This window comes from Paenibacillus sp. FSL F4-0100, assembly GCF_037993005.1.
Taxonomy (GTDB): domain Bacteria; phylum Bacillota; class Bacilli; order Paenibacillales; family Paenibacillaceae; genus Paenibacillus_AQ.
Map to the genome: position 1 here is coordinate 3,740,313 of NZ_CP150303.1, position 57,671 is coordinate 3,797,983.

General features: G+C 47.6%; 54 protein-coding genes and 1 pseudogene (1 of these 55 only partly in view). 39 read left to right on the plus strand and 16 right to left on the minus strand.

Annotated features, from left to right (window positions below; genetic code table 11):
- The 9 genes and pseudogenes from MHH48_RS16890 to MHH48_RS16930 all read left to right on the plus strand — a co-directional run.
- Positions 1 to 332, plus strand: partial view of a GNAT family N-acetyltransferase gene (locus MHH48_RS16890; RefSeq protein WP_076323621.1) — the 3' portion only. Its footprint begins 94 nt before the window's first position; only the last 332 of its 426 coding nucleotides appear in the window; the start codon falls outside the window, past its left edge; it ends in the stop codon at positions 330 to 332.
- Positions 333 to 463: 131 nt separating this feature from the next.
- Positions 464 to 1,060, plus strand: coding sequence for an AAA family ATPase (locus tag MHH48_RS16895; protein WP_076323420.1), 597 nt, complete (start codon positions 464 to 466; stop codon positions 1,058 to 1,060).
- Positions 1,061 to 1,099: 39 nt separating this feature from the next.
- Positions 1,100 to 1,649: pseudogene (locus MHH48_RS16900) on the plus strand (GNAT family N-acetyltransferase).
- Between the two features lie 394 nt (positions 1,650 to 2,043).
- On the plus strand, positions 2,044 to 3,018 hold the full coding sequence (locus MHH48_RS16905) for a zinc ABC transporter substrate-binding protein (RefSeq protein ID WP_076323421.1): 975 nt from the start codon (positions 2,044 to 2,046) through the stop codon (positions 3,016 to 3,018).
- Between the two features lies 1 nt (position 3,019).
- Positions 3,020 to 3,748 carry a metal ABC transporter ATP-binding protein gene (locus MHH48_RS16910; RefSeq protein ID WP_076323422.1) on the plus strand — a complete coding sequence of 243 codons (729 nt, stop codon included), beginning with the start codon at positions 3,020 to 3,022 and terminating at the stop codon, positions 3,746 to 3,748.
- 3 nt (positions 3,749 to 3,751) lie between these two features.
- A complete protein-coding gene (locus tag MHH48_RS16915) occupies positions 3,752 to 4,690 on the plus strand; it encodes a metal ABC transporter permease (protein ID WP_076323423.1) in 939 nt (312 codons plus the stop codon).
- Positions 4,687 to 5,589 (plus strand): metal ABC transporter permease, encoded by a 903-nt coding sequence (locus MHH48_RS16920; RefSeq protein WP_076323424.1) that lies wholly within the window; start codon positions 4,687 to 4,689, stop codon positions 5,587 to 5,589. Before MHH48_RS16915 ends, MHH48_RS16920 begins: the two co-directional genes overlap by 4 nt.
- 133 nt (positions 5,590 to 5,722) lie before the next feature.
- Positions 5,723 to 6,250, plus strand: a complete 528-nt coding sequence (locus tag MHH48_RS16925; RefSeq protein ID WP_076323425.1) for a GNAT family protein — start codon at positions 5,723 to 5,725, stop codon at positions 6,248 to 6,250.
- A gap of 32 nt (positions 6,251 to 6,282) precedes the next feature.
- A complete protein-coding gene (locus tag MHH48_RS16930; RefSeq protein ID WP_076323426.1) occupies positions 6,283 to 6,816 on the plus strand; it encodes an NUDIX hydrolase in 534 nt (177 codons plus the stop codon).
- Between the two features lie 235 nt (positions 6,817 to 7,051).
- Here the strand turns inward: MHH48_RS16930 and MHH48_RS16935 are convergent, their stop codons facing one another.
- Together MHH48_RS16935 and MHH48_RS16940 are read right to left on the minus strand one after the other, a co-directional pair.
- Positions 7,052 to 7,765 (minus strand): hypothetical protein, encoded by a 714-nt coding sequence (locus MHH48_RS16935; RefSeq protein WP_179090649.1) that lies wholly within the window; start codon positions 7,763 to 7,765, stop codon positions 7,052 to 7,054.
- Entirely contained in the window at positions 7,737 to 7,928 is a 192-nt protein-coding gene (locus MHH48_RS16940) for a hypothetical protein (protein WP_144023467.1), read from the minus strand. The genes MHH48_RS16935 and MHH48_RS16940 overlap by 29 nt, the downstream gene beginning before the upstream one ends.
- Positions 7,929 to 8,162: 234 nt before the next feature.
- Here MHH48_RS16940 and MHH48_RS16945 point away from each other — a divergent pair, with 234 nt between their 5' ends.
- A complete protein-coding gene (locus MHH48_RS16945; protein ID WP_076323428.1) occupies positions 8,163 to 8,567 on the plus strand; it encodes a hypothetical protein in 405 nt (134 codons plus the stop codon).
- Between the two features lie 25 nt (positions 8,568 to 8,592).
- Positions 8,593 to 8,796, plus strand: a complete 204-nt coding sequence (locus MHH48_RS16950; protein WP_076323429.1) for a hypothetical protein — start codon at positions 8,593 to 8,595, stop codon at positions 8,794 to 8,796.
- On the opposite strand, the gene MHH48_RS16955 is transcribed toward MHH48_RS16950, so the two are convergent.
- Together MHH48_RS16955 and MHH48_RS16960 are read right to left on the minus strand one after the other, a co-directional pair.
- Positions 8,770 to 9,288, minus strand: a complete 519-nt coding sequence (locus MHH48_RS16955) for a glycosyltransferase family A protein (RefSeq protein ID WP_076323430.1) — start codon at positions 9,286 to 9,288, stop codon at positions 8,770 to 8,772. The genes MHH48_RS16950 and MHH48_RS16955 overlap by 27 nt on opposite strands.
- A 47-nt stretch (positions 9,289 to 9,335) precedes the next feature.
- Positions 9,336 to 10,127, minus strand: a complete 792-nt coding sequence (locus tag MHH48_RS16960; RefSeq protein ID WP_076323431.1) for a glycosyltransferase — start codon at positions 10,125 to 10,127, stop codon at positions 9,336 to 9,338.
- A 208-nt stretch (positions 10,128 to 10,335) separates the two neighbouring features.
- Between MHH48_RS16960 and MHH48_RS16965 the strand changes: the two genes are divergently transcribed.
- On the plus strand, positions 10,336 to 12,147 hold the full coding sequence (locus MHH48_RS16965) for a DUF3658 domain-containing protein (RefSeq protein WP_076323432.1): 1,812 nt from the start codon (positions 10,336 to 10,338) through the stop codon (positions 12,145 to 12,147).
- A 74-nt stretch (positions 12,148 to 12,221) separates the two neighbouring features.
- Positions 12,222 to 13,295, plus strand: a complete 1,074-nt coding sequence (locus MHH48_RS16970) for an acyl-CoA dehydrogenase (RefSeq protein WP_076323433.1) — start codon at positions 12,222 to 12,224, stop codon at positions 13,293 to 13,295.
- 120 nt (positions 13,296 to 13,415) lie between these two features.
- On the opposite strand, the gene MHH48_RS16975 is transcribed toward MHH48_RS16970, so the two are convergent.
- From MHH48_RS16975 to MHH48_RS16990, 4 genes are all read right to left on the minus strand, one after another.
- Positions 13,416 to 14,468, minus strand: coding sequence for a Ger(x)C family spore germination protein (locus MHH48_RS16975; protein WP_306024471.1), 1,053 nt, complete (start codon positions 14,466 to 14,468; stop codon positions 13,416 to 13,418).
- A 65-nt stretch (positions 14,469 to 14,533) separates the two neighbouring features.
- Complete coding sequence (locus MHH48_RS16980; RefSeq protein WP_256720593.1) at positions 14,534 to 15,301, minus strand: GerAB/ArcD/ProY family transporter; 768 nt, start codon at positions 15,299 to 15,301, stop codon at positions 14,534 to 14,536.
- Complete coding sequence (locus MHH48_RS16985) at positions 15,295 to 15,609, minus strand: GerAB/ArcD/ProY family transporter (RefSeq protein ID WP_256720594.1); 315 nt, start codon at positions 15,607 to 15,609, stop codon at positions 15,295 to 15,297. The genes MHH48_RS16980 and MHH48_RS16985 overlap by 7 nt, the downstream gene beginning before the upstream one ends.
- 7 nt (positions 15,610 to 15,616) lie before the next feature.
- Positions 15,617 to 17,122 carry a spore germination protein gene (locus tag MHH48_RS16990; RefSeq protein WP_083659707.1) on the minus strand — a complete coding sequence of 502 codons (1,506 nt, stop codon included), beginning with the start codon at positions 17,120 to 17,122 and terminating at the stop codon, positions 15,617 to 15,619.
- A 161-nt stretch (positions 17,123 to 17,283) separates the two neighbouring features.
- Here MHH48_RS16990 and MHH48_RS16995 point away from each other — a divergent pair, with 161 nt between their 5' ends.
- From MHH48_RS16995 to MHH48_RS17010, 4 genes are all read left to right on the plus strand, one after another.
- On the plus strand, positions 17,284 to 18,066 hold the full coding sequence (locus MHH48_RS16995) for a DUF3889 domain-containing protein (protein ID WP_076323435.1): 783 nt from the start codon (positions 17,284 to 17,286) through the stop codon (positions 18,064 to 18,066).
- Positions 18,067 to 18,238: 172 nt separating this feature from the next.
- The gene (locus tag MHH48_RS17000; protein WP_076323436.1) at positions 18,239 to 19,801 is read left to right on the plus strand and encodes an ATP-binding protein; all 1,563 of its coding nucleotides are present in this window, start codon (positions 18,239 to 18,241) and stop codon (positions 19,799 to 19,801) included.
- Between the two features lie 128 nt (positions 19,802 to 19,929).
- Positions 19,930 to 21,180 carry a multidrug effflux MFS transporter gene (locus tag MHH48_RS17005; protein WP_076323437.1) on the plus strand — a complete coding sequence of 417 codons (1,251 nt, stop codon included), beginning with the start codon at positions 19,930 to 19,932 and terminating at the stop codon, positions 21,178 to 21,180.
- A gap of 185 nt (positions 21,181 to 21,365) precedes the next feature.
- Positions 21,366 to 22,289, plus strand: a complete 924-nt coding sequence (locus MHH48_RS17010) for a VanW family protein (RefSeq protein WP_076323622.1) — start codon at positions 21,366 to 21,368, stop codon at positions 22,287 to 22,289.
- On the opposite strand, the gene MHH48_RS17015 is transcribed toward MHH48_RS17010, so the two are convergent.
- The 4 genes from MHH48_RS17015 to MHH48_RS17030 all read right to left on the minus strand — a co-directional run bounded on the left by MHH48_RS17015 (position 22,286) and on the right by MHH48_RS17030 (position 25,313).
- A complete protein-coding gene (locus MHH48_RS17015; RefSeq protein WP_256720627.1) occupies positions 22,286 to 23,035 on the minus strand; it encodes a cytochrome c oxidase assembly protein in 750 nt (249 codons plus the stop codon). The genes MHH48_RS17010 and MHH48_RS17015 overlap by 4 nt on opposite strands.
- Positions 23,036 to 23,117: 82 nt before the next feature.
- Positions 23,118 to 23,606: a DUF2243 domain-containing protein gene (locus tag MHH48_RS17020; protein WP_076323438.1), complete on the minus strand. Its 489-nt coding sequence runs from the start codon at positions 23,604 to 23,606 to the stop codon at positions 23,118 to 23,120.
- Between the two features lie 173 nt (positions 23,607 to 23,779).
- Positions 23,780 to 23,986 carry a styrene monooxygenase/indole monooxygenase family protein gene (locus MHH48_RS17025; protein ID WP_076323439.1) on the minus strand — a complete coding sequence of 69 codons (207 nt, stop codon included), beginning with the start codon at positions 23,984 to 23,986 and terminating at the stop codon, positions 23,780 to 23,782.
- A 130-nt stretch (positions 23,987 to 24,116) separates the two neighbouring features.
- Positions 24,117 to 25,313, minus strand: coding sequence for a cytochrome P450 (locus tag MHH48_RS17030; protein ID WP_076323440.1), 1,197 nt, complete (start codon positions 25,311 to 25,313; stop codon positions 24,117 to 24,119).
- A gap of 233 nt (positions 25,314 to 25,546) precedes the next feature.
- Between MHH48_RS17030 and MHH48_RS17035 the strand changes: the two genes are divergently transcribed.
- The 11 genes from MHH48_RS17035 (at position 25,547) to MHH48_RS17085 (ending at position 37,395) form a co-directional block, all read left to right on the plus strand.
- Positions 25,547 to 27,856 carry a helix-turn-helix domain-containing protein gene (locus MHH48_RS17035; protein ID WP_076323441.1) on the plus strand — a complete coding sequence of 770 codons (2,310 nt, stop codon included), beginning with the start codon at positions 25,547 to 25,549 and terminating at the stop codon, positions 27,854 to 27,856.
- A gap of 198 nt (positions 27,857 to 28,054) precedes the next feature.
- On the plus strand, positions 28,055 to 28,927 hold the full coding sequence (locus MHH48_RS17040) for an ABC transporter permease subunit (RefSeq protein WP_076323442.1): 873 nt from the start codon (positions 28,055 to 28,057) through the stop codon (positions 28,925 to 28,927).
- Positions 28,928 to 28,943: 16 nt separating this feature from the next.
- Positions 28,944 to 29,840, plus strand: coding sequence for a carbohydrate ABC transporter permease (locus tag MHH48_RS17045; protein ID WP_076323443.1), 897 nt, complete (start codon positions 28,944 to 28,946; stop codon positions 29,838 to 29,840).
- Between the two features lie 30 nt (positions 29,841 to 29,870).
- Positions 29,871 to 31,541 (plus strand): ABC transporter substrate-binding protein, encoded by a 1,671-nt coding sequence (locus tag MHH48_RS17050; protein WP_076323444.1) that lies wholly within the window; start codon positions 29,871 to 29,873, stop codon positions 31,539 to 31,541.
- A 15-nt stretch (positions 31,542 to 31,556) separates the two neighbouring features.
- Complete coding sequence (locus MHH48_RS17055) at positions 31,557 to 32,429, plus strand: sugar phosphate isomerase/epimerase family protein (protein WP_076323445.1); 873 nt, start codon at positions 31,557 to 31,559, stop codon at positions 32,427 to 32,429.
- 329 nt (positions 32,430 to 32,758) lie between these two features.
- Positions 32,759 to 33,241, plus strand: a complete 483-nt coding sequence (locus MHH48_RS17060) for an Rrf2 family transcriptional regulator (protein WP_076323446.1) — start codon at positions 32,759 to 32,761, stop codon at positions 33,239 to 33,241.
- A gap of 21 nt (positions 33,242 to 33,262) precedes the next feature.
- On the plus strand, positions 33,263 to 34,255 hold the full coding sequence (locus tag MHH48_RS17065; RefSeq protein ID WP_076323447.1) for an LLM class flavin-dependent oxidoreductase: 993 nt from the start codon (positions 33,263 to 33,265) through the stop codon (positions 34,253 to 34,255).
- 141 nt (positions 34,256 to 34,396) lie between these two features.
- Positions 34,397 to 34,810, plus strand: coding sequence for a DUF4184 family protein (locus MHH48_RS17070; protein ID WP_076323448.1), 414 nt, complete (start codon positions 34,397 to 34,399; stop codon positions 34,808 to 34,810).
- A 41-nt stretch (positions 34,811 to 34,851) separates the two neighbouring features.
- Positions 34,852 to 35,706, plus strand: coding sequence for a protein phosphatase 2C domain-containing protein (locus MHH48_RS17075; RefSeq protein WP_076323449.1), 855 nt, complete (start codon positions 34,852 to 34,854; stop codon positions 35,704 to 35,706).
- Between the two features lie 180 nt (positions 35,707 to 35,886).
- Positions 35,887 to 37,077 carry an epoxide hydrolase gene (locus MHH48_RS17080; protein WP_076323450.1) on the plus strand — a complete coding sequence of 397 codons (1,191 nt, stop codon included), beginning with the start codon at positions 35,887 to 35,889 and terminating at the stop codon, positions 37,075 to 37,077.
- 150 nt (positions 37,078 to 37,227) lie between these two features.
- On the plus strand, positions 37,228 to 37,395 hold the full coding sequence (locus MHH48_RS17085) for a hypothetical protein (protein ID WP_179090650.1): 168 nt from the start codon (positions 37,228 to 37,230) through the stop codon (positions 37,393 to 37,395).
- 145 nt (positions 37,396 to 37,540) lie between these two features.
- On the opposite strand, the gene MHH48_RS17090 is transcribed toward MHH48_RS17085, so the two are convergent.
- From MHH48_RS17090 to MHH48_RS17105, 4 genes are all read right to left on the minus strand, one after another.
- Positions 37,541 to 38,773, minus strand: a complete 1,233-nt coding sequence (locus MHH48_RS17090; RefSeq protein ID WP_144023469.1) for a Ger(x)C family spore germination protein — start codon at positions 38,771 to 38,773, stop codon at positions 37,541 to 37,543.
- Positions 38,742 to 40,271 carry a spore germination protein gene (locus MHH48_RS17095; protein WP_076323452.1) on the minus strand — a complete coding sequence of 510 codons (1,530 nt, stop codon included), beginning with the start codon at positions 40,269 to 40,271 and terminating at the stop codon, positions 38,742 to 38,744. The genes MHH48_RS17090 and MHH48_RS17095 overlap by 32 nt, the downstream gene beginning before the upstream one ends.
- A gap of 3 nt (positions 40,272 to 40,274) precedes the next feature.
- Positions 40,275 to 41,360: an endospore germination permease gene (locus MHH48_RS17100; protein ID WP_076323453.1), complete on the minus strand. Its 1,086-nt coding sequence runs from the start codon at positions 41,358 to 41,360 to the stop codon at positions 40,275 to 40,277.
- A gap of 652 nt (positions 41,361 to 42,012) precedes the next feature.
- On the minus strand, positions 42,013 to 44,067 hold the full coding sequence (locus tag MHH48_RS17105) for a GxGYxYP domain-containing protein (RefSeq protein WP_076323454.1): 2,055 nt from the start codon (positions 44,065 to 44,067) through the stop codon (positions 42,013 to 42,015).
- A 316-nt stretch (positions 44,068 to 44,383) separates the two neighbouring features.
- Here MHH48_RS17105 and MHH48_RS17110 point away from each other — a divergent pair, with 316 nt between their 5' ends.
- The 11 genes from MHH48_RS17110 to MHH48_RS17160 all read left to right on the plus strand — a co-directional run bounded on the left by MHH48_RS17110 (position 44,384) and on the right by MHH48_RS17160 (position 57,629).
- Positions 44,384 to 45,532 (plus strand): GntR family transcriptional regulator, encoded by a 1,149-nt coding sequence (locus MHH48_RS17110; protein WP_076323455.1) that lies wholly within the window; start codon positions 44,384 to 44,386, stop codon positions 45,530 to 45,532.
- 164 nt (positions 45,533 to 45,696) lie between these two features.
- A complete protein-coding gene (locus MHH48_RS17115; RefSeq protein ID WP_076323456.1) occupies positions 45,697 to 47,931 on the plus strand; it encodes a hypothetical protein in 2,235 nt (744 codons plus the stop codon).
- 24 nt (positions 47,932 to 47,955) lie between these two features.
- Positions 47,956 to 48,228, plus strand: a complete 273-nt coding sequence (locus MHH48_RS17120; RefSeq protein WP_256720595.1) for a hypothetical protein — start codon at positions 47,956 to 47,958, stop codon at positions 48,226 to 48,228.
- Positions 48,225 to 48,878: a DUF5127 domain-containing protein gene (locus MHH48_RS17125; protein ID WP_083659708.1), complete on the plus strand. Its 654-nt coding sequence runs from the start codon at positions 48,225 to 48,227 to the stop codon at positions 48,876 to 48,878. Before MHH48_RS17120 ends, MHH48_RS17125 begins: the two co-directional genes overlap by 4 nt.
- A gap of 31 nt (positions 48,879 to 48,909) precedes the next feature.
- A complete protein-coding gene (locus tag MHH48_RS17130) occupies positions 48,910 to 50,190 on the plus strand; it encodes a hypothetical protein (protein ID WP_256720596.1) in 1,281 nt (426 codons plus the stop codon).
- 3 nt (positions 50,191 to 50,193) lie between these two features.
- Positions 50,194 to 51,435, plus strand: coding sequence for a hypothetical protein (locus tag MHH48_RS17135; protein ID WP_256720597.1), 1,242 nt, complete (start codon positions 50,194 to 50,196; stop codon positions 51,433 to 51,435).
- A 39-nt stretch (positions 51,436 to 51,474) separates the two neighbouring features.
- Entirely contained in the window at positions 51,475 to 52,134 is a 660-nt protein-coding gene (locus MHH48_RS17140; protein WP_256720598.1) for a hypothetical protein, read from the plus strand.
- 257 nt (positions 52,135 to 52,391) lie between these two features.
- On the plus strand, positions 52,392 to 53,993 hold the full coding sequence (locus MHH48_RS17145) for an S-layer protein (protein WP_076323457.1): 1,602 nt from the start codon (positions 52,392 to 52,394) through the stop codon (positions 53,991 to 53,993).
- 188 nt (positions 53,994 to 54,181) lie between these two features.
- Complete coding sequence (locus tag MHH48_RS17150) at positions 54,182 to 54,997, plus strand: MerR family transcriptional regulator (RefSeq protein WP_076323458.1); 816 nt, start codon at positions 54,182 to 54,184, stop codon at positions 54,995 to 54,997.
- A gap of 69 nt (positions 54,998 to 55,066) precedes the next feature.
- Positions 55,067 to 55,750, plus strand: a complete 684-nt coding sequence (locus MHH48_RS17155; RefSeq protein WP_076323459.1) for a DUF554 domain-containing protein — start codon at positions 55,067 to 55,069, stop codon at positions 55,748 to 55,750.
- Positions 55,751 to 55,955: 205 nt separating this feature from the next.
- Positions 55,956 to 57,629, plus strand: a complete 1,674-nt coding sequence (locus tag MHH48_RS17160; protein WP_076323460.1) for a ribonuclease J — start codon at positions 55,956 to 55,958, stop codon at positions 57,627 to 57,629.
- Positions 57,630 to 57,671 lie beyond the last annotated feature (42 nt).

The following is a 57,671-nucleotide window of genomic DNA, read 5'->3' on the forward strand; positions in this document are numbered from 1 at the left end:
CTAACGAGCGCTCCGATGAGAAAATCAAGAAATCGCTAGAAGGTTCTACTTGCTTCGGGGCATATTACGACAACCGACAGATCGGCTTTGCTCGCGTGGTGACGGATGGCGCAACCGTCTATTGGTTGTGTGATGTGTTTGTGGATGAGGCTTATCGGGGGCAGGGTGTGGGGAAGAAATTAATCGAAACGATTACCACCCACGAAGATTACCGAAATTTATTCGGTATATTGTCTACGCGGGATGCCCATGGTCTGTACGAACAATATGGTTTTGTACGCGATCATGGCAAAACGTTGACTCGAATGCCGGACTTTCGTAGGAAAGACTAGTTTAATTTATTCGTATTCAGTGTTTACCGAGGCAAAGGGATCGGTAAAATTCTATCAATCCTTCGGATATGAGGACGGTATCATAAAAGGATTTTATAAAAGTTTGCCCTGTTAAGAAGGGGGATTCATCTTTGATTATATGGGTTAACGGCGCATTCGGTTCGGGTAAGACCCAGGCTGCGCATGAGCTTCAGCGAAGAATCCCGAACTCGTACGTGTACGATCCGGAGAATGCAGGTTACTTCATTCGCGATAATGTGCCGACGGATGCCAAACGCGATGACTTTCAGCATTATCCGATGTGGAGGGAGTTTAATTACTCCATGTTTAAGTATTTGGACCAGGAATCCGATCAATTGATCATTGCTCCGATGACCATTACGAACGCGGAATATTTCGATGAAATCGTTGGTAATTTGAGACGTGATGGCGTGGTCGTACAGCATTTTACATTGTGCGCTTCCAAGGAAGTACTCCTTAGACGACTGCGCAGCAGAGGGGAAGGTTCGAATTCATGGGCCGCACAACAAATTGACCGGTGTGTCAGCAGATTCTCGAATGATGTGTTCCAGCAACATATCGACACAGATCATTTATCGATCGACCAGGTTGTAGAGACGATTGGCGCTTTGGCAAATGTGAAGTTATTGCCCGATCATCGCAGCTCAGCTAAGAAGAAACTCGATCGAATTAAAACCAAATTTGCGCATATCCGATTTTTTGGATAACGAGTGGATGGACAGGAGATAGACGACATGAACACACCTATGGAGACAAATCCGATCTTATTGTCCTTTCCAGACAGATTTGAGACGGAACGGCTTATTATCCGTGCACCGGAGTGGGGTGACGGAGAGCGTATCAATGAAGCCATACTTGAAAGTGTAGAGGAGCTTAAACCCTGGCTCCCGTTTGCAAGAAACATTCCCGCTGAAGGCTCGTCTGCAGTTTATGGAGCGCAGCGATCTAGTCATGCATCTTCTGGACAAAGACTCGTTACAATTGGTTGGCAGCAGCGGATTGCATCGAATGAATTGGGAAGCCAGAACCTTCGAAATCGGTTATTGGCTCAGAAGCTCCCGAACCGGGCAAGGTCTCATGAAGGAAGCAGTTGATGGCATCACGGACTTTGCTATTCAGCATCTTGGCGCTAATCGAATCGAGATACGCTGCGATTCTTTGAATGAACGAAGCATTAAGGTTGCGGAACGCTGTGGGTTTACATTAGAAGGTACGCTGAGAAATGTGATGCCGAGGGATCGTGGCGGATTTTCACATTTGAAGGTTTATTCAAAAGTGCGTGGTGTAGAGTATTAGCGAGAGCTGGAATATAACGATACCCGGAATATAGAAAAAAGAAGACGATTTCTCTAATGGAGAAGTCGTCTTTTTGTGTTTTTAAGATCACTCATAATCAAATAAAAAAATATTTTACATACAACTAAATATGTTGCCTTAACGAAAAATAAGCTCTGTATGTACGGAAAATTCAATAAAATCAAGAGGGAATGGACTGATCCAAACAGAATGAGATGTACGAATTTGTAAAATTGCATTGACAAAAACCTAAAGATGGATTATTTTTTGTACATAGGAATTAAAGTTGCATTAGGGAAAAATAATTGTATCGTTGCAGGACTAGGCTTGAGATGTCCAAGATCGTCTAAGGATTAAGCAAACTCATTATTGATGTGGAGTGGAGGAGAAGAAGATGAAGAACAAGAGGACTAGTAGAAGCAGGATATTTATAGGGGCGGCCGCCATTCTGAGTTTGCTGCTGGTGTTATCCGCGTGCGCTTCGGGAGAAGTGAAGCAGGAAGGAGCAGCGGGTGAACAGGGAGATAAGAACATTCGCGTGGTTACAACCATTGGACAGATTGCGGAACCCATCTCCGTTATCGGGGGAGATCGGGTCGAGGTACTGAGCTTGATGGGGCCTGGCGTCGATCCGCATTTATATAATGCAACCCAAGGCGATATCAAGAAATTAGATAGCGGTGATGTTATTTTCTATAGCGGGCTTCATCTCGAAGGCAACATGACGGAAATATTCGAGCAGATTGGTAAGAACAAACCTGTACTGGCGATTGCGGATGCCATCCCGAAGGATCAATTGCTGCAGGATGATACGCAGGCCATCGATCCCCATGTGTGGTTTGACATCGATCTGTGGAAAGCGTCGCTCGATTCCGCGGTAGAGAAGCTGAAGTCGCTGTCCCCGGATGACGCCGATTATTTTGAAGAAAACAAGCAGAAGTATTTTGCCCAGTTGGATGAATTGAAAGCCGAGGCCAAGGATAAGTTGAGTCAGATTCCGGAAGAGCAGCGGGTCATGGTAACCGCTCATGATGCCTTTGGATATTTCGGCCGCTTGCATGGTCTGGAGGTAGTCGGACTACAAGGCTTGAGTACGGAGGATGAAATCGGCCTCTCGGATATTAACGGAACGATCGATATTCTGCTGCAGCACAAGGTGCCTGCCGTATTCGTCGAGAGCAGCGTCAATCCGGCTTCGATTAATGCCGTCATTGAAGGTGCTGCCAAGAAAGGGTTGGATTTAAAGCTCGGAGGAGAGCTCTTCTCCGATGCCATGGGCGAAGCGGGAACAACGGAAGGGACTTATATCGGAATGTATCGTCATAACGTTGAAACAATCTATCATGCATTAACAGGAAGTGGTGAATAAAATGTCTGTACTTCAAGTTCAAGACCTCAATGCATCCTATCGTAAAAACAAAGTGCTCCACCATGTCTCCTTTAAAGTGGAACAAGGCTCTTTAACCAGTATTGTCGGGCCGAATGGCGCCGGTAAATCAACGCTGTTAAAGGTCATGCTGGAGCTCCACCCCAAGCTGTCCGGTAATGTCTCATTTTTTGGATCAAGCTTAAGCAAAACCAAGACTCGTGTCGGTTATGTGCCGCAGCGCGGATCCGTGGACTGGGATTTCCCGACCGATGCGCTGGATGTTGTCATGATGGGTTTATATGGCCGGGTGGGCTGGTTGAAGCGACCGAACAAGAGCCATAAGGAAAAAGCGATGGCATCGCTGGATCAAATGGGCATGGCGGACTTTGCCGACCGGCAGATCAGCCAGCTCTCCGGTGGACAGCAGCAGCGCGTATTCCTCGCTAGGGCGCTTGTCCAGGATGCCGACCTCTATTTCATGGATGAGCCGTTAGCCGGAGTTGATGCGGCAACCGAGCGGGCTATTATGACCACGCTGAAGGATCTGAAAATGGCCGGTAAAACCGTAATGGTGGTCCATCATGATCTCCAGACGGTTGAGGATTATTTCGACCATGTGCTGCTCCTGAACCGTACGGTCATTGCGCATGGGAAGACAGAAGACGTATTCACGAAGGAACATGTATACCGCGCCTACGGCGGTTCGCTTCGCTGGATGAAGGAGGCGTAACGCATGCTGAATTCATTATTATCTCCAAACACGCAATGGGTGCTATTGAGCACGTTAATCCTGGGCATGGCAGCTGGCATGATTGGCTGTCTCGCCTATTGGAAGCGGCAAAGTTTGATGAGTGACGCGTTGTCTCATGCGGCTCTTCCCGGTGTGGTGGTAGCTTTTGCATTGACGGGAAGCAAGAATCTGCTGGTGATGATACTCGGGGCTGCTGCCAGCGCATTAATCGGGGCCTGGATGATCCAGTGGATCCGTACCTCCAGCCGCATTAAGGAAGATACGGCCATGGGCATGATTCTATCTGTATTTTTCGGATTGGGCATTATGCTGCTTACAATTGTGAACCGTACAGCGGGCGGGAATCAGAGCGGACTGGATAACTTTATTTTCGGCCAGGCTGCGTCCATGGTTCGTAAGGATGTTTTTACGATGCTCATCCTGGCAGCTTTAGTTATTCTGGTCGTCTCGATTGGCTTTAAGGAATGGAAGCTGTTTCTGTTTGATCCCGATTTTGCCCGGGGATTAGGGTTGAATAGCCGTCTGATGAATACCCTCTATATGGGGGTGCTCGTTCTTGTCATCGTCATTGGCATTCAGGCTGTCGGCGTCATTCTGATGGCGGCCATGCTAATCATACCTTCCGTCAGCGCAAGATATTGGACACAATCCTTCAAAATGATGGTCATTTTGTCGGCTATATTTGGAGGCGGCTCCGGGTTTGTTGGTACCCTGGTCAGCACAATGGGGAAAGGATGGCCTACAGGGCCGTTTATCGTTGTAGCCTCTTCTGTATTGTTCACGGTTTCCCTGATCTTCGGTGCTGAGAAGGGGTTGCTGATCCAGGCACTGCAGCTCCGCTCTCAGAAAAAAGAACATATGGACTCCCATAACCAACCTGTTTTAAGTCCCCGGCTGTCCGAAAGGGGGGGCAATCAATGACCTACACAGGATGGATATTGCTTACGGCCTCTCTCGTCGGATTGTCTTGTGGTATCGTTGGCGTGTTCCTGATATTGCGCAGAATGGCGATGATGGCTGATGCTATCAGTCATACTGTGCTGCTTGGGATCGTAACGGCGTTTATCGTCACTAGAGAACTAAGCGGACCTCATATGCTGATCGGTGCGATTATTGCCGGATTGCTGACAGCGGTCCTCGTTCAATGGTTCCATTCCAGGGGCGTTCAGCAGGATGCATCCATCGGTGTTGTATTTACAACCTTGTTTGCGATTGGCGTTATCCTGATTGCAACTCAGGTTGGCAATGCGCATCTGGATACCAAGCATGCCCTCATGGGCGAGATTACGTTTGTGCCTTGGGAATTAATGCACGTTCCTCTGTTAGGGGAGGTGCCAAAGGCTACCTTTATGCTGGCAGCCGTGCTCCTCGTCGTACTTATTGTCATCCTGGCTTTCTACAAGGAATGGAAGATTACGTCCTTTGATCCGGCGTTGGCGGCCAGTATTGGCATTCCTGTCGTACTCTTGCACTATGTATTTATGTCGCTGGTCTCCATCACGACGGTTGCATCGTTTGATGCCGTGGGAGCGATCATGGTGGTGGCTATGCTTATAACACCAGCCGCCGCAGCCTATCTATGGACGGATAAACTCTCCATCATGCTGGTGTTAAGCGGAGCATTCGGCGTCATTTCTGCATTCATGGGTTACTATGTCGCGTTATGGCTGGACACCTCCATCTCAGGATCTATGGCGTTTGCCACCGGAATCGTATTTATTATCAGCTTCCTGTTCTCTCCGAGACATGGCGTGCTTTCCCGTTATCTTCATAAATTTAATACGCACGGCAGCGAAGAGAAACTGGACGGTGTATCCTAAAAAATGATGCTGTATGAAGTTTGGGCGATTAGATGCCTAGGCTTCTTTTTTTCTTCCAACACTCTTAGAGCATGGTATAATCAGGAAAAAAATCCGAGTTATGATGAAGGTTATTTCAAAGGAGTGAGTACATATGCATATGGAGTCAGCAAGACTGGTGATACGGGATTTTCAGGAGGAGGATTTTGCTAGTATTCATGCTTACGCCTCGGACCCATTAGTGGCCGAGTATACGATGTGGGGACCGAATACGGAAGAGGATACTTTAGCTTACTTAACGGAAATCCGCCAAATGCAAGAGCAGAGTCCCCGTGACAGCTATGAACTGGCGATCGTGCTGAAAGATAGCGGCCATTTAATCGGGGGTGTGGGTCTTCACCGATCGAAGACGAACGCAGAGCTTGGGTACTGCTTGAATTCCGCCTATTGGCGACAGGGTTATGCTACGGAAGCTGCTAGCGTCATGTGCCGTTTTGGTTTTAAGGAGCTGGGAGTTCATCGGATCTACGCCACCTGCAGGCCGGGAAACATCGGGTCAGCAGCGGTTATGCGTCATATCGGAATGAAGCAGGAAGGGCATCTTCGGCAGCACCTATGGTTTAAAGGGGCTTACCATGATTCCTATTTATTCTCCATCCTCAAAGATGAATTCGAGGTCTAAAATCTATCATATTGTTAAGGAGCTCCTGCTACATGGATAATACCGAATTGTTGATCCGTCATAACGGAATTTCGATTTACGAGGAAGCGTCAGGTAAAGTGTATTATACCAAAGAGAATCATGTGTCCGTTGTTATTCTGGCTAAGGATGGCGATCAGCTGCTGCTAATCCGTCAATATCGCGCCGCCGTGGATGACTACGTCATTCAGTTACCCGGCGGTGGCGTATTCGAGGAGGAGGACCTGGAATCGGCAGCACGCCGAGAGATGCTGGAAGAAACGGGCTGCACATGCGGCAAACTTCATTATCTCGGCAAGCTGTATCCGGCGTCCTGGAGATGCAACGAAATCGCCCATGTTTATTATACCGATGAGGTGATAAGTCAAGCAGATCAACAGCTCGAGGGATACGAGCGCATTGACGTAGTAAGAATGAGCGTAACGGAATGCCTGCACCGGATTAAGGAGAACGAGCTGCAGGACTCCGAGCTGGTCTTTGCGATGATGCAAGGTTTGCTCAAGGGTTTCATTCAGCAATATAAGCATATCGTGGATAAAAGAGTATAGATTCAACACACGAAGAGTCGCGCCGATACAGAACTTATCTGTAAGGTGCGGCTCATTTTATGCGTGAAATATGGACCAATTACGGCTTCTCTCCTAGCAATAATACGTTACTCAGTTCCTCGATCCCCGAGATGTCACAGCCGAAAGTGTGTCCAATGAGAACAAACGTCCAATCTGGCCGACTTCTGGCGAGTGACTCCATGAGCTGAATGTCAAACCAGTCAGATATAGCTCCTTAGTAACCAATTATCGGCTGATGAATGGACTCAAGCTCCGGCAGTACCTCTTCAGGTTGCTTCCAGAAGCGAGCGGTATCTGCTGCATTGCGGATAAGTACAGTAGAAGGATTGTATGGGGCAGCCCAGTCGTATAGATGCTGAGAGGTTGTTACCACGAGCTCCGCTTCCCGCAGCAGCTGTTCTTCAAGCAGGAGCATCGTTTTGTCGTTTGTTGAGAAGCCGGCATGATGGTCCATGCAGTCGTAGACGATATGATGCTGATCCATAGCGATTACGAGTGGAGTCCAGAATGGAAGATCCACAATGGAGACCAGTTGGGATAGCCCGAATTTATCCCTTACATGCTCAACCGACCACTTTAAATATTGGATATCCCAATCATCCATTTGATCCTGGTACAAATTCAATGGCTGCTTGGCGCATAAGGTGACCAGCCATATATTACGATCAATATTTTTAACCTTAACCTGACGGTTGATTTCTTCTCTTGTCGCTTCTTCTTTTCCTAATCCAATAATCTCCGGATTTACGTAGAACACTCGGTGCCCCTGCTGAGCAAATTGCTCTGACATCTGCTGGGGGCGCTGCCATCGGAACTGCCAATCAATGACGGGAAACCGAATGATATCGTATAACGGCATCGTTCCGGGCCCAGGCTCCTCGTCAGCGGGCATCCATACGTCAACGGACTGGACAGGAACCTGCTTCATTTGTTGTGTGGATCGCGAGGAGGTCAATGGCAATGTGACAACGGGAGTTGGAGGGGGAGCGGATCGCTTCCTCCTTCAGGGCTAGCTGGCGCTGTTTCCAATGATGCACGGCCGAGCGATGGGTTGAAGATTTGCGGCGGCGGTAAGACTTGATTTTATTCAAGGTTAGCCTCCTCTCTAGTGCAAGGGTCTATTTAACAAAATATGTATCATTCCAAATATCTGTATGGGTAGACCAGATGAGGCGGAAATACCCGAAATGATTGGAGGGCGTACCACTGATGACTGGCTTTCGGTGATAAGGAAATTAGGCCATTTCCTTATCTTTGACGTTACGAGTTGCTACTGTCCCGGCATTCACATAAGGTACCAATGACTATACAAAGGAGGGGCACTTGTGGGGAGATATTGGAACAGGAGTCTTGATGGGGGATGCAAAGAAATTACAGTACGAAAAAAGAAAAAGCGTAAAAAAACCTCACATTCGGTGTGGAGTAAATTTTTATCTCTGCGTCGAAAGCTCATTCGCAGTATTGCAGGAATCCGATTGCAGATTGTTCGATTGAATGAACGGATCCATGCGCTTCAAGAGCAGGTGAACGGTTTACAAGGTGGAGCAAGTCCAGGCAGCAGTGTCTCTGCTTTTTTAAGAGGAAGACTGAACAGCCGAATTACAGTGGAAACAACGGCAGGTACCATATTCGGGACGCTGATCGCGATTGGAGAAGATTATGTACAGATTGCAGAGCCGAACGGCAGTATCGTCATAATCCCGCTCCGCAGCTTCTTATCTATCGCTTGATAAAAGATGGGAGGAATTAGATAGTATGGACTTTTCAGAAATTCTGGCTGCATTCGTGGGCAGAACGGTAGAAGTTGTACAGGTGAATCAATTTCTGCAAGGTCAGTTACGATCCTCAGTAGACGGGTTAATTACAGTGGAAGTGGTAAGCTCGAATTATATTCCTACCTCTCAAGTAGTCACTGTACTTAATGAAAGCATTTCATTCGTACGCATTCTGCCTCTCTGAATGATGGTCATGTTTCCATGTTTCAGACTCGCCTATAATGGAATTTTTCCATTCCAAGTATTGGTGGGGATGCCGATGCGTCAAGCTGGACGTTCTTAATCTTCGGTGGTACAGCGCCTCTGACACATGATAAAGCTTGTGTGTATTGGATAGCTTCATTAATTGTCCGATATCCTCATACAGTCTCCCTTCAAAGAGAGTATGATGATCCCAGCCATCAACCTGCTTAAGTATAGAGACATTGAACATGCGCGGAGCGACGGCAGGGGCATTTTGCAGCAGCACATAGGGAGACAAGGAAGAGGGGGCAACTTTAACTCCTTGATACACCAGCTGTTTATTCGCAAGTTCCAGCCATTCCATATGATTAGCATACACGACGGCAGTATTCTGTTGGCCACCAGCCTCCCTCATGAGGATCTCCAGCGCATCGGGTGCCAGCCAATCATCGGCATCCAGCTCCAATAACCAGGGAGCTTTCGCTAGGTTCAATATTCTGTTCAGAGCTCGTGATTTGCCTGTATTATCTTCTTGTCGAATCAGCTAATGCGATTATCCTGAGGCACCCTCATCAGATAATGTGCAGTCTCTGCATCGGTTGATCCGTCATCAAGAATCACAAGCTCCCATCCCCCGAAGGTCTGCGCTAATACGGACCGCACAGCCCAGGGAAGATATGAGCCATCATTATAGGTGCACAAAGCAATGGTAACCAGAGGAGGACATGAGACCACTGGTGGCTGTGATTGTTCTTGGGATCCAGCTTGGAGAAGAGGTAATACGGCTTGCCATTCCTCTGTTTCTTTCATCCAGGCGGGAGCCGCGCGTTGATGGTATAAGATTCCGGCGGAATCAACTTCCATCCATTCATATCGCGTGGACAACTCGAATTGTTTATCGTTCAATACGTATTTCTGAAATGGCAGCTGCTCTCTGGTTCTAAAGCCCGGTGTTCGTCCGCTCATGACAGTCTTCGTGAGCCATAACAGCGGTCCACGGGGAATGCGCAAGAATGGGACGTGTCTGTTCTTGGAGGGAGCCAACTGATCCGTAATCGAAACCGGATTTATGATATATTCGGCTGAGTGGTCGCTGCAGGTCCTCAGCCATTGTTCAATCTCCACCTTGGCATGAGGCTGGACAGAATCTCCCGCATAAAGCGTCATGAACCACGGGCCAAACTCACGGGCAAGTGTTTCATTTAGGATCGCTGCGGTCACTTCTTCGCTAGGGATTATTACGTGACGGGCGTCGGAGAAAACGTTTTGAACCGATGCTGCAATATTCTCGTTTAAATGGGGATTTAAACCTGGAAAAATAAACACCAGCATAACCGTTCAGTTCCTTTCTGTATCCTTATCTTAGCTGTTACCAAGCGGAATCTAAATGGAATTAACCCAATCCTGGTTATCGTATGCCCACATGCGCATGGGGGATACAACTGGCCAATAACATACTCTAAGTTGCGACACTCTGGTAAATCGGGAATAATAGAGCCTAGAAGCAAAGCCGAATCTGGGATGGGGGAAATTGAATCAGATGAAATCGACTTATAGTCAAATTATTCAGCAAGCTCAAGGATTTGCACGCTCCGTGCACGATCGGGATGCAAGCGGTCATGATTGGTGGCATGTGCAGCGTGTCACCCGCATCGCCCGACTCTTGGCGTATCTTGAAGGCGCGAATCCATACATATGTGAACTGTCAGCCTATCTCCATGACGTAGCTGACGAGAAGTTGAACGAATCGAAGGAAGCGGGTTACGAGCGGGTTCGGCTTTGGCTGATGCAAGCCGGTGTAGAAGCTTCGGATCAGGAGCTCGTGTTGGAGATTATCAGCACGATGTCTTTCTCTGGCGGCACGGGGAACGCCATGCGTACATTGGAAGGGCAAATTGTACAGGATGCAGACCGTCTGGATGCGATTGGCGCAATCGGTATTGCCCGTACATTTGCTTATTCCGGATGGAAGGGACAAAGCATGTATGATCCATTCATTCCTCTTCGGAAGCAAATGACACCAGAGGAATATCGAAAAGGCAAAAGCACGGCCATTAACCATTTCTATGAAAAGCTTCTGAAGCTAAAGGACAAGATGAATACGGAATCGGCAAGACTGCTGGCAGATGGCAAGCATCAGAGTCTCGAGCTCTTTCTCCAGTTCTTCGATAAAGAGTGGGCGATGGGGAATGAAGCTTATCTGAACGAATCCCCGATTCATCGCGGAAATGTATCGCGTGTCCATATTACCTTCGATGATTCAACGGCGGGGTCGTTAAGGATGATGCTGCGCTCGACACCGGGGGAAATCGTAGTTACATTGGGCGATGATCTTATGGTTGGGCCGCTCCCAGAGGACGATGATTACTCCCATTGGTTCTCTACCCGAAATGAGTGGTTTCAGGAACGATATAGCATTGCGCATATGGATGACAGGAAATTAACGATGTTGCAAGCCGTCTTCGCTTGGCTGACCTGGCCCCGGCAGCTGAGGGAAGTGCCGTGCATGATATGGGCAGGAGATTCTGCCTCGGAACAACTAGGCTTACGCAGGTTGTTGTCTTTGATACCAGATCATCCTGATGTCATATTAGTGAATGCGACAAGTATTCTTCACAAGCAGAACCCGAACATTTGGTATCGGGGGACGTTTGAGTTGGCTTTGGATAAACTTCAAATGGTGCTGGAAACAGTCGAGCATGTTCCATTGTCGCCGCAACATCAGGCTGGCTATCGTGCGGATTGGCAGCGTCTTGTAAACGATGATGGGTTCCTGCGCGTGCTTCAAGGCGAAGAGCTACGCACCGTTCCTGAATCTTGCTATGATGCAGATATACTGCAAGCCGCTTATCGTCTTGAGGCTAGACATGGGTTCTTCAAGAAATCAGCCCGCATTATTGGTGAGGTGATCGGAATGGGTGAATTAACCGTTTCCGACTCTTTTATCGAGTATCGGGTTCGTCATCTGATTCAGGAAGGTGCTTTAACCTATAACGGCGAGCTGACAGCGATGCGAAACTACTGCATCTCCCTTGTAGATGCATCGACTCCCGAGGAGCGGTGGACCCATGCACAGCGCCTGGCCAAGGTCGTGAAGCTGAAGTCGCTGATGAGTGAGATGATGGAGATCCATTTTGCAGAAAGAAGTCTCATGGAAGAAATACGTCAGCTGGATGCAGTGGGTCTGGGTTTATCGGTATCCTCCGATCTGGAAGCTTTTACGAGCAGCATGCAATCTCAAATCGATAGCCTATTGAGCACGTATCAACAGCATCAAGAACAACGCGTGTCTTTCTTGGGTTCTCTGGAGAAGGTGTTAACTCAGATCGATGAAAGGGCACCGAAAGAATAAATTAAGCACATTCGTATAATGTTGGAAACTTAATATTATTAGACAGAGAAAAGATAGTGGAAAGCGGTGGAGTTATGTTATTTACGGATCAGCAGATTCAAACCATAAGAGAACAAGCGCTTGGGATGGACAAGCATCGACAAGTAACGCCCGAAGTGCTGGCAGCTATATACGATCATCGTTTATTTCATTTGTTTGTGCCCGATGAGCTTGAAGGACGAATGACCTCTCTGCCGGAGGCTGCACGCATTTTTCAGGAGAGTGCCAGGATCGACGGTAACCTGGGATGGCTGGTTACAATTGGAGCAGGTGGAGGATTCTTCGCGGCACTGATGAGCCAGGTAGTGAGCCGCCGCGTATTCGCGCATCGAGAAGCGGTGATTGCGGGCAGCGGGATGCCGACAGCTACGGCAAGGCAGGTGGACGGAGGATATATTGTGAACGGCAGCTGGAAGTATTGCAGCGGCTCTACCTATGCAACGACCTTTACAGCCAATGCGGTTATCGAACCAGATTCTACGATACAAGATGCAGCTGACGTACCGACTGCGGATCAGGACGAGCCTCATATTCGATCCTTTATCCTGAATCCTGATCAAATCGAGATTCTGGAGGATTGGAATGCCTTCGGACTGCGGGCAACGGCGAGTCATACGATATCCGCTGTGGATGCGTTCGTGCCGGTGGAGATGACGTTCTCCCTTACAGAAACCCAAGGGTATGAGAACGAAACAATCTATCAATATCCCTTCCTTCCGTTTGCCCAAGTATCTTTTGCTGGAGTCGCCGTTGGCATCGCCGAGCATTTCCTTGAAGCAGCAGAATCACTTGCGGCACAGAAAGGGAGCTCTTCTCATGTGATCGGCAAGCTGGAGGAGCGTAAAGCAATGTTGGAGCAATCCGTTTCGGATTTTTATGAGACGGTGGAGGGCTCATGGGAGGAGCTGCTGAGTAACGGTGGATTATCGAATGCAACAGAAGCAGAGGTAACCACCCGAAGCGTAGCAGCAGCCCAAACAGCATTATCCTGCGGCCAGCAGGTGTTCCCGCTGTTGGGTTTATCCGCTGCGATGGAAGACACCGAAATCAATCGCTGCTGGAGGGATCTTCAAACGGCATGCTCGCATGCGCTGCTAAGAAACTTCTGATTGAGAAGTAAACCATGGAGATTATCACCTATATATAAGAAAAACCATGAGCCGTATACCAAGCAGCTCATGGTTTTTACGTTTCGGCTTAGCTAGAGATGTCTTCATTCGCTTCCCATATTATCGAAACTTGCCGTAATCTTTAATATGCACTTCAATCGAGCATTCCACCGGCAGCTTTTGAAGCTCTTGTCGCCAGTTCATCTTTTTCCACTGCTCATAGCCGGCCCGATTACGGACAAACCTACCGATTCCAAGGTTGTCTACCTGATGTTGTTTCATGAGCTTGATGATGTTATCGCCCTTTTTTGAAATATATTGACTGATTCGCTGCTCTAGCTCATGCCGCTGCCGATCGTTGCTTAACCTAGCATCGCCGATGTATTCCAGAACAGTACCGGAAACTTTGACATAATACGTCACTTTGTCAATGCCTTGAGCCCCGCGGGTGACTTTGGCTTTACGTGAGCTGATTAATGAACTGAACATGATGTTTTCCTTCTTGCCGTTAATCTCTGTCAGATCAATATTAATTTGGCCATCTCTGAATTTGTCCTTCAAAAAAGCGAAGACCAATGCGTCCTGAGGTTCGATCCTCGCAACATATCGATCATCTCTAAATAATGCGATTCCATTCGTTGTAATGAAATTATCTCCATGCTTCTTAAGAATCGGAGCAACCGGATCTACACCCTGATCGAAAAAGTCCCTGGCAAAGTCGAATAATGTTACCTTTGGAATGGCCTGGCCCAGCGATTCTTTTTCAAGCAGCATTTCGATATATCGACCTGTTCGCGGATGGTTCTTATAATCATCGATCAACAGTTCGCCTGCATTACCATCAACGACACCCACTTTTACCTGTGATGAAATGGAGGGATCCCTGAACAAGGTGTCCAGATGTCCGTGCAGTCCATTCTCCGCCAGTGAAAGACCGAACAGCACGTTGCGGATTTGCCCGCTTACCAGCAGCATGCCCGTTCTCCGGGACATGATCATTTTCGCCTCTTTGCTGCTTGCGGCGTTCGCCGTTAATACCTCCCGTTTAGAGGTGGCTTCCGGGTCTGCCTGCGGGATGGAAACGGAGATGGCTAACTTGCCATCCGGCAGTAAATCATAACTGGTTGTCTGGATGAAACCCACCCAGATCTTCCAGAATGCGTTGATCTCCACAGCCTGATATAAGGAATATACATAGCAGGAGGAGCAGGCAAGTACATTTTTTTAACATGATCACATCACGCTGCCTTTTTTCGACGCTGCCATAGCAGCAGAATGATTAAAACTAAGGGCATTATGTAGGCGAATCCGATCTGAATATACCCCAGAAACAAAATCCACTCCCGTATTCTATTTAAAACCGTTGGAATGTAGGAGATGAGCAAGGCGACCAAAATAATAAAAAAATAGTGGACGTTGAGTTTGATCTTCGGAAAGACTCTTTGGGTACTCTCACCGGCTGCCCAGAAATAGAGGACGAGCGTGATGAGGGTTGTGAACAAGAAAAAGCCATAGAAGAGATTCTCGACACGCTCAATAAACGGAAGTTTGATGTAAGCCAGCAAATCCAGTAACGGAAACAGCATGACCTTAAGCATATCGCTGCCAATGACTCCAAATGACACAAAGCCCAGAATAACGTAGGATATCGTACGTACAAGATGACCATAGATAACCGCTCTGAACAATTTGGTCTTCTTATCGGTATACGGAAACAATAATAAACACAGCTCATAACCCATAAATGCCAAATAAATATGGAAAAAACCTTGCGTCATGTTGTAGCTGTCTTTAAAAAGATAGGGGGTCAATCTTTCGACCCTGAATTCCCCCAGGTAGTACAACAGAAGGAGATTCATCCAGATAGTGCACCAGAAGAATACGGTCGAAGCCTTGGAAATGTTATAGAGCCCTTTGGTCAGCAGCATAAAAGCTAGAACATCGATCGCAATCTTGAACACCATCGGGTCGGTGGTCGGGAACGCGAACATCTGAAAAATCAGCACATATGCTTGCCTACGAGACAGCCGATAAGCGCCCATACCAAGCTGATGGCCAGATAGAAGGGGCTCAAAATGAACTTGGGAATGCTTTTTTCTAATATTTCGTAGATGGACTGTCCATTGCTCAGCCGGTACACCCCATACATCATGTAAATATTCAGACAGATTAGAATGGCTATGGGGATCACGATAAGCCAGCCGTTTGTTCCGAAATACTGGGCCTCGATCTGCGTGATACTGAATACGTATACACCCGTTTGGATCATGTAGATGAGGATCGCGGAATGAAATTGGGATAGTTTTTCTTTCAACTTGTCCTCACCTCTTCATTTTTAACTTCACTTTGTTTCTGGCTTTGACTTGGGTCGGCCGTTTGGCCAATGTGGAAAAAGGCAGTCTCAGAAACACGTCTTTCCAATCATAAGGCTCAAATGGAGCTACCGGCGATAAATAGGAGGCGCCGATACTTGTCAATCCGCTCAGGTGAATGACGATAAATGCGAGTCCAATGGCCAATCCCAGATTGCCCCAAAACCCTGCCAGGATAATAAGTCCGAAACGGAACAGGCGAAAGGATGCACTCATCACATAGTTGGGAATAACAAAGGAGGCAATCGCCGAAGAGGCGACCGCAATGATTAGAATGTTACTTGTTAATCCTGCTTGCACAGCAGCTTGTCCTATAACGATGCCGCCTACGATACCAATGGTTTGCCCGATCTTGGTTGGCAGTCTAGCCCCGGCCTCCCGCAGCAGCTCAATGGTTGTCTCCATCAGCAGTGCTTCAAAAATGGGGGGAAAAGGCACTCTGCTTCTGGACTCCGTTAGTGTCAGCAGTAAATTCTGTGGAATCATTTCATAGTGAAAGGAGGTCACCGATACGTAAAGGGCTGTCAACGTCACCGTAATCAGGAGCGCTGCAAACCTCAAGAACAAGGATGCCGTGCCTATGCTCCACCGTTGGTAATAATCATCGGAGGATGAGAAGAATTCAAAAAAGTTGACCGGGGCGCTGAAGGCAGTGGGGCTCCCGTCCATAATTCCCACGATACGACCCGAAACCAGCTTCGATGCGATCGTATCCGGCCGCTCGGTGGTCAGAAATTGTGCAAAGATCGAATACGGATCATCATCAATGCACTGAATCAGCATATTCGCATCATGGATAGCATCGATTTCGATATCCTTAATTCGCTTTATCACTTCTTTTACGTAGTTCTCATTTGCGATGTCTTGGATGTAAAGAACATAGACATCAGATTTGGTCACTTCACCAACGGACAATTTAATGACTTTGAGATGAGAACTCTGAACTCGCTTCCGGATCAACGACAGATTTGTATAAGCTTGTTCGGTAAAAGCCTCGTGCGGCCCGATAATGATGGATTCCGTTTCGGACTCAGCAACCGTACGTGATATTGGGAAAATAACATCGATCAGGTATGCTTTGTCCTCATAAAAGAATAGAGCCATGCCGTCAAGAATGCTCTCCACGCATTTTTTAGTATCCGTCACATGCTCATACTGGGATTGCTGCGTCAACGGTTCTAGCGGTGTATCGGAATTCAAGAGCGGAGGGAGCAGATCACGCTCCAGTCGATCCTCATTGACTAAATGACTGAAATACAGTACATGCAAACGTTCATTATGATAGGTTTTATGGACAAAATCGGCGGCATGATCAAATTGGTCGATGATATGGTGCAGCGTCAGCCTATCATCTTCCTGGGGGTTAGGATCTTGCTGATTTTCGTGAGTTTGGCTTTCTTCTGAATGCTCATGGCTAACCAGAAAGATGGATTTTAATTTCTGTTTCATCCCCACGCCTTTTCACCTCGGATTCCTGCATAGTCTGTCACAGTGTGTGTACTTTGCGCTGGATTTATCCAACGAATCCCATGTCGAATGAAGAAGAATGTAAGCGGGGATCTTAGGCTTGACATACGAACGCTAGATCATCTAGAGGTGTAACGAGGAGGTTTAATATGCTGGGCAGCATCGTTTTAGTCGGTGTTTTATCGCTTGGGATAAGTCCTGGTAATGATCAAGGGATAAAAGAATCTCCGAAAAATCAGTTTCAGCAAGCCATATTTGAATCCGGCGGTGAGCTTGTAGAGGAAGCTTTAAGGGCCTGTGAGAAACATTTCGGTACAGCCATCTTCTTGCCACCTCAATTGCCGTCCGTAGCTTTCACGCATCAGTATGGCCGCTGTTATGACATGGAAGGCGGATTGGACGAGCATCTGGAGGTTCATTATTGGAACCGATATAAACCTGAACATGACTACAAGATCGAGTTATATCCGCTGGAGAATAAACAGCAGCTGAAACATCTATCATTTGAAGAATCGGAGCTGGCAGATCATACGACTGCAAAGTTTTACAAGGGACCGATCAATACGTTTCAACTGTTAGTATTCGAAAAGGGGAACTGGCAATACCTTTTAACTGCTGCAAATCGCGCTTCGTCGAAAATCAGTCAGCAGGAATTGACAGAAATTGCAGAGTCCCTGACCCAAGCCATGAACAGTAAGGACCCTGTTTACGCCATGTGGGGAACGCTCGCCGTGACGGAAACGAAGCGTAAATACAATATGGATGTCGTCGACTACCTCTATATGGGAAGAACCACGATATCCAATGAGATGGCGGAGGAGAAATTTAAGCTATGGCTTAAGAAAGGCGCTCGTGAATTCGGCGTATACGTAACCGTTGCGTTTCATCCGACAACCCATCAGTTCATATCGATTCGATACGAGGAATTCTAGCTGGTTAGCAGGCACAAACACGATTTTCAGAAAGAGATTCACGTTTGCTGTTTTTGAAAGTGGTGTTTTCCTGCTGTTCAGACGCTTATATATGGTGTACCATATTTGGTGAAACTTGCCTCCGTGATTTCTACATTTTGCGCCAGTAATAGTGATTTAGGAGTGATTCGCTTTGTCGTTTATAGTACTTAAGCTCCTATTTGTTCCCTTGATATCGGTTTTTATCATGGTGTCGTCGGTTTATCTAGGATATCAAACGTCAATCCCTTTGATGCTGCTCACGGCATCGTTACTGTATGCATCCGTCATTTTTGATCGAAGGTTCGAATGGCTTCGCAATATTCAATTTCTCTTTCTCGGGGCGTTTCATTATGTCAGCCAATTGAATTGGTGTATCTTGCTGTATTACATACTAATCATCAATCTAATTCATAAAAAGGAGCGTTTCATAGAAACGATGCCGCTGTGCCTCCTTATGGTACTTCAATATTCTATCATTCGTCTGACTTACATGCCTTTTACAAAGTACAATATTCTGGTTTCGGTGTTTGATTGCTTAGCATCCTTTGTCGTCGTGATATCCTTTCATTTTGTTAATTTTCTCGAATCGGAAAAGAAGAAATTATATAAGCAAAACGATTACCTGACCTATCACGATCCCTTGACGGGACTTCTGAATTATGATGGGTATTTGCATAAAGTTCAGCATCTCATTGAGGTGAACAAGCCCTTTCAGCTGGTGTTACTGGACATCAACAATTTCAAATCGTTAAATGCCAAGGACATCTCCACAGCCAATGAAATTCTGATCAGTTTCTCACGGGCAGTGCGCAAACTGTTCCGAAACGATATGGTGGCAGCCTCCCGATATGCGGGAGACCGCTTTGCCATACTGCTGCCCGAGCACGTCAACATCGACAGCAGCATGTTCAAATTTGAAAATATCGGCGTACAGGTGACCTATAGCATCACTTGTTACCCGCATGAAGCCTTAACTTATCAAGAGATGATCAGCACGGCAGAAGACCGGATATTTCAAATGCGTCGCAATTCCTGGTTGAGAAGTCAGGAGGAAATGATCCGGACAGAAAAGATGAAGATGGTGGGGGAACTGGCTGCCGGGATGGCCCATGAGATTCGGAATCCTCTTACCTCCATTAAAGGGTTTATTCAACTCTCCAAAAATCAAAGTTATAACATTCAGCCCTGGTATGAAGTCATTATGGGGGAGATTACGCGGGTAGGGGAGCTGACGGCAGAATTTCTGCACTTCTCCAAGCCCCATGCAAGCAATATGAGGGTAGAATCCCTTACGGACTGTATGACTCGAGTCTATTCGTTGTGTGAATCCGAAGCCGCTTCGCATGGACATTTATTTATGCTGGATGTAAGCGATGAACCGATTCAGATCGTCATGGACCGTGATAAGATCATCCAGGTGCTGATTAACCTGATCCGTAATTCCTTTCAAGCGATGGAGCACACCGGCTCCGTCCGAATCTCGCTCAGAGCGGAAGAACGAATGGCTGTCGTGGAAATTGAGGATACCGGAAAAGGCATTGCCGATGAAAATCTAGCCAAGATATTTGATCCGTTCTATACAACCAAAGAAGAAGGGACTGGCCTTGGGCTGTCCCTGTGTCAAAAAATTGTAGAGGACCATGGGGGCAGAATAACGGTGCACAGTGAGCTAGGGATTGGTACGTCGTTTACCCTGCGGATTCCACTCGCTTAGAAAAAATGGATGGCAATCTACCGAAATATATCCTATGATAGGATAGTTATTTAGCAATCCAAGACTGGGTTGCTAAAATTTTATTACTCATGCATCAATGTGTTGCAGGAAAGGAAGTTACAGATCGTATGTCAATGTCCACGAATGAAGCCGGTTCAGCCATGGTTCTAACTCGCAGGAAGAGGCTTCAGTTTGCCTTGATTCTCGGATCTCTTTCGGCTTTCGGGCCACTTTCCGTTGATATGTATTTACCTGCACTGCCCAAGCTCTCCGAAAGTTTGGGATCACCAGCATCGTTGGCCCAATTAAGCCTGACGGCATTTTTACTTGGGCTTGCTCTTGGACAGCTTGTAGCAGGCCCGCTTAGCGATATCCGGGGGAGAAAAGCACCGCTCATTATATCCTTGATTATTTATTCGATTACCTCCTTGCTGTGCGCGTTTGCCCCAACGATATGGGTTCTGGTTGCGCTTCGATTCGTGCAGGGAGCAAGCGGAGCAGCCGGTATCGTCATATCCAGGGCTGTCGTCCGGGATTTATATACCGGTACGGAGCTGACCAAATTTTTTACGTTGCTGATGCTGATTAATGGTTTGGCACCTATTATCGCTCCTGTATTCGGGGCGTTTATCCTTAATTTCGTCTCTTGGCGCGGAGTTTTTGTCGTCCTGTTCCTGATTGGATTGCTTATGCTGCTCGCTGTATGGTTTGGTCTTCCGGAAACGCTAACTCGGGAGAAAAGGGCCAACGGAGGGATCAAGCAAACCTTCCGTACCTTCGGCACGCTGGTGCAGGACCGCGTATTTGTCGGCTATGCGCTTTCTCAGGCGTTCGTATCAGCCGCGATGTTTGCGTATATCTCGGGGTCACCTTTCGTATTGCAGGATATCTTTGGCGTATCCCCTCAAATGTACAGTCTGTTCTTTGCCGTTAACGGGGTTGGCATTGTCCTGTTTTCTCAAATTACGGGCAGATTGGCCTCCCGAACAGGGGAAACCAAATTGTTGACAACGGGTCTTGTCATAGCGGCCTTTGGCGGCACTTCGCTGTTTGCGATCACATGGCTCGGCGGCGGATTGCTGCTGATTGCACCGATGCTGTTCCTGATTGTTTCTGCCGTCGGCATGGTCAGTGCAACGACAACGTCACTGGCGATGCAGAAGCAAGCTGCCCACACTTCAGGCAGTGCGTCCGCACTTCTTGGATTACTGCCATTGTTATTAGGTGCAGCCGCAAGTCCACTTGTAGGCCTAGGGGACGGAACAACTGCTGCCCCAATGGGAACGGTCATCGGGATTGCAGAATTGCTGGCAGTAAGCTCGTTTTTGTTCCTTGTTTTGCCCTTTAGTCATAGGAAAGAGACGCCAGTGTCCTTGTAAAATAAGTCATAACATACAAAAGAAACCCACACTTCATGGTGAGGGTTTCTTTTGTTTATAAAACAATCTGAATGAATTACCTGTAATGCAATCATAATACCAGAGAGTAAACGAAACCGGACATATCACGTAAACGCCAATAGAGAAAAACACAACGATAAAGCAGGTGAACCAGCTTGAGATGGATGTCAGCCCTTGGTCTATTGTTTATGCTCCTGCAAGGGGATGAACCGGATAACAGCGATTTAATGATAACGCAAGAAGGCAAAGTCATGGCAAGCGTGAGCCGAAGTGACCATGCGCTTGATGTTTTCCCACTGCTGGATATGGATAAATACAATCAATGGGTAGATGCGCTTGATCGGAAAACCTATATGGAAGCCCGGAACGCCCGGATTGGCAGCAATGGTCAAATCATTCCCGGGCAGAATGGTCATAGACTGGATCGACGCAAACTGCTGGAGCAATATTATTCCTATTGGTACGGCACTGGGGGCGCTACCGTCGAAGCCCCGAGGTATCCGATTTATCCGAAGGTGGATACGGAGCTTTTGGCCTCCCTTCGGGTGAAACCGATAGGTTACTATGTCACCTATTTTAATTCCAACAACAAAAATCGTTCCCATAATATCGCGTTAGCCGCTCAGGCGATTGACAGTGCAGTCGTGTTTCCCGGAGAAACCTTCTCTTTTAATCAGGTGGTTGGCATTAGAACGGTGGACAGAGGGTACAAACGTGCTGGCGTTATTGTCAGAGGCGAATTATCGGAGGGGGTGGGGGGAGGGATCTGTCAGGTCTCTTCCACACTGTATAATGCTATTGACCGTGCAGGCTTGCAGATTGTAAAGCGATACTCTCACAGCCGGAACGTACCTTATGTGCTGCCGGGGCGCGATGCTACGGTGAGCTGGGGAGGACCTGATTTTGTTTTTCAGAACGCCTATAATCAGCCCATCCTCATCCGCGCATTCGGTAATGGGGGAAGAATGACCGTTGCCATCTACTCTTCTGAACTCATTGAATATAAGCCGCGTAATGTACCGAGCATATCCAACGTGCTGCCGCAGGAGACGAGTGACACCAAGCATAATCCGGTTAACGGTGATTAATCCAAGGTTTGGAGCATGGATGAAGCAGGTCGCGGGCGTACTGACTTATACCATTGCATACACAGCCAATACACTAGAAAGAGATCGATCGCATCGCCGCCGTAATACATCAGCATTCCGCCCAGCTCGGCCTGTTCCGAAGAGACGCCGCCTGGCGGATAGGCATATATGTATTTGGAGAGTATCCCATGCCCGGCCATGGCGATCATCAGGATGATCGCACGAGTCTGAAAGCTGAGACGATGCGGAGCCACATCCACATAGAGCAAAGAAACCGTAAATAAATACCCCGCTGCAAAAACATGGAAATGCACGACGATATACAGCAAATGGCTATGGTGCATGGCCATGAATAAGCCGGTTGTGTACAAAACCCATAGTCCACCGATATTCAGCAAGGTCGCTGCTGCCGGATGAGCAACGATTTGGGCCGGTTTGCTCTTCAGCAAACGAGTGATCCGTCTGGCGAGAGGAACTGGAGTCGACCTGAGGAGCAGCGTCATCGGTGCGGAGAATGCAATCAACAGCGGCCCCAGCATTCCGAGCAGCAGATGTCCGAGCATATGGATCATAAAGTTCGTAGTGGCGAGTCGCGCTAGCGGACCAATCAGCGACAAACCAATGCAAAGCATTCCCACAACCCAACAAACATAACGATGGAGCGGCCAATTTCGGTAGTTTCGATTGGAGATCGCAGCAGCAACCATATATAGAAGAATGAGAAGCGCAAAGATTAAGCCACCCATGATCCATTCCCATGAGGTCCACGAAGCAGAGCCTCCAGACATTCCAGCCCCATGAACAAGCGTATGGTTACTCATCATGAGATCAGGCCTCCCTGGATAGAGTTCGGTTTTGAGTTCGCACGATGAGAATTATACCAACTAGGATCATGCCCACAGCAATCAGGTTCCAGACCCAATCGTAGGGACTGATATCGACGTTATAACGAATCTGATGCAGCCGCATCCATTTATGCTGAATGATACCATCATACAGCTGGAAGGCGCCGCCTCCAAGCAGGATACCTCCAATCCACCGTTTCAACCAGAACGCATGCCGGCGGTGCAGATCGGCAAGCATGAACGAAGAGCCGATGGTCGCGAACCAGCTGAACGCGTGAAACAGTCCATCGGAGACAAGTCCAATATCGTTTGTAGACTTATCGTAGAAATGATGCCAGTGCAGCAATTGGTGGAACACAGCCTCATCGATAAAACCGACCAGACCTAATCCGAATAAGATTCCTGACCATAAATTACGCGCGGAGTATCTTATGCGCTGAGATTGATTTTCTTTGGTTTTAGCAGACTTCATTCGGCTCAGCTTCTTTCATTTAATGAAAACTTTGAGGTGTTTCGTTCTAAAAGGGTTCTACTAATTAATTTTACCCATTTTTGCCATATCAATAACCCCTAGTCATGGAGCTTGGACTAGGGAGCGATTTATTCCTTATTTAGGATTTAGGATCCGTTATCGTAGGATTTGACTTAACGAAACGCGATGAGTGCAAACCGATCCATATCGATTCGTTCATATATAGGAGGAAAATGCTCTTCAATTACATTCGCCATACGTGCCACAAATTCGGAAGAGTTCTTGATGCCTTTAAAAACATCCAATATCCCCTCAGGCACAGCTTCAATGAATAAGATGGTGGCACGACCTGTATCGGTAATAGCGGGAATCTCGAACATTTCACCGTTCCCAGGAAGTTAGTTTACATAATAAATAATATGTAATCAATAAGACTGCAACATAGTCAAAAGGCGAATCCTGTTAGGGGTTCGCCTTTTTCATGGAAGCAGTCATTCATGTTGTTGCACATTAGGCATGAAGTGAAATCGGAATTTCCTTCACACCGCGGACAATCATACCCGGTCTCCATTCAAGCTCACCGATGTCCCGTTGCAGCTCAAAGTTGGGGTAGCGATGGAGCAGCGTGTTGATTGCGATTTCACCCTCCAGTCTGGCAAGGGGAGCTCCCAGGCAGAGATGAATCCCTTTGCCAAAGGCTAAATGCTGGCTCTTCTCCCGGGTAATATCAAAGATATCCGGGTCCTCAAATTGTGAGGCATCCCGATTAGCGGAGTTCAAAGCGATGACAACCAAGTCGCCTTTCTTCATATGAACACCATGAAAATCCATATCCTCCGCCGCCCAACGTGAGGTGCTGAATTCAACGGGACCGTTGTAGCGAAGCATTTCCTCAATCGCACCATGAATGAGTTGGGGTTGTTCCTGCAGAAGCTTGCGTTGTTCGGGATGCTCCAATAAGGCAAGCACACCATTACCGATCAGGTTTACCGTCGTTTCATGACCGGCTATGATCATCAGGGTGACGACGCCATATAACTCCTGTTCGGATAAGCGATCACCCTGATTCTCGGCAATGACAAGCTGACTGATCATATCATCGCCCGGCTGTTCGCGAACCTTGGCAAACCAATCCTTCAAATAAGCGATAAATTCATTCATATGCTGGACTACTTGCTCGTTCATTTCCTGGTTGGAAGCGCCGATGATGGAGTTGGACCATATCCGAAACTTGTCTTGGTCCTCCGTAGGCACGCCAAGGATTTCACTTATCACGATAATAGGAAGTTTGAACGCATATTCATCAATGAGATCTATGGTTTCTTTGGAGGAGACAGCATCCAGCAGGTTGTCCGCGATCTCTTGAATATGGTCCCGCATATCCGCAATTCGCTGCGGAGTAAAGCCCTTTTGGACTAATCCGCGAAGCCGTTTGTGATCTGGCGGATCGGAGAACAGCATATTAGTGCTAAACACGCTGGTCTGTTCCTGCCCCATTGCTTTAGCGACGTCTTTACTAAATCGGACATCCTTGAGCGCTTCAACAGCTTCCTCGTAATTGCTGATCAGCCAGCCGAAACGTCCATCGGGAAATTGCAGATTCAGTATGGGATCGCTTTGCCTCAATTTCTCGTATACAGGATAAGGGTTATGGGTAAATTCCTTCGTAAACAATGCATTTTTCAGAGATTCGTTCGCATTTGTCATATAGGGTCTCCTCTCGAAAATGATAGTTTCCTATCCAGTATAAGGGAAGGAGAAGGAGATAACCAATTTACGGATGAAATGCCGACAGTCTCCAAATGACTGTTTTTATCAAACTTGTGATGGGAATGGTGTTCAAGATTGACTATAAAGAGTGCCTTTTGGTCTACTGACTATATGTCGTTTTCTTTGTTATATTGGATCATATCTGAAGGGATGAAAGGGGGATTAAAGCGGTGAAATCCATTTCCGGGGAGAAGGCAGCGCTGCTGGTTCGATTTTTTATACCGTATGCTGTCATTTTGGTGGGCTCCCTATTGGTTGGATGGTTTGCTTATGGGAAGACTGCAGGTCTTATCGAAAGCGAGACGGTAAGAAGCACCTCCGCCGCTCTGCAGCAAATCCAGGAAGCGCTGGATCAGAGATTTGCTGAAATCGAGAACATGGCACGGCAGATGTCGAGCGAATCGAAGGTGCTGTCTTTTCAATTTGAGAAAGAACCGTTTGTCGGAACAGGTCCTTACCGTCTATGGGATTTGGAAAAGAGTTTGTTTAATTACAAATTGTTCAATCATTTCATATTGGATTATTACATTGCTTACAGGAACAGCAACATGATCGTTTCACCTCGTAAGGTGTATACGGCGGACCAGTATTATCGTTTGCAGCTGCACTATGACGACCAGTCATTAAGCGAGTGGAAGCAAGCTCTGTTTGGGCAGTATCATTATAAAACGTATGCCCCGGGCCGTTCGGTCGTGTATGAAGGCAAACCTTACTCGGTTGTCAGCTATATGCAATCCTTCGGGAATAAAATGAGCAGCGGGGTTGTTACTGTACTGATTAACAACATGCAGATTCAGGACATGCTTCGCAAAGTCGATCCGGAACAAGAGGGTTTTGCCTACATAGCGGATCAGAACGGCAACTTGATCAGTTCCATAGGTTTGAAAGAACCGGATATTTTGAAAGCGCTTCCCAAACGAGGGGGCTACTCCCATATCCAATTGGGCGGACAGGAAATGCTGGTGACGCAATCCACGTCCAAATACAATGGCTGGAGCTATGTATCCGCTCAACCGAAATCCGTGGTGCTGCAAAAGGTGAATTATATTAAACAGCTGACATTGACGATCTTTATCACAGCTCTTCTGCTGGGGTTTGGGATCGCCGGCTATTTTGCATATCGAAGCAGCAGACCATTCCTTAAGATCCTCCAGCTTCTGCCGTCATCCTCACGGGATGCAAAACATGTGGTTTCTCGTAACGCGGTTGATTATATCGGACATTCCGTGTCCGAGCTGATTGAAAGTCATGATACGCTGAAGGAACGGTTGGAAGAGCAGATTCCGATGCTGCGAAATGTCGTGGTTGACAGGCTTCTGAAGGGTAGCTTCACGTCGATGCAGGAGATAGAGGCTGCCATGGAACACGCACAAGTCCAGCTTCGGGGATCTCACCATGCGGTTGCGCTTCTTCATATTCGGGGATATCAGGAGCCGTTTATGGAAGAGATGCTGATGGAGCTCGATATTGTAAAAATCAACCTCCGCGACCGGCTTCAAGCATTATGCGGGGAGGAGGTGCTGCTGCATGATTTTGGTGAAAACCAATTGGTCCTGATCCTGTCGGGAACGGCAGTAGACAATGCGGATTTTATGACACAGATGCGAGCGAATATACGGGTAATTTACGAGCAATTGAGCGGAATCTCAGATACAGGCCTTTATATGGCCGTAGGCGAGTGCCAGTCCAGCATTGCTGAGCTATACCGTTCCTACGGGGAGGCCAGGTTTGTGCTTCATCATGCAGGATGGAGCGAGAAGGCTCCTATCTTATATCATGCTGAGATGGAAACGCCGGCCTTCTCCTATTATTACCCGGCCGATGAAGAGATGAGGTTGATCCAGCTTGTGAAGGCAGGCAATGTGGATGAGACGCAGCAGTTGCTGCTGCAGATCAAGGAGAAGAACAGGTCGGAGCGGCAATTGCCGATGGCCGTGGAGAAGCTCCTTGCCCAGGAACTTAGCGGTACCTTAATGAAATGCTGCGAACCCACAGGGAAAGATGGAAGCGGCAGAACGGAGGAAATGGAAGCCGTCATCCGAGCATTAAATCCGGTTCTGCCCCCAGCCGAAGCCATGAACGTACTCTATAGTACTTTTATTCGGCTCTGTCGGAAAAACGAGGAGAGGAAGAAGAGCCATAATGACCATTTAACGAGCCGACTGCTTACCTATATCGAGAGGCACTATGGGGAAAGTGATTTGAGTTTAACCGCGCTCGCCCGGGAAACACGCACCTCTGAGGCTTATGTGTCTTACTTCTTTAAGGAGCAAACAGGCTTGAATTTCTCGGACTATCTGGAGCAACTCCGAATGGATGAGGCGAAGCGGGAATTGGCGTCAAGCGACAGGCCGGTAAGTGACATTGCTGCTTCTGTTGGCTATCTCTCACTCAACACCTTCAGCCGTGCGTTTAAACGGGTAAACGGCATTAGCGCGACCGAGTATAGACGTCTTCAACGCGCAGAAGAACATGCTTAATCTAAAGAAATGCACAGTGCATGAATGATGAATAACAGCCCATTCTAAAATTCTGAATAATCGACCGGAAACATGAAGATTTACGCTGATCCACGCAGCTGTATATACTCCAATCACGGACCGCACCCGGGACGAATCCATTGAAGATTGGAGTGGTAGCCGCTGAGTGGCTGGAAGAGCATCATCCGTAGCGGGCAGTTGTATGCGCTTTTTTTTCTTCCGCTGCTGTACATCATTATTTTCAAGTATGTGCCGATGTACGGCGCGCAAATTGCGTTTAAAGAGTTCAACGTCACGAAGGGGATCAACGGAAGTCCATGGGTAGGATTTGCCCAGTTCGAACGCTTCTTTAAATCGCATGAATTCTGGCGATTGCTGAAGAATACGTTCTCCATCAGCTTGTACACACTGATAGCCAGTTTCCCGTTTCCCATTATGCTTGCACTTGGACTGAATTATGTAAGGAACCGGCGCTTCAAGAATACCGTCCAAATGGTTACATACGCGCCTTATTTCATCTCTCTGGTCGTGCTGGTGGGCTTGATGCTGCAGTTTATGGATCCAAGAACGGGACTCATCAATACGATGCTCGGCTGGATCGGCCTGGGTCCGTTTCATTTCATGGCGGAGGCCTCCTGGTTTCAGTCGATTTATGTATGGTCCCATATTTGGCAGAATGTCGGGTTTTCCTGCATCATTTTTTTGGCAACGCTTTCAGGGATTGATCCGGCTCTCCATGAAGCAGCCGTCATGGATGGAGCCACGAAGATGCAGCGGATGCGCCACATTGATCTCCCGGGCATCATGCCCATCGCCATGATTTTACTCATTCTGAATACGGGGCAAATGCTCGAGACCGGCTTCGAAAAAATTCTGTTAATGCAGAATGCACTGAATTTGCGTTCATCCGAAGTCATTGACACGTACGTGTACAAGGTAGGATTGGTATCCCAAGCAATGAATTTTTCATATGCCACGGCGATTGGGTTGTTTAAAGCGATCATCGGTTTCGTGCTGCTGTTGATCGTGAACCAAACGGCCAAAAAGCTGAAGCAGGAGAGTCTATGGTAAGGAAGGGGGGACTTGTATGCAATCACCTGCCATGAAGGAATCCGGCTCGGATCGCGTTTTTACGGTGGTCAACTACGCGATGTTATCCGTTTTCCTAATCATTGTGTTGTATCCGCTGATATATGTAGTCAGCGCCTCATTCAGTTCCAGCAGCGCGGTCTTGTCGGGAAAGGTATGGCTGTGGCCCGTCGAACCGACCCTCGAAGGCTACCGTGCGGTATTCAAAAATACGATGGTTGCCAAAGGCTTTATGAACACGCTGTTCTATACGCTGGCAGGCACGATGATCAATCTCATTCTGTCCGTCATGGCAGCATACCCGTTGTCACGCAAAGATTTTCGGGGTAGAAACATGTTCATGCTGCTGTTCGTGTTCACGATGCTGTTTAATGGAGGGTTGATCCCGACCTACCTGCTGGTGAAGGATCTCGGCATGATTGACACGATATGGTCGATGCTGATTCCGGGGGCGCTGTCGGTGTGGAATGTCATCATCATGCGCACGTATTTCCAGACGACCATCCCGCAGGAACTGCTGGAGGCTTCACAGCTGGACGGCTGTACGGATTTTCGCTTCCTGTGGCGCATCGTGCTGCCTCTTTCGGGTCCGATCTTGGCTGTCATTGCCTTGTTCTATGCCGTTGGACACTGGAATCAATATTTCAACGCGATGATTTATTTGAAGAGCGCGGATTTGTACCCGCTCCAGCTCGTGCTTCGCGATATTCTGGTGCAGAACGAGGTGAATATCGAAATGCTCGGCGATGCCAAAACCGCTGCGGCCCGGCAAGGGCTGCGGGAGCTGCTGAAATATTCGCTGATCGTGGTGACCTCGGTACCGCTGTTGATCGTATATCCGTTTTTGCAGAAATTTTTTGTCAAAGGGGTCATGATCGGATCATTAAAGGGATAAAACATCCATATTTCAGGAGGGCGGGACGTTATGAGAAAAAGAACACGGGTGATCATGGGGGCATTCACCGCATTCAGTATCCTTCTTGCAGGTTGTACGGGTTCACAGAGCCCGAAGGGCTCGGATAAGACGCCAAATGCGGGTACCGAGCCAATCGCCTTATCCGCACCGGGGACCTATCCGCTGGTACAAGAGAAAACCACGTTAAAGGTGATGGTGCGGGGAAATCCGCTGGTCGAGAATTTCGAAACGAATGAATTCACCAAATGGTATGAAGAAAAAACGAATGTGCACATCGAGTGGGAGGTCGTTCCGGAGCAGAGCATGCAGGAGAAGCTGAATCTCGTTCTTGCCAGCGAGGATTATCCCGACGTCATTATGGGTTTAAATATTTCGCCGGCGCAGCAGATGATATACGGCTCGCAAGGCGCCTTTCTTCCGTTGAATGATTTGATTGAGAAGCAGGGGCCGAATACGAAGAAAATATTCCAGGATAACCCGGAGATCCAATCCACAATAACGGCGCTGGACGGCAATATTTATGCGCTTCCGGAAGTGAATGAATGCTACCACTGTTCCATGAGCCAGAAAATGTGGATATACGAGCCTTGGCTGAAGAAACTCAATCTGGAGATGCCGGAAACCACGGATGAGTTGTACGAGGTGCTGAAAGCTTTTAAAGAACAAGACCCGAACGGGAATGGCGTCCAGGATGAAATTCCGTTGTCGATTTCACCGAAATCCTGGAGCTCTTCCATTGATGCGTTCCTGTTAAACTCCTTCATCTATAATCCGGTTTACGGCTCAAGTTACAAGCATATATTCATAAAAGACGATAAGCTTGACGTCGCCTTCAACAAACCGGAGTGGAGGGAAGGCTTGCGGTACATGAATAAGCTGTACGCTGAGGGGCTGCTCGCTCCGGAGTCATTCACGCAGGATGACAATCAGCTGATCCAGATCGGCGAGAACCCCGATAACGTACTTCTTGGCGCTTCAACCGGCGGGCACCAGGGTATATTTACCCAACTCCTCGGCGAAAGCGGAAGATGGTTGGAATATAAGACGGTACCGCCGCTCAAAGGACCGAACGGAGTTCGCTATGCTGCTCTGGATTCCACCGGATTGAATCCGGGTGCCTTTGTCATCACGAAGAAGGCCAAGCATCCTGAGCTTGCCCTGCGATGGGCGGATGGGCTGTACGAACGGGAGCATACGCTGCGAAGCGTGTATGGTCGCCCGGACGAGGAATGGCGGGACGCAAAGGACGGAGAGATCGGCATCAACGGAGAGCCCGCGGTCTGGTCAGAGCTGAAGTCTTACGGCACGGTACAGAATATAGCCTGGATTCAAACCGGTCCGAGTCTGCGGACGAATGATTTCCGCCTGAGCGCCGTTGCCAAAGGAGACGACGATCTGGAAGTCATTCTGTACAATGAAACGAAAAATAAATACGAACCTTACAAACCTACGGATGTCAGCACCGTGCCGCCGTTATTTCTAACGAACGAGCAGGCGTCCGAGGTAGCGGATCTGTCCAAGACGATCAATGATTATGTTGATGAAATGATGGCCCGCTTCGTGATCGGCGATGCCGATCTGGAAAAGGACTGGGATGGTTACGTTAAGCAATTGGAAGCAATGAACGTAACCCGCTATCTGGAAATTTATCAGGAAGCGTATGATGGAAGAAGCAAATAAAGGAGGGATTGCAGGATGAGAGTTGGCGTAAGCACCTACAGTTTGCTGCCCGCTATCCGTGCAGGAGAGATGACGGTGCTGGATGTGGTGGATTGGATCGCGGAGAACGGCGGGCAGCACATGGAGATCGTGCCCTACGGATTTACGCTGGAGGACAATCCCGGGCTTGCCGATGCGGTGCGTGAGCGGGCGGCGAAAGTCGGCATCGCGTTATCCAACTATTCGATGCCCGCTAATTTTGTCCAGGAGAGCCGGGACGCCTTCGATGTCGAGGTCGAGCGGATCAAGCGCCATGTGGATACGGTGAATCGTTTAGGAATGAAGCATATGCGTCATGACGTGACGGCGTTCACGCTGCCGCCGGAGAAGATGGGCATTGATTATGTGGAAACCCATCTGGATATGATTGTGGAAGGATGTCGGCTCATAGCAGATTACGCAGACTTTTATGGTATTACGACAACAATCGAGAACCATGGCGTGAGCGTACAGGCGAGCGATCGTGTACAGCGTGTGCTTCAGGCGGTCGACCGCCCGAACTTCAAGACGACGCTGGATATCGGGAACTTTCTATGCGTTGACGAGCAGCCGCTTGTTGGTGTGAAACGAAATTTACCGTTTGCCTCGCTCATCCATGTGAAAGACTTCTATTATCGTCCGTTTGATCAGGACCCGGGTGGGGGGAAATGGTTCAGAACATCCCACGGCAATTACCTTCGAGGCTCGATCTTCGGCCAGGGTGATATCGATGTTCGCCGGATTCTGCGTCTCATTAAGACTGAAGGTTATGACGGAGATATTACGCTGGAATTCGAAGGTATGGAAGAATGCCGGGAAGGAACCCGGCTGGGTCTGGACAATCTGAAGCGGTTATGGGACGAAGCATAGATGGTTGCATTACGGAAATTATATGCTCATAGCGAAATATACATGGAATAACAGAACAGCCTGAAAGTCGCGCTTAGCGCGACTTTTTTATTTTATGAGACCTTAAGTTAGAGGCGTTTATTTCATCATATGAACTAATGACTTGGCACTTGGATGTAGATTGGTTGTTTTCCTCATTGCATCAGATTGGCAATGATTTTACATTCGGTTCGAATTCATATAAGATATAACGTGGATATTGTTTATCCGCTTTAATCGTTAATGGATAGATGCGTATGTAGTTTAGATAACGAACGAACTGATATTTTCGTGAATTGAGGTGCTGTTAGATGCATATGAAAACCGGCGTGGAACAGTCGGTGTATGCCCTGGTTCTATTGAATATGCTGCCGGACAAGGCCGTACTGCCCGGGGAAGCGATTAGCCAGCAGTTGGGTACATCGGCAACCTATTTTCAGAAACTGTTAAGGAAGCTGGTAACAGCTGACATCATCACATCAGTACCCGGTATCAAAGGCGGTTTTAGATTAAAAAAGAAACCGGAGAATATCCGTGTATACGACGTATACCTCGCGGTGGAAGGACAGCAGTCCCTCTATTCATGCAACGGAATTCTGGTAGACATGCTGGATTTGGAAAAAGAAGAGAGCTGCTGTCTGTTATCCGATTTAATGGAGGAAGCGGAATCATCCTGGAAGGCTGTATTAAAGCGGGAGACCATTGCTTCGCTGTCAGAGGAGATGTGCGGTGAACGCTTTAAGGATAAGGTTGCGGCTTTAGAGGAATGGATCAACAACAAAATGGTCATCTAACCGAGGAAGGGATGAAATTTCATGAGACTAAGCGTATTGGATCAGGCACCCGTAACAAGCGGCAACACAGCGGAAGGGGCCTTGAAAAAAGCGGAAGAACTGGCTATTCTGGCAGATGAATTGGGATACAGCCGAATGTGGATGGCCGAGCATCATGGGGGAAATACGTTTGCCAGCTCCGCACCAGAAGTGACGGCAGCCCGGCTTGCGGCAAAAACCGATCGGATTCGCATCGGTACCGGCGGGGTCATGATGATGCATTATTCTCCCCTAAAACTCGCGGAAGTGTTTAAGACGTTAAGCGCTTTTACTCCGGGCAGGATTGATTTCGGTGTAGGACGAGCGCCAGGCGGTGATACAAGTGCGATGTACGCTTTGTCTGAAGGGCGGCAGCTGATGCTTCATAACATGTATGATAAGCTGGCCGTAACCATGCAGCTCCTTCGTGATGAGGTCCCGGAAGATGAGCTGTATGCTAAAAACGCCGCTGCTCCAACCGAAGTTGCCCTGCCGGAAGTGTGGCTGCTCGGTTCCAGCGGCAACAGTGCCTTAAAAGCGGCTCAGATGGGGGTCGGGTACTCCTTCGCGCAATTCTTTAACGGAGCGATGAGCAACGAGATATTAGATCATTACCGCGATAACTACCAACCATCCATATTCATGGAAAAGCCGGAGATTAACGTATCCTATATGGTGACAACGGCCGAAACGAAGGAAGAAGCCGAGTATGAAGCGCTGCCGCAGGATATTTTCCGATTGATGATGAGCAAGGGCCGGATTACGCAGGTGCTGACGCCCGAAGAAGCTCAGAATGTGTCCTTAACGGAAATCGACCGGATGGCTATTCAGGAAGGCCGCAAGATTCATCTTGTGGGAGCGGTAAAGGATATCGCGGCACGCTTACAGGAAGAGCAAGCGCACTACGGATTCCAGGAAGCGATGATATGCAGCATTCCGCATTCGCAGGAAAAGCGGCTGGAGGTTTATCGCCTGCTTGCACGCGAGCTGCTTTAATTCAATAAAGTAGGTGAAGGGATAGGCAAATGCCTGTCCCTTTTTATAAAGGTGAAATTATCTTCATCCCTTACGAGAGCGAATCTGTTAGAATAGTAAAAAACTAGCTATTGCCATCGTTCGCAGCAGTTAGGAGATCTTATGCCGTTTACATTCGCTCATCCCGTCACCACGATGCCTTGGTGGAAGAAGAAATCGCTGCTCAATCAGATTCCCTTCCTCACCCAATTGATACATATCGGCCCCGTACAAATTCCGGTGTATAAATTATGTCAGCACGGCAGCAGCCTGTTCGGGTTGGTCCTGATCTTATGCTGGATTCATCGCCACTTGTATGTAGCATCAACGCAAAGAGATCATTCGTATCCGGTTCTACCTTTTTGGTGTGTATTTGTGGTGATCTATATTCTGGTTATGCTCATGGCCATGATGACGGTTGTTGATGGTGAAGGGATGACGTTTGTATTACAGCTTGTCGTTCCGGCCATCAGCAGCTTCATGCTTGCAATACTTGTAACGTGTCTTGTCTTTTGGCAGGCTGCAAGGGGCAGATAGCAAATCTAGTAAATCGAATAGGAATCGACAGGAGGATCGTTATGTTAACCGTTGAGCAATTCACGCATAGGGGAATCCACTTTTTAAATGAAGATGCACTTGTCATAAATGAGCGGGCCTCATTGTATGGCGTGTTAGATGGGGTTTCATCTATCGTCCCATACCTCAGCAACAAGAAGGAAACCGGAGGATACATCGCTGCTCAAACCGTGAAGAACTACTTCGAATCACTGGACCGAGTTGAACAGCTTACGGAGCATGTTGCGGCAGCAAACCAAAAGCTAAGAGAACTTATGCTGCAAGCGAATATTAATATGAAGAAAAAAGATGGCCTCTGGGGTACTGCCCTTGCTCTTGTTCAAATTCAAGAGGACCGTGTGGAATTTATTCAGACAGGCGACTGCATGATTCTTGCCGTATACCAAGATGGGGAGGTTCGCCCGTTAACCTGGAGGCAAGTCGCTCATTTAGAATCTCCGGCGATCGCAAAATGGGAGGAGGGCGTGAGTAAGGGATTGTCCAATCAAAAAGACCTCCACGGGACGGTGATTGATATCATCAGGGAGAATCGCTTTCAGAGTAACACGAATGGAGGCTATGGCGTATTAAACGGGGAAGCCCACGCCGCCCATTTTCTCGAATACGGAAAGATCAACAGGTCACGATTGAAGCACGTAATCATGTTATCGGATGGTTTGTTTTGGCCTACCAAGGATGTGCCGAGTCATCGTTCTTACTGGGAACATGTCGCACAGCGTATACTCGAAACGGGCGTTGAGCAGTACGCGCGCGAATTAATAGAGATCGAAGAGGCTGACCCTGAGTGCTTAAAACATGCAAGATTCAAAAAATCCGATGACAAAACAGGCATGGTGCTTCACTTTAACAACCCATAGATGGTCAATCGATAAAAACATTAATTACGTACCAGAACCCGTGTATATCACGGGTTGTTTTTTTATTGCGGGATAATGGGGCACCCTCACCATATGAGAGATCTTTTTAGGAAACACTGACACATTGCCGTCAGTGTTTTGCTTTTATCATGAAGTAAAACTCGAGAGCGAGGTAAATCTATGACTCATGATCAAGCTGATATCAAGTACCAGGGTTCTGAAACTTCCGTGCGTCCCTTCCACATTCACGTACCTCAAAAGGACATTGACGATTTGCAGACTCGTATTGCCCAAACTCGGTGGCCTTCCCAATTACCTGGAGGTGGTTGGAATCGGGGCATTCCTGCCCTATACCTTAAAGAGCTGGTGGAATACTGGCAGAATGAATATGACTGGCGTGAGCATGAGCAAAAACTCAATGCATTTCCGCAGTTTATAGCAGACATTGAGGGTCAGCAGATCCACTTTCTTCATGTACGATCTCCCGAGCCTCATGCCCTACCGTTGATCATGACGCATAGTTGGCCAAATTCCATTGTTGAATTCATGAATATCATTGGACCATTATCCAATCCAAGAGCATACGGTGGAGATCCAAGCATGGCGTTCCATATCGTGGCACCTTCACTTCCAGGGTTCGCCTTTTCCACTTTTCCGGAGCCGGCAGATGAGACACCGTGGAGCATCCAACGCGTTGCCCGAGTTTGGGCCGAATTGATGCGCAGGCTCGGTTATGATCGTTACGGTGCCCATGGCAATGATGCTGGTGCACTAGTTTCCCCCGAGCTGGCTATCCTTGACGCTGAGCATATGATTGGTGTTCATATTACAGGAGGGCTAGGTATCCCAATGGGAGATCCGAGCGAATTGGACGGGCTCCGTGAGGAGGAAATGGCCGAAATCTCCCATCTAACCGAGCTGTTTGCGGGAGGGAGTGGTTATGCACCTTATCTGACCAACCGGCCGCAAACACTAAGTTATGGGCTTCTTGACTCACCGGTGGCAGGACTTGCTTACCTTGTTGAGCGGTTTAAAGAATTTGACGGATGGCCCAACAACACGGAAGAGATCCCTCAAGAACCGATCCATAAAGATCTGCTGCTCACTAACGCAGGCGTTTATTGGTTCACGCAGACAGCTGCTTCCTCGTCCTGGACCTATTATGAAGGAGCAGCTGGGATGCCAACAAATCAGATGAAAGTACCGACAGGGGTTTCCCATGGGGGAGGTTCTGTATTCCGGCGTATTGCTGAAACCAAGAACAACATTATCCACTGGTCGAATCGAGAGAGTGGCAGTCATATGGTTGCCATGGCAGACCCGGAATCACTTATAGAGGATATAAGAGCATTTTTCAGCAAACTTTGCTGATCTTCTGTGATCAATTGAAGATAGTAATCGAAAAACTGGAGCAAACTTACCATTAGAACCAGAATACGATATAAGCGTACTTTGCCTAACAACATTTTCATATCCAATTCATATTTTATGGTAATGGCATGGAAGCGGGAGGTATGTAGTATGGGCCAAGGAACGCAAAGAAAACGCAGACAAGGAAATTCGAAAAAAGCGACGGTTAAACAATTGGCGTTTATTGCAGCCATTTTAGTATTAATTGCCTCGGCTATAGGCCTCTACGTTGCGTATGATGATTTGTTCGAGGAAGACGGCGTTGAAGTTGTCGTATAACTAAATGGGTTTAAATAAACCAATCTCCATAAACGTTTATTTATCTTTCATATATATGACATATCGAATTTACGCTTCAATCTGAAGGCAGCCGTTCTGATCATTAGAACAGGCTGCCTTTGTCATGGATTCCTTTATAGCTGAATTAGGAGTTTGGTTCGTTTTGGGAAGTTGGGGTATTCGGACCTTTATGATGAGGCAGCAACTTCATGCCGGCATGCTCCAGATGGACTTTTACTTGAACCGATTCCAGAGCGCCTGGATCAATCGGTTGGGAAGACGACTGATATGTTTTTTTCCAAAGTCGGGAATCTTTCTTAAAAAAAAGGTGCTCCAAGCTGAATAGGTCCGTTTTTGAAGCAACCCCGTTTTTAAACGTAGTTAGAATTTCCTCCCGCACTTCCGCTGCTGCCTGTATTTCGATTTCAGCCTTGGTCATGTCATCGAGAGCTTCATCCACGCTTCCATTTAACTTCAGATGAACGCGGTATTTGGGCATGCCGTTAACAATAACTAATTCTTTGCGAACTTTGGGATTTGTTAATACCACGACCCCTGCATATTCGCCGCGCTTATTCGTGATCAGGATGTGAGATCGTTTCGTATCGGTTTCCAGCCAACGCAAGCCTGTGAGTTTATCATTGGTGAATAATCCATTCGATACCCCTTTAGATATAGCAAATACTCCGTTAATCACCAATTTCGGATTATCTTTTTGGTTTAAGCTCCAGGTCTTTTTATCAACCGACAGATTAGGAATCAACACCGTGCTGGCTGGTTCTGTAATCAGCGCCATGAAATCGAAATATCGAATCGGTACGATATAGGATTTTTGTTTAAACTCCTCAGTAGGTTCATGAGCTAACGTATTCAATTGGGAGAGGTTGAAAAACGCAGGGACAGTAAACAATTGATCGATGGAGTCTTTTGTACCATATACCCAAGGTGTCATACGAACCTCCTGATACCGGCCGATGGTATCCAGTTTGGTTAGGACATTTGATTTCAGCACGTTCTCACTAAGTAGAATACAGGAAATATGGCTCCAACTGGTTCGTTCCTGTAAGGTATCGTATAGGGCGTTTATCGCCATGTCCAATGTTTTACCCTTTGTTTTGGAAGTCCACACCTGGGATGGCTTTTCCGCCTTTCCGGTTTCGGTTTTGGCTACGGATGTAAAATCCATCATTTGGGTATATACAACGAAGTTACCGTCCTCCTGATCGATGCCGATGGCTGTGATGTAATTCATGTCTTGTATTTCCTTGATGTCCCAGCAACCCGTTAACAGATTTAGAATTACCATTAACAACATTAATTTTATGATTCTGACGCAAATTGTCATCTCATGTAGGTTCCCTTTCTTCAGATGTGTCATCTATCTTCTGAAGCATTTCCGGTCGGTTTTTGTTGAAAGCCCATGGTTTTTTTAAGAGGGAGCTCAACAGATCCTTGTAGGTTAATGGTGATAGAGGAGCTAGATACGGAAGACCGAAGGATTCCAATACAGAGAGGTAGGCAATGAGACTTAATATTCCGATGAAGAATCCGAGCATGCCTAGCAAGGAAGACCATACCAGCACATATAGACGAATAATGCTGACCGTCCCGCTTAGTGTTTGATTGACTAATGTAAAAGTCGCAACTGCGGTTGTTGCAGATACAACCAGCATGGTGGGTGACGTAAGTCCCGCGCGGATGGCAGCATCGCCTATAATCAGACCGCCCAGGACAGCAATGGTTTGACCGACTGCTTTGGGCAGCCTGATCCCAGCCTCCCTGAATAATTCGAACATGCCCAGCATTAATAAGATCTCCATTGGCGCGGAGAGCGGAAGCCCGAATCTGGAGACGGTGACGGTCGCAAGAAGGAGAAAGGGAAGCTGATCCATGTTGTAGCATGTCAAGGCAACCCAAAATCCCGGGAGCATAATGGCAAGAGATAGACCTAACAACCTGAGAAGTCGCCCAAAGATTACAAAGTGGTAAGGGAAATAAGAATCTTCTGGTGTTTTTAATAATTCCAGTAAGTTGCATGGTGCAATCAATGCCATTGGCGATCCATCCACAAGAATGGTAAAACGCCCTTTAAGCAAGCACTCCACGACAAAATCCGGCCTGCCAATGTAGTCCATAAGTGGAAACAGGGACAGGGTAGAATCGGAAAGCGCCTCCTCCAGCTGACCGCTGGTTACCAGAGCATCGACTTTGATCCCTTTTAAACGCTCTTTAGCCTCGTTGACAATCTCCGGGCGTATAATATCGGAAACATACAGAAGCGCTACTCTGGTCTGACTGCGATCGCCGATGATCATTTGTTCATTGTGGAGTGTGGCCGTGCGAAGTCGTTTTCGGACAAGTGCCACGTTCATGTTTAAATCCTCCGTAAAAGCGTCGCGCGCCCCTTTGATAGCCACCTCCGTATTGGATTCCTCAGGTTGTCTATTCGGACGCGCGGCGAGATCGATGGAATAAAAGCATTTTTCTGTTAAAAAAAATAGTATCATTCGTCCTGCAAACAGAAACTTTACGACATCGGCAGGCTGTTTAATTTTGCTCCATTCCATCGATTTATCCAGTTCTCTGGCTAACGGCTCCCAATCATTGAAGCGTTCCAGTTTTTCTTCCAGATCTGGCAGCACATATTGGGTCATCACCTTGGAATCAACCATGCCTTCGCTGTACAGCAGCAATACGGGAATAGCATCTTCATGCTTTCCCGGGAAAGATTTGATGACGACATCCGCGGAATTGGCAAACATGGAACGCAGGGATTCCTCATCCAACGTGTCGGATGCGGGCTCACGGTCCACATTAAACCTGGTTTGTTTCGATTTTCGGCGGAACATACCGTTTCGAGGTCTGTGATTTGTCATCTTTTATCCTCCGTTTGTTTTAGGTTTAAATGCTACTGCAATCGCAATGAAAAGCGTCAGCACGGAAAGAATGCCTAAGAATGCCAGCGAGTATTTGCCCAGAACGAATAACTCGATTTGTCTATCGATTACCGGAATTAAGGAAAAGACAGACAATGCGACACCCACTCCTAATAAATACCAAAGGCGCTGTTTTGGTTTTTTAAAGGAAATACCGTCCGCCATGATAAACAGGAACAGAGAAATACGAATTAATGTGCCCGATATCCATTGGTACAAAGCCAGAAAATCGACATGCGTTATATATTTGGTAATGGTGACCAGCATCCACTGTTCGTATGCGGGATAGCGGGATTCCATGGCGGGAACAGGTCCGAATGCGGCGATAGCTCCCATCAATGGTCCCAGCGTGAGTCCGCCCAGAAGAATAGATAATATGACAATCGAGAGGTAGTTCATCTTTCGTTTCATGTGATGCTGAAGAAAGATCAGCACGATCATCTCCATAAACCCGCCGCCGGCTACGATCATGCTTTTGAGCATAGGCGTGTATCCTTCCACGAGTAGGGGCGTCAACAATGAATAGTCCTTATATTGAAGATTCGACACAGCTACAAAATGTCCCAACACCCATACAGTGGGAAGCAGGATTCCGGATATGATGGCTATCGAGCGAATACCGTTATTTGCCACATATACGCACAACAGGATAAGGGTGAGCGAGACGACCGTTTTGGGCGTTCTCGGCAAGTAGGTGACATGAATCCAGGTCGCCGTTTCTCTTAATATCACCATGGACATCCAAAAAAAGTAGAGTGTTATTATGCTGGCGAATATCCAACCCATGACCGGACCAAAAGAATCTTTGAACCAGGCGATTATAGACTGTTGGTGTGTTCGCTTCATGATAAAAAACAAAATGTAAACCCAGCCGATATGAAGGATCATGGTCATCAGGGTGCCCATCCATGCATCGCGGCCTGCGGTTTGCAGAAGAAGAGGGATCAGGATTACGTGATTGGTTATCCCCAAGGATAACAGCATGATGAAATATACATCGATCAAGGATATCTTTTTGGTTGTGGCCATTATACTACTCTCCATATGAGGGAATACATGCTAATTCGATACAGTGAGTATTCTCCATTATCCGCATTTTATGTATGAGGTGAAGAAGTACAACCATCCTGTATGTGGCTGCGAACAGAATGGGGAGGGGATATCAGGTCATTAATTACTTACTAAGTTGGGACCGGGAATGCGAATCGGTTTCATGGAAAAGTCGGATCGCCTGTCGAATGGATGTGGTTTTTGCGATTACCCAAGAAATAATCAGGGGAAATCATCTGTCTGTTAATTAGCGAAACATCGAAAATCGGGTTGGCAATTGTGTGGAGTGGGGGGGCCGTTCTGGTTTTTAGAGGATGCATGGAGAACATGAAGTCGTGGGTTTTTACTGCTCTAAGAAAATGATTTCTATCCAGTAACCATACCGTTGACCTCAATTATTTAATGTAATTAATTAAATTAATTAATCACATTAAATATAATCAATGAATGGCGAAAGTGTCGTCAATTAATGACGTTAATTAACTATATTTAATATCATTAACTATTGTCTCCAAAGCCCGTAACCAAGGGTTGGGGCAGTAGTTCTATTGCATAACAAAAGCATCGCAGATCCAATTATAATCGGACCTGCGATGCCCTTAAATATCTGTCACTTGTTTAACGGGAATGATCATTTCTTGATTGGCAAGTTGTAGCTTTCGCGAATAAAGGAGAAATAATGATCGGCGCGAATGACTTTGAAATCTGCCCCGAGCTGTTCGGTCAGGGCCAGCGCATCGGATGGAGTCATACTCCATGCTAACATACCGAGCGAGACGAACAACGGTGACTTACCATCCCAATTCGCCTTGGCTTCATTGAGCACCTGCAATCCGTCTTGAACGGTGCTGATCCCGCGGATCGTAGACACGGGCAGGCTGTCGCCGATAATTTCAATTCCGTATTTGTCTTCATAACTAATAAATAACCCAGGTACGTTATATTCCTCCTCATAAGCTTTTGCTTTATCCGGTGACAACGGCACATTCTCGCTATCAACTCGGTTCAGTACATAAGGGATTGTCATTCCTGTCTTTCTCATATACTTTTCGGTTTGCTGCAAAAACGCCCGGAAGCTTGCATCAGGCCATGGACTCGGATAGAAGTAACCGGCACCGGAAGGCCCGGCAATAAGCAAATCATTCTCCGTTGCCGTGTTTTGATAGTAATTCAATATGGCAGGGGCACCTTCATAGAGCAGTGGGCTTGAAGTCCAGTTTATCGGAACCTTGCCTCTGGCCGGGTCATCCCACATGACGCGCATGCGATGCTGGTTATATTGAAAGTTGTCGCCTTCCGTAAAGGTGTATGTTACGTAAATTTTGTTCTCAAGCGCCGGCCGAGGAGGCGTTTTCGCCAGCTTGAAATCCGGCTTAGTTCCCGAGAAGACCGTCAGATTGCTGAACCAATCGGCTGCCAGCACATAGACGCCGTAACGGGAGGCAATCTCGACCGAGCTGAACTCACCTTCCACATCATTGCTGAACCAGCCGAGGTAAGGGGTGCCCGGCTTCACATCGGACATAATTTTCTCGAAGAGCGCCTTTTGCTCAGGTACATTGGAATCGAGCCAGAATACCATCGCTTTATTGGCGACGGCGTAATCTCTTAAATAGCCATAGGGTTCCTGCTGCTCGGCAGAGGGAGGACGGATATTCCCTGCCGAAACCTTGTACTGGTTCCACATATCGACTTCAGCGGTCAGTTTCTGAGTTCCCGCAGGCGGAGTGAATTCATACACAAAATAACTGCCGTTATCGGCAAAGCGGTGACCGCCTTGGCCTTCACTGAACTTCGAGTTTTGCCGATCATAGAGATAAGACTCTTCTTCAGGGGTTCCTGCAATGAATCTCGCTATCTCTTTGTCGTCAGCCTTGACCGTAACTTCATGTACTGCGGGTCCCCAACCATCCTGGGTGAAAGCATCATCAAAGCGCAGATAAACCGCTGATTCTCCCATGAGCGAGGAGAGGTCGAGGTTATAAGTATCACGGTTGCTTGCATCCCGCACCTGTTGCTTCTCTTCGGCAATCGTCACGAACGATTCAGGCATTCCGGAAGGAATACGAATCGCTGTATCCGGATCCAGCCCGATCAGCATCTGATGAGTCGTCTGCTTCCACAGATGCTCATATTGCCAGGTGTAAGCATCAAGCCGGTTATTGAATTTGCCGCGAAGATCGTCTAGGATCTTCAAATTATGCGGGGCTTTGGACAATTGGGCGGCCAGATCCGGACTGGCAACGACCGCATTCTTCAAACCTGCGAGCGTGGTGGCGACATTAATCGTATCAGGAACTTTTGGATCATATACAATGATGCCTTTAACCTCGCTCCGATAAGCGGAGAACACGTCCCAATAATCTTCATGAAGCGTGTAAGGCACCTTTATATCCGCAAGCCAGGTTAATTTCCCTTCTTCCTGGGATTCAATCAAATAGATTCGGGGCTCTTCCCTGTTAACGATTCCCTGCAAAGTCCCTAACAACAATTTAATGTCACCTGGCGCATTATAAATATCTGCGACATCCAGATGCTTAGGCTTCTTGAAGTTTGGCAGTTCGCGGTTCTTGGAGCCGTTAGGTTGCGCTGACTGTGTATTCGTTCCCGAAGCGTAAGCTGCGCCGGTCGTTAATGAAAAAGCGCATAGGATAGCTAAACAGAGAATCGTGACTCTACGAGCCATGGCGAATTCACTCCTTGTTATGGTCTATGGTCAGAAATGGAAACGTGTGTATCCGTAAACATCGATCCTCCTTTTGCGGCCCAATAGCCGTCAACACTACGCTTATCAACACATATTTAATATATTCAAGAATGTTTTTACAAGTAGTTCGACAAAACTTCCTATAATTCTTGAAAATCAGGCAATTTAAACGTAGGTATATCAAGGGTTTGTCGTAATGGGCTGTTGATCGACTCATGCTTGTTTATTGCGCTTGTATGTGTAAGGATATATTATATATTTCAAATATCATGAATGAATTGGTGATGTGATTAGAATGAGTGCAAACGATCGAATTCCGTTGTATCAGCAAATCCAGGACTATATCCGACACGTCATAGCAGCAGAAAATATGAAGCCAGGTGACCGCATTCCGACAGAAAAGGAGCTGATGGATCAGTTTCATGTCAGTAAAATAACCGTTGCCAATGCCCTAACCGGATTAGCAAATGAGAAATTGATTGCCCGTGTGCCGGGCAAAGGCAGTTTTGTAGCAGAGGAGGCTGACTTCCCACCTGCTGGCCAGTCATCGACAACGCTGCTTAGGGGAAGAGACGGGAAGCTGGCCACGGGCATGATTGGCGTGATTATGCCCACCATCCATGATTATTTCGCGATCAGACTCATTGAGGGAATCCAAGAGGCACTGAATCACGAAGGTTATCGCAGCATGATCATGTTGACTGATGGCAAGCTGGAGAAAGAAAAGGATGCCATCAAAGAGCTGAAGGCTCTCGGAGCCGAAGGCCTGTTGATTTTCCCGGTCGACGAGGAGAACTACAACGAGGAAATACTGGGTATGAAGCTATCCGGTTTTCCTTTTGTGCTGATCGATCGGTATTTACCTGGGGTCGAGACCCACTATATTGCCGCCGATGGAAGGCGGGGCACGAGACTTGCTGTTGAACATCTATGGGAGCTTGGACACCGGGACATCGCCATATGCTCGGATTCTCCCCTTCAAACCGTCACGGTTCAGGAGCGGATCGAAGGTTACATTGATGCTTTAAAAGACAAAGGCGCATTAATCAATCCGGCGCATATGATTACGGATTTCAAACCGCTGAGCGTGCTCAAGGATGCCGAAGCTCATCCACTGTACCGGTATATCCGAAACCGCATGGTTACCGCCTATATTTCGCTGAATGGGAGATTGGGCGTACAAATCTATCAGATGGCCAAGCAAGCGGGGCTTAACGTGCCGGAAGACGTTTCGATCGTCAGCTTCGACGATCCGACTTCCATCGTGGAGGAATTCAGCATATTTACCCATGTGAAGCAGTTTGAATGGGATATGGGATATCAGGCAGCCGGAAAACTGCTCGAAGTATTGCGCGGTCATGGAGAAGTGAAGAGCTATAGCAAATTGCTGATTGAGCCTGAGCTTGTGATCCGCCAAACGTCGAGCCATGTTCCACAAACTTAATATTTACGCTAAGGAAATGCCTTTTCCGTTAACTAACGGAGAGGGCTTTTTTTAATTCTCTCTAAAAACATATTGAATATATTGATATTATATATTATATTCTAGAAAATGATGGCTAACCAAGAAGCAAAAGTACATCTAACCTGAGCAGGGAGGTATAGAACGTGCCAAAAGATCGCAGAGAAGAGCGAACCGGGTTTCAGGAATCGGCTCCGTATCATCCTGACTATGATCTTCAGACTGACTTTGTGATGGTCTACGGAATTGACGAAACGATGCCGGAGCGCATTCAGAAATGGAAGGAAAAAGGATATATCGTCCATCTGATGACAGGAGTCGCATGGGGGACATACAACAACTACTTGGACGGAGAGGTTGACGGCTTATCACATTGGGATGAAGCGCAGACCGATCGTCACGGGGAGATGATCCTGCATGGGAAACGACCGGTTATTCCTTACATGGTGCCAACGATTTCCTTTGGCCGCTATCTAGCGGATCGAATACGCGTCGCGGTTGATGCGGGTGTAGAGGCCATTCATCTGGAGGAGCCCGAATTCTGGGTGAATGGCGGATATTCGGAAGCGTTTAAGCGGGAATGGCTTCTGTATTACAAAGAGCCATGGATTCCGCCACACGCTTCACCTGACGCACAATACCGAGCTTCTAAATTGAAAGCGCATTTATACACACGCGTGCTGGACCGGTTATGTGCAGAGATGAAGGAATACGCATTAACTCGTTACGGCCGAGTCCTTCGCTTTTACGTTCCGACTCATAGTTTGATCAATTATACGCAGTGGCGAATTGTCAGCCCGCAATCCGGCCTCGTTGAGCTTCCATCCATTGACGGGTACATTGCACAGATCTGGACGGGGACATCAAGGACGCCGAACGTGTATGAAGGGCAACGCAAGGAACGGACGTTTGAAACCGCTTACCTCGAATATGGCGTGATGCAGGAGCTGGTTCGCGGAACCGACAGACGCATGTGGTTTTTGCATGATCCGATCGAGGATAACCCGAACCACACTTGGGCGGATTACAAACAGAACTACTTAAAGACCGTTGTCGCCTCACTGCTGCATCCCGGAGTTGCCCATTACGAAGTTTCACCCTGGCCGCGAAGAGTCTTTCAAGGAACTTATCCATCCGAAGATGGCTCCGGTAAGGAGTCCATCCCGTCTGACTATGCAACGACGCTGCTCCAGGTCATGCACACGCTGGGCAACATGGACCAGGAAGTGATCGAATCGGCAGAAGATGACTTGCAAGTTGGCGTTCTGATTGCCGACTCCGCGATGTTTCAGCGGATGAAGCCGGAACCACAAGCGCCCGATGCCGGTAAATACGACGGTACGGATCCTGAAGGATTTCAGGCGGAAGGGGATACAGAGCTTCTTGATTTCTCCCCTTTTTACGGTCTGTCGCTCCCGCTGCTGAAGCATGGATTACCGGTTCGTCCGCTTCAGCTGGATAATGTAAGGCGGTATCCGGGTTATTTGGATCCTTACCGCGTGCTGGTTCTAAGCTATGAATTCATCAAACCGGAGTATCCGGACATTCATAATGCTCTTGCCCAGTGGGTGCAGGATGGCGGGGCGTTGATTTATGTTGGCGATGATAGCGACCCGTATCATGGCATTCGTTCATGGTGGAACAATGACCACAAGGATAACCTGTTTGGCCCGAAGTATAACTCGCCGCGTGAGCATCTGTTTGAGCAGCTTGGTCTGAAGGAGAAAGCGGACGGTATCCATCAGGCAGGAAAAGGCGTCGTGTGCTGGTTAGATCAACATCCAACTGACCTCACCCTATCCAAAGCAGGGGCAGACCAGCTGCGGCACGCCGTTCAAGCCACGCTGGAAGCACTTCACGGCGCAGAACGACCGTTGAATTCCAAACATTATTTCAAGCTCAAGCGCGGCCCTTATCTGATCGCTTCGGTTCTGGAGGAATCGATTACCGATGAGCCGTTGAACATCTCAGGCCCGATCGTGAACTTGTTCGATTCGAAGCTATCCGTTCTGGATCAGGTTACGTTAAGTCCAGGGCAACAAGCGCTGCTCTATGATGTTGAGGCTGGACGTCCTTCGGACGGCAAGGTATCCGTCATTGCTGCTTCCTCCCGAATCGAGGAGCTTGCCCAGACGGAATCAGGCTTCCGATTCATTGCTAGAGGGCCGTCCAATCTGCAGGCAAGCGCGAGATTGTATTGCCCAATAGAGCCGATATCTGTCCAGTACGTTATTCAGGATCAAGTCGTAACTGCTGGGTGGGTATGGGATCCGCAGTCGCTAACCGTGCTGCTGCAGTATGAACATGGGGGCGCGAACCATGCAGAGATCCAGGTTGATTGGAAGCCAGCGAAATTCATACCTGAACCTGCAGCCGATTGATGCAATTGAGAGGAGCAAATCATCATGCCATACGAACCGATAAGGCCGGAACGATTAAAACAAATGTTAAACCATCTTCGGGAAGCGATATATGAGCCGGTTGCCGAGTTGGAAGTGACTGCATGGGTTACGCCCGAGCCCGTATCGTTCATGGATCGAATGAAGGGCACGCAAATGACGCTTGTCCATGGCAAGCGATGGGGGAGCCTGTGGGACTGTGCCTGGTTCCGATTTACCGGCAGCCTTCCGGAAAATAGCCGTAAGGAAGACCTCGTTCTCTTACTCGACATCAATTGACAGTTGAACCGGTAACCACCCGTTATACGTTTCAAGGGGAAGGCATTGAGCTTCAAGTTAAGTTCACCACGCCTTTATTACTTCTGTTATCCCGGCCTGTAACCTATGTGACTGTTCAGGTTCGTTCGATGGATGGGCGTGAACATGATGTAAAGATCTACTTCGATGTCACAGGCGAGTGGTGCGTGCATACACCGGATCAGCAAGTGACCTGGGAGCATCGCGTAATCGATGGACAATTGAATATGATGTCGATGGGTACTGTCGAACAGCCCATCCTGCAGCGTGCCGGAGATGATACTCGAATCGATTGGGGGTATATGGTTCTGGCGGTTCCCCGTACGGAACGGATTCAGACGGTGATTCATTCTGTAACGAGCCGGAAGTCGTATGTCGGATCCGGTCTGTTACCGTCCGAAGACGATCCGCAGAAGCCGAGGGCCGTATCCGATCATACTCCTGTTATGGCAGTCGAAATCGATCTAGGCCAGGTACGAGAAGAATGGGTATCCGAGTATCTGATGCTTGCGTATGACGATATTCATGCCATCGAATATTTTAACCAGCCGCTGGATGCTTACTGGAAGCGAAACGGATTGACGTTCCACGACATGCTGTTACAGTCCGCCGCCCAATATGAAGAGACCTGAATTAAATTCGTGATAAGACAGGTGATGCCTTGTGAATAACATTAATGTTCAGGAAGAAGTCGTCCATAAAGAATTAACACAGCTGAAGCAACAATTCGAGAATCCAGATGCCACGTATCGCCCGCAGCCGTTCTGGTTCCTGAATCATGAGCTCACGAAGCCGGAGCTGGAAAGCCAGATACAATCGATGTATGAAGCGGGTGTCGGCGGTGTTGTTTTGCATGCGCGTCATGGGATGCAGACCACTTATCTGTCGCCGGCATTTATGGAAGCGTTGGAGTTCTGTACCCTGGAGTGCGAGAAACGGAATATGGTCGTCTGGCTGTATGATGAGGACAATTGGCCAAGCGGAACGCTGGGCGGCAAGCTGACCCGTCAGCATCCGGAATATCGCATGCGATACTTAAGGGTTGAAGAGAAAAGGTATAAAGACGACGGACGGCAAGAAGGCTTGAAGCTGGACTTTGCACGCTATGATCACAATGGGCTTATTGCCATTCTGGCTTATCGCGCCATCCAGCAGGGTGGGGAATGGCTGCTCTGTGATGAACCCGAGGATCTCACGCATGCATGGGGAGAAGATTGGTCACCGACTACGGACGATTCTTATATCGTGCTGGCCTGCTGGTCCTGCGAGATCGCGGAAGGCATCACGTTTGCCATAGGGTACTACTTGGATACGTTGAATCCGGATGCGGTCGAGGCTTTCATCCGGATGTCCTATGAGCCGTTTCAGTCATTGCAGAAATACTTTGGTGCAACGATTCAAGGGGTATTTACCGACGAACCCGGGCTTATGATCCATGACGGTTTCTTCGGGGTGGAAGCGATCCGCACGACCGTTCACGATGTGGACGCTACCCTGCCGGGCATGGTCTTTGCTTGGACACAGGGCATGGCACAGCGGTATCAGCAAGAGAATGGCTATGATCTCATCCCGCGGTTAGGCGCATTGTTATATAACATGGCAGACGGCAGCCGGTCAACGAAACAGCAATATTATGATACGATTACTCGCTGGTATGTTGAGGGCTATCATCATGCGATTCGTACATGGTGTGAGCGGCATGGACTGCTGTACATCGGTCATACGCTCGAAGAGCCGGTCTGGGGACAGGCGAGATCGCAAGGCAATCAGACCCGGGTGCTGCAGCAGTTTCACTACGCAGGCGTGGATTATTTAACGCCTGGCATCGGTACGAAGGAGAATCCGCATCGGATTGTGTCAGTGAAGACAGCCGCTTCTGTCGCGCAGTTGAACAGCAAGGCACGGGTGATCTGCGAATCGTTTGGCGCAAGCGGTCACGGCTAATCCATGCGAGAGCGGCGACTCGATGCTAATTTCATGGCATTCCTGGGCGTTAATCTGTTCATCCCGCATGCGTTCTATTACTCGTTTGCCGGGTATCGGAAGACCGATTTCCCGCCGACGGAATTCAAACACGCGCCTCATTGGCCGCATTATCGTGCTTTTGCTGATTATCTCGGACGACTGAGTCTGCTCGGCGCGAGCGGTAAACGTACACCGGAGGTTCTTCTGCTTTCGCCCATCCATACGGTATACGAAAATATGTTCGTATCCGGTCAATCGAATAAACATCCCGCTTCCGATGTTCTGTTCTCGCTCCTGTCGGATCACATGCTTCGGAGATCCATTGATTACGACTATGTAGACGAATGTCAGCTTCGCGAAGCCACCCTTATTGATGGGAAAGGGGTTCGATTTAACCAGGGTGGGAACATATATTCGGTTTTGGTTATGCCTGAGATTGAGGTCATGTCGAAGGACATTGCCGCACTTCTTGTTGCCTATGTTAAGCAAGGGGGTACTCTCGTTGCTGTAGGAGCGATACCGCGGCATAGCGAGTGCTTGCATCATGATCCGGAATTGGCGAAGCATGTGCATGCGCTGTTTGGTTCGACCCCGCAGCACGGGGCATTACGCCCCGTTGGCAAAGGGTATAGTCTGTTTTATTCCCTAGAGAATACGCCTCTTGATGATCCATTGGACTCGTTGTGTGAACGTATAAGCGGGTTATTAAGGAAACCCCCTGTTTTACGATGGAAGTTGATCGAAGGACAACATGAGGATTTCATCAGTCTAGAACGTGTGTTCGGGAATCGAGTGTATGTGTGGCTGATGAACTGGTCGGAGAAGCCCGTTTCCATGAAGCTTGATGCAATTGAGGCGAAGTACCGAATCGAAGAATGGGACTTGGAAAACGGAAAAATACGCTGGTTAGCCAGCGATTCCGTTCTTACCTATGCACCAGGAGAGCTGCGAGTTCTCTCGGTTGTACCTGAGGAGAGTTCAATTGGGGTAATGGAACAAATGTTCGATATGACACGGGATTCCACGGATGCCATCGTTCTTGAAGAGCTGTGGCGTTTCCGGACACTTGAACCCAACGTTTGTTTACTGGACCAATGGCAGGTCACGCTGAATGACCGAAAGTCTAGGATGAATGCAACGATGCCTGGGCAAGTGAATACGTATCGTACAACGTTTACCTTGACCCAGGAATTGATGGAACGATTGCAATCTCCGAGTTATTGAGTTCATTCAAATCCATCGCATGACGACGAATCCCATAAGATGTTGTTGATTCTGGACGATGTGGAGCAGAATATCCCATCCCATATCGGCTTCCTGCAGCGCAGGCGCAATCTTGAAATCTTCGTGAATGGCGTAAGGCAGAATGCGCTGCAGCCCTCTAACTGGCAGGATCAACACTATAGTAGCGTGGATATCACACCCCATTTGTTGGCAGGCGAGAACGAACTTGAAATTCTAACGGTTTCATTGCTGGAACCGATGCTGGCGATTTCATTTCCTGCATTTTTGATTGGACCCTTTGTTATAGAAGATCGAGAAGATCGGATGAAGCTAAATGCGAGTTCGGAACATATGTTTGGTTGTTGGTCTTCTGCCGGCTATCCTTATTATGCGGGAGCGGGAGAATACTCGCAGCAAGTGGAGCTGACCCAAGTTAGCTTGGCTCCAGATGAGGAATTATGGCTCGAAGCTGAAGATATTAGGGAGACAGCTTCTTTATATGTGAATGATATACAGGCAGGAATCCGGTTGTGGCCGCCTTATCACTGGAACATCACGCCATATGTTGAGCAGGGGAATAATCTGATTACCATCCGTGCAGCCAATACGCTGGAGAATTTATATGGTAAGTCTGCTTTACCTTCAGGGGTGAGTGGAAGGGTAAAGTTGGTTCGTCGAACTTTATCTAAAAGAATGTAATTTATACGATACCTACGAAAATGACTACTTCCGAGTTCAGGTTGTGGTCATTCTTTTATTATAGTTTACATAATATATAATATGTAATCTCAATTCGCGAAATTTGTGTATTCCGAGTTTCAAAGGTGGAATTTTTTCATAGGGACATAGGAAGCTCCATTCTTACAAACTCATCGATTTACGATAACATTCTCTTAATCCTGAAGACTTACACTTAAGAAGTTTTACGAACGATAACAACTCGGAGGTGCCATGAAATGCAGCTAAAGAAGAAAACCATCATGGTTTTGGCGCTCAGCTTGTCCATTCTTTCGCAAGGTATGATCGTTCATGCCAAGGAAGATGGCGCTAGGTTTAAGCCGGAAGGAAACGGCAAATGGATGACAGGAGAGTATCACGCGCATACGTATCAATCCGATGATGCCAGTCAATCCCTGCAGGAATTGCTGGATAACGGTTTCCAAAAGTATGGTCTGGATTGGATCGCGGTCTCCGACCATCTTAGAGTTTCTAAACGGGACGACGAGGGAAATCCCCTTGCCGGTGGATCTATTCCGTTCTCCAAAGGAATGGCTCAATACCAGATTCCAAAGATCCAGCAGCTTCAGGAAGCAGGCAAATACAAGAACAACATTATCTTCTCAGGCTTTGAGTGGGACATGCCTACATATGAACATGTGGGAATCGGCATTATTGCAGGCAAATTCGGTTCAGAATCGAGCTTGAAGGCAGCTCGTAAGTTCGAGTATCTGTTCACCGATCGCGATGAAGCGATGTTCGATCCCAAAGATGTCGCCGACTGGAAAAAACAAGACAGCCGGGCCTATACTACGGCCGAAGATGCCCGAACAGCGCTGGCTTGGCTCCAGGAAAACTACGGAAACAGCAGTTATGCATTACTCAACCATCCTTCTAGAAAAACCGTGTATACAATAGCGGATATACGGGATTTCAATAATATCGCGCCGAATGTTGTATTCGGAATGGAAGGCATGCCCGGGAATCAGATGGAACCGGATCGCGGTGGACTTAACTTAACCACACCGGAGAACAGAACCTACGGCGGTGCTGATTTCATGATTGCCAAGGTTGGCGGCGTATGGGATGCGCTGCTTGGCGAAGGACGCGAATTTTGGAACTTTGCGAACTCGGATTCTCATTTTGAGATTAGTGAAAACCGTTTATACTCCAGCGGGTATTGGCCGGGACAATATGCCAAAAACTACACTTGGGTGAATGGAAAAGATATGCAAAGCGTATTGGACGGGATGCGTTCGGGTAAATCGTTCTCCGTCTACGGCGATTTGATTAACGCGCTGGATTATCGCGTTCGTCACGGGAACAAGCAGGCCGAGATGGGAAGTAACCTGCAAGTGAAAAAAGGGAACCCGATCGAAATTACGATCCGATTCAAAAGCCCAAATAAAAACAACAACGGTGATTCTGTAACCGTAGATCATGTCGATTTGATCTCAGGTGACGTAACGGGTAAAGTCCAACCAGGTACGGCGGCTTACAGCAAAAGCACCAACGATTCGACCAAAGTGGTGAAACGGTTTACGAGCAAGGATTGGAAAATCGATCGTGATGGATACAACGTCATAACATATCGAACGAAAGCGACGAAGGATCAATATTTCCGATTAAGAGGGACTAATCTTGGCGTAAATGTTGCGGGAGAAACCAGCAATGGCAATCCGCTCATAGATCCAAAAACGGACATCGAAGACAACGAACAGCGTTTTGAGGAAATAAACAAGCGGAATTATAGTGACCTGTGGTTTTATTCTAACCCGATCTTTGTTAGTGTTGAAGACAAGACGGTTAAAGACTCTAACAAACAGGGGAAGCATCTGTAGGATGCGGCTCGCGCTCTATTCAGAAGACTGTCGATTATTCGGCAGTCTTTTTGTTTTTTTCACACGTAGTATATTGATGCATACATGTCATATAGCTGATCACATAGATTGTATTTTGCTGCATATCCTATCATTTTATTGTACAAATTGAATGAGGGGTATAGTCTGTTAAGGAGAGGAGAGATGATATGTTTACGATCGGTGAAATATCCAAGCTGTTTCAGATCGATATCCGCACCCTCCGGTATTACGATGATATTGATTTATTTAAACCGGCATCCGTGGATAATCTGACAAATTACCGTTATTATTCGGTCGATCAATTTGAGCAGCTGAACACCATTCTGTATCTCAAGGCGCTTGGCATCCCTTTAAAAGACATTAAGCTTTTTCTGGATGATCGGGAGATTGAACATATACTAACCCTGCTCAAGGAGCAGCAGCGCAGAACGGAGGAGAAAATTGAGGAATATCAAAGAATCCAGGCGAAGATCAAAAGTCGAATTGATCAGATCGAAGATGCCTCAAATAAGGAAGAACTCTATAAAATTCGGGAAGTGGAGCTTCCCGAGAGAGTGATGGTTTTGCTGAAACAGAAAATACATAAAAGCGACAATCTGGATATGCCGATCCGTTTATTGGAGAATAGCACGAAGATGAAGTCCACCATTTTTCTGGGTAAAGTAGGATTATCGATCTCGATCGATCGTTTAATACAACGCAAATTTGATGAATACGACTCCATTTTTGTTATTGTGGAGCAGGAAAGTGAGCACAGCAGCTCCGAAGTCGAAGAGAAGATCTGGCGGAAAGGTACCTATACTTCGATTCGGTTTGCCGGGACACACGAAGATGCAGCGCCTTATTACAGAAAGCTCCTGGATTATATCGAGGAAAAAGGTTACACCCTGATCGAAGATGCGTTAGAGATTACGTACATTGACTATGGGCTTACCGGTGATCCTTCTCAATTCGTAACCGAAATTCAAATGCTTGCTAAATAAACGATTGACCCTCCAGCTGCTGGAGGGTTTATTCTTTGTATCAAAACATATTAGTAGGAGAGAACGACTGTGATAGGAACCATTGTAAACGTAACAACCATTGTTGTAGGCAGCACGATTGGAAATGTATTTAAAAAGGGGATGAGCGAAGCCTATCAGGACATCCTGATGCAGGCGATGGGTTTGGCTGTCATGGCACTTGGTGTGCATTCGATCGTGAAGTATATGCCGGAGAGCCATTATCCCGTCTTATTCATCGTAAGTCTTGCCATAGGCGGGCTGATCGGGGAGAAGCTGAATCTGGAGCAGGGATTTAAAAAGGCGGTGTCGAGGTTTACCAAGGGAAATTTGGCTGAAGGACTAACTACGGCGATTCTGTTGTTCTGTATTGGAACACTTTCTATTATCGGACCGATCGAGAGTGCTTTGAACAATAATCATACCTATCTGTTCACCAATGCCATCCTGGATGGCGTGACGTCGATCGTACTGGCTTCAACCTTTGGCATTGGGATCGTTCTATCAGCCGTGGCCACATTTTGTTGGCAAGGGTTATTGTACGTTATGGCCGGTGCAGCCTCTAGCTTTATCACAACGGAGCTGTTAACCGAAATATCCATTATTGGCGCCATTTTAATTTTTGCTTCAGGCTTAAACATTTTGGGCATTCGGAACTTCAAAACCATGAATCTTACGCCAGCGCTGTTGGTCCCAGTCGTATTCATTACGGTTAAAAATCTGCTCGGTTTTTAACATGAAGCAGGGATTCATACTTATCTCGATTTCAAGGATAACCCGCCTACGGAAGGCGGGTTTTTGCTGTTATTCTATACCTTGCACGTTGAATAATCCATTGTTTACCTTGGTGCATAAGTTTTGTGACAATTTCAATAATATAGGAGACCGACAACATCAAGGAATTGGACTAGGTGGATAGAGAGAAGGAGGCTTCATCATTATGAATATAGCTGAACATAAACTGCTAGTCGCAGCGCTAGGCGGCGTTAATGAAATTGGAAAAAACATGTACTTCATTCAGTACGATCAAGATATCGTGGTCATTGATTGCGGCTCCAAATTTCCTGACGAAAACCTGCCCGGCATCGATTTGATTGTTCCTGACTTCACCTATTTGCTGGACCACGCGGATAAAGTCAGAGCTCTTATCGTCACCCATGGACATGAGGACCATATCGGAGGGATACCTTATTTACTGAAGCAGCTCCCGATCCCTGTGTATGGGACGAAGCTCACGATTGAGCTCATTAAAATCAAGCTGAAAGAGCATCGCATTCTGCGTGAATCCGAGCTTCACACGATCGATGCGAATTCTACCATTCAAGCGGGTGCCATCCACGCCTCTTTTTTTTCGACCAGCCACAGCATCCCGGACTGCGTGGGCATCGTTTTTCAGACCCCGGAAGGCAATGTTGTCCACACGGGGGACTTTAAATTTGACATGTCTCCTGTGAAGGGGCCTTATCCGGATCTGCATCGAATGGCTGATATCGGCAAGCAGGGGGTTAAGGTGTTATTGTCCGAAAGCACAAACGCCGAGAGACCGGGATTTACGCCTTCAGAACGTCTGGTTGGTGGACATATCCTGGAAGCATTCGCGCAGGCCAAACAGCAGGTATTCATCTCTACGTTTGCTTCCAACGTGAACCGCGTTCAACAGATCATCGATGCCGCCGCGGAAACAGGGCGAAAACTGATTCTGCTCGGCCGCAGCATGGTCAATGTCGTTACCGTTTCCAAGGAGCATGGCTATTTAAACATCCCCGATGACTTAGTGATTGATGCAGGCGACAGCGAGCGGTATCCACCGGACAAAATCGCTGTGTTATGCACGGGGAGTCAAGGCGAGCCTATGGCAGCATTATCACGCTTAGCCAACTCCAAGCATCCCCATATCGAGATTTTACCTGGCGATACCGTCATCATTGCTGCAGGAGCCATACCGGGAAATGAAAGGAACCTTGCTCATGTGATCGATAATTTGTATGTGCTGGGTGCCCAGGTCATCTATGGGTCCGGCTCAGCTTCAGGGATGCACGTATCCGGTCATGGCAGCCAAGAAGAGTTGAAATTAATGCTCACCTTGATGAAACCGGACTATTTGATTCCTGTCCATGGTGAATTCCGAATGCTGTATCAGCATCGGCAGCTGGCGGACTCCGTGGGGATCCCTAATGAAAATGTGTTCATCATCCAGAATGGCGACACGATACAAATCCAGCAGGGTATGGCATCCTTGGGTCCAAAAATCCCTTCAGGCAACAGCCTGGTGGACGGATTGATGATCGGGAACGTAGGCAACATCGTTTTGCGGGACCGTAGACAGTTGTCCTCCGACGGGATGCTCATTATCGTAACCACGCTCAGTAAAACGGAAAAGCAGATGGTGGCCAAACCCGAGCTCATATCCAGAGGTTTCATCTTCGTGAAAGATTCGGAGGAATTCATGAATCAAATCCACGATATCGTCATGTCTTCCATGAAAGATTTAACGGAAACCGGGTCCACCCAATGGAATCTGATCAAGCAGACCTTGAAAGATCATGTCGGCAAATTCATATACAGCGAGACAAAGAGAAGGCCGATGATTCTGCCAATCATTATCGAAGTATAAGCCTTTCAAAATACAAAAAAAGCACAGCCTAAAATAGGTTGT

What these genes read in the sequence shown, in the direction of transcription:
- MHH48_RS16905 (WP_076323421.1), top strand. Translation starts at nt 2,044, where the DNA reads ATGAAGAACAAGAGGACTAGTAGAAGCAGGATATTTATAGGGGCGGCC.
- MHH48_RS16910 (WP_076323422.1), top strand. Translation starts at nt 3,020, where the DNA reads ATGTCTGTACTTCAAGTTCAAGACCTCAATGCATCCTATCGTAAAAAC.
- MHH48_RS16915 (WP_076323423.1), top strand. Translation starts at nt 3,752, where the DNA reads ATGCTGAATTCATTATTATCTCCAAACACGCAATGGGTGCTATTGAGC.
- MHH48_RS16920 (WP_076323424.1), top strand. Translation starts at nt 4,687, where the DNA reads ATGACCTACACAGGATGGATATTGCTTACGGCCTCTCTCGTCGGATTG.
- MHH48_RS16925 (WP_076323425.1), top strand. Translation starts at nt 5,723, where the DNA reads ATGCATATGGAGTCAGCAAGACTGGTGATACGGGATTTTCAGGAGGAG.
- MHH48_RS16930 (WP_076323426.1), top strand. Translation starts at nt 6,283, where the DNA reads ATGGATAATACCGAATTGTTGATCCGTCATAACGGAATTTCGATTTAC.
- MHH48_RS16935 (WP_179090649.1), bottom strand. Translation starts at nt 7,765, where the DNA reads ATGAAGCAGGTTCCTGTCCAGTCCGTTGACGTATGGATGCCCGCTGAC.
- MHH48_RS16950 (WP_076323429.1), top strand. Translation starts at nt 8,593, where the DNA reads ATGGACTTTTCAGAAATTCTGGCTGCATTCGTGGGCAGAACGGTAGAA.
- MHH48_RS16960 (WP_076323431.1), bottom strand. Translation starts at nt 10,127, where the DNA reads ATGCTGGTGTTTATTTTTCCAGGTTTAAATCCCCATTTAAACGAGAAT.
- MHH48_RS16965 (WP_076323432.1), top strand. Translation starts at nt 10,336, where the DNA reads ATGAAATCGACTTATAGTCAAATTATTCAGCAAGCTCAAGGATTTGCA.
- MHH48_RS16970 (WP_076323433.1), top strand. Translation starts at nt 12,222, where the DNA reads ATGTTATTTACGGATCAGCAGATTCAAACCATAAGAGAACAAGCGCTT.
- MHH48_RS16995 (WP_076323435.1), top strand. Translation starts at nt 17,284, where the DNA reads ATGCTGGGCAGCATCGTTTTAGTCGGTGTTTTATCGCTTGGGATAAGT.
- MHH48_RS17005 (WP_076323437.1), top strand. Translation starts at nt 19,930, where the DNA reads ATGTCAATGTCCACGAATGAAGCCGGTTCAGCCATGGTTCTAACTCGC.
- MHH48_RS17010 (WP_076323622.1), top strand. Translation starts at nt 21,366, where the DNA reads ATGTCAGCCCTTGGTCTATTGTTTATGCTCCTGCAAGGGGATGAACCG.
- MHH48_RS17015 (WP_256720627.1), bottom strand. Translation starts at nt 23,035, where the DNA reads ATGGGTGGCTTAATCTTTGCGCTTCTCATTCTTCTATATATGGTTGCT.
- MHH48_RS17020 (WP_076323438.1), bottom strand. Translation starts at nt 23,606, where the DNA reads ATGAAGTCTGCTAAAACCAAAGAAAATCAATCTCAGCGCATAAGATAC.
- MHH48_RS17025 (WP_076323439.1), bottom strand. Translation starts at nt 23,986, where the DNA reads ATGTTCGAGATTCCCGCTATTACCGATACAGGTCGTGCCACCATCTTA.
- MHH48_RS17030 (WP_076323440.1), bottom strand. Translation starts at nt 25,313, where the DNA reads ATGACAAATGCGAACGAATCTCTGAAAAATGCATTGTTTACGAAGGAA.
- MHH48_RS17045 (WP_076323443.1), top strand. Translation starts at nt 28,944, where the DNA reads ATGCAATCACCTGCCATGAAGGAATCCGGCTCGGATCGCGTTTTTACG.
- MHH48_RS17050 (WP_076323444.1), top strand. Translation starts at nt 29,871, where the DNA reads ATGAGAAAAAGAACACGGGTGATCATGGGGGCATTCACCGCATTCAGT.
- MHH48_RS17055 (WP_076323445.1), top strand. Translation starts at nt 31,557, where the DNA reads ATGAGAGTTGGCGTAAGCACCTACAGTTTGCTGCCCGCTATCCGTGCA.
- MHH48_RS17060 (WP_076323446.1), top strand. Translation starts at nt 32,759, where the DNA reads ATGCATATGAAAACCGGCGTGGAACAGTCGGTGTATGCCCTGGTTCTA.
- MHH48_RS17065 (WP_076323447.1), top strand. Translation starts at nt 33,263, where the DNA reads ATGAGACTAAGCGTATTGGATCAGGCACCCGTAACAAGCGGCAACACA.
- MHH48_RS17070 (WP_076323448.1), top strand. Translation starts at nt 34,397, where the DNA reads ATGCCGTTTACATTCGCTCATCCCGTCACCACGATGCCTTGGTGGAAG.
- MHH48_RS17075 (WP_076323449.1), top strand. Translation starts at nt 34,852, where the DNA reads ATGTTAACCGTTGAGCAATTCACGCATAGGGGAATCCACTTTTTAAAT.
- MHH48_RS17080 (WP_076323450.1), top strand. Translation starts at nt 35,887, where the DNA reads ATGACTCATGATCAAGCTGATATCAAGTACCAGGGTTCTGAAACTTCC.
- MHH48_RS17085 (WP_179090650.1), top strand. Translation starts at nt 37,228, where the DNA reads ATGGGCCAAGGAACGCAAAGAAAACGCAGACAAGGAAATTCGAAAAAA.
- MHH48_RS17090 (WP_144023469.1), bottom strand. Translation starts at nt 38,773, where the DNA reads ATGACACATCTGAAGAAAGGGAACCTACATGAGATGACAATTTGCGTC.
- MHH48_RS17095 (WP_076323452.1), bottom strand. Translation starts at nt 40,271, where the DNA reads ATGACAAATCACAGACCTCGAAACGGTATGTTCCGCCGAAAATCGAAA.
- MHH48_RS17100 (WP_076323453.1), bottom strand. Translation starts at nt 41,360, where the DNA reads ATGGCCACAACCAAAAAGATATCCTTGATCGATGTATATTTCATCATG.
- MHH48_RS17105 (WP_076323454.1), bottom strand. Translation starts at nt 44,067, where the DNA reads ATGGCTCGTAGAGTCACGATTCTCTGTTTAGCTATCCTATGCGCTTTT.
- MHH48_RS17110 (WP_076323455.1), top strand. Translation starts at nt 44,384, where the DNA reads ATGAGTGCAAACGATCGAATTCCGTTGTATCAGCAAATCCAGGACTAT.
- MHH48_RS17120 (WP_256720595.1), top strand. Translation starts at nt 47,956, where the DNA reads ATGCCATACGAACCGATAAGGCCGGAACGATTAAAACAAATGTTAAAC.
- MHH48_RS17135 (WP_256720597.1), top strand. Translation starts at nt 50,194, where the DNA reads ATGCGAGAGCGGCGACTCGATGCTAATTTCATGGCATTCCTGGGCGTT.
- MHH48_RS17140 (WP_256720598.1), top strand. Translation starts at nt 51,475, where the DNA reads ATGTTGTTGATTCTGGACGATGTGGAGCAGAATATCCCATCCCATATC.
- MHH48_RS17145 (WP_076323457.1), top strand. Translation starts at nt 52,392, where the DNA reads ATGCAGCTAAAGAAGAAAACCATCATGGTTTTGGCGCTCAGCTTGTCC.
- MHH48_RS17150 (WP_076323458.1), top strand. Translation starts at nt 54,182, where the DNA reads ATGTTTACGATCGGTGAAATATCCAAGCTGTTTCAGATCGATATCCGC.
- MHH48_RS17160 (WP_076323460.1), top strand. Translation starts at nt 55,956, where the DNA reads ATGAATATAGCTGAACATAAACTGCTAGTCGCAGCGCTAGGCGGCGTT.